Origin of the sequence: Dyella sp. KRB-257 (genome assembly GCF_049445995.1) — a bacterium.
In the GTDB taxonomy this organism is placed as follows: Bacteria; Pseudomonadota; Gammaproteobacteria; order Xanthomonadales; family Rhodanobacteraceae; genus Dyella_A.
In genome coordinates, this window is record NZ_JBMSDZ010000007.1 from 1 (window position 1) to 56,541 (window position 56,541).

Genomic DNA, 56,541 nt, shown 5'->3' on the forward strand with positions numbered 1-56,541 from the left:
ACCGTCCGCTCGTGAGACCTACGGCAGATTCTACAGGTTTGTTTTATTTTGTCGACACCCTCTCAGAGGCTGAGAAAAATTCGACCGCCGTAGCGAGAGCGCCGCCAAGCGTTCGTGACAAGGTGCGCTGGGCGCCCATCCGGGGAGTTTGGTGAGCCAAATGACCCGGATGGGCGCCCAGCGCGCCGCCGGCACGGGCGTTTGGCGGCGGTCGCAGTAGGCGGGCGATTTTTTCTCAGCCTCTCAGCTCGTGCGGAGGGTGGAAGCCATGGGCGGGGGTCGGTGCGGGGGTCGAGCCGGCGGTGGTGAGCGGCCGGCGCCGCGCTGCCAAGTCCGCCCGCGCGTCACACCATCCGGAAGCTGCGCAGCTGGCCGCTGACGATCAGCGGGGCGAGGTCGTAGCCCAGGCCGCGCGCGGTGGATTTGAGCGCTTCCAGCATCTGGCGTTCCATCTGCGGCTCGCGGGCGAACATCCACAGTTCGCGCAGTCGCGGCTCGCCCAGCATCAGCCACTGGTATTGCCGGTCGATCGCCAGCACCCACAGGTCCTTCCAGGTCGAGGGCAGCCACTGCGCCCAGGCGGGCGCCGCGGTGCGCTGGAACTGCCCGGGTTCTTCCACCGGATAGCGCCGGCGCGCGTGGAAATCCTGCCGCCGCTCGCTGCCGTCGGGTTCGCTGCAGCTGCGGCGCAGGCGGTACTGGTCTGCGTCCAGCGGCTCGATGTCCAGCCGGATGTCGCGGTCGGTGAGGCGCTGCAAGGGCGAGGGCAGGCGTGCGATCTCGTGCCAGCGGCCGGCGAAGCGCGTGATGTCGAGCTGGGGAACCGCCTTCATCAACGTGGGCGTGGGCACGGACAGGGCGACACTGGCACTGAGCGTGGCGGGCAGTGGAACAGACCAGTTCATGGCGCATTTCCTCGGGACGGGCGGACAGCCGGCAGGCCCGGCATGTCTTGCGAAAGCCGTGCCAATGCAGTGGCCTTGTCAGGCACCGCGCTGGTACAGCATGCACAGGTTGTTGCAGGGCATCGGCACGACACGCTGCAACTTGAACCCGCCCGCCGCGGCCAGATCGGTCACGGCCTGGTGGTTGCGCAGACCCATGCGGGGGTCGCGCGCCTGCAGCGCGGCATCGAACGCCGCATTGCCCTCGCTGGTGGGGCGACCGTGTTCATGGAAGGGGCCGTAGATCGCCAGGCGAGCATCGGCGCCGCATGCCGCCGGCAGTGCGGCAAACAGTCGCCGCACCTCGGGCCAGCCCATGATGTGCAGCGTATTGGCGGTGAACACCGCGTCGAACGGACCCTCCGGCCAGCGGCCGTTGACGTCCAGCGTCACGGGTGGGGGTGTATTGGGCAGTCGGGCGTGATCGAGCCAGGCGCGGATGCCGGGCAGGTTGCCGGCCCGGTCGGAGGTCTGCCAGACCAGCTGCGGCATCGCCGCGGCGAAATGCACGGCGTGCTCGCCGGTGCCGCTGCCGATCTCCAGCACGTGCCGGCGATCGGCAAACCACGGTCGCAGCACCGCCAGGATCGGCTCGCGATTGCGCGCGCAGGCCGGCGAGCTCGGCCGCTCCATCGGATCAGACCGCCGGACGGCCCCGTAGCACGCGCGCCGGCAGCATCAGCAGCGCACCGAGGAAGGCGAACACCGCGCCCACCGTGATGCCGACCAGCCGGAACGGCAGCGCGAGCAGCCACACGATGGGGTACAGCACCAGCGCCAGCAGGGCGATCGGCCAGCAGAACACCAGCAGCAACAGCCAGAGCAGAAAACCGACCATGGCGCACCTCGCGGGCAGCGGTATCGGAGCCGGCAGGATACGCCCTCAGCCGAACGGACTCACCCCGACGAGCAGCACATGCAGCCAGAAAGCGAACGCGGCCCAGGCCGCCACGCCGATCGCCACCGTCAGTACCGTGCGCGATGCCGGCCCCTTCGGGTAGCTGACGCCGGCCGCCCGATCGCGCCGCCGCGACACCATGAAATCGGCCACCGCCCAGATCAGGAAGGCGCCGAACAGCAGCACGTCGTGCAGCATGCCGGCGGCCAGCAGGTGGCCGAACGCCCACAGCTTCACCGCCGCCAGCATCGGATGGCCGAGCCGCGCCTTGATCGCGTTGCCCGGCACGTAGGCCGCCGCCAGCAGCACGAAGGCAATCAGGGTGAACAGCGCGTTGAGGTGGCGCAACGTCATCGGCGGCGCCCACACCAGCACCGGATGCTGGCGCGCCAGGCCGAAGCCCCACACCAGCACCACGAAACCGGCGATCGACACCAGCGCGTAGAGGCCTTTCCAGCCGTTCACGCCGAGCCGGGCGATCTGCTGCGTGCGCCAGCCATCGGCGAACAGGCGGATCGAGTGCACGCCGAGGAACAGCGCCAGACCGAGGATCAGCATCGCCATGGACATCGCTCCGCAGAGGGTGCGGCAAGTATAGGCGCCGACGGGGCCACCATGCGGCGTCTGCAGCCCGTCCGGGATCGCCCGCTCCTCGTCCCCGCGCGTTCAGGGTCCGGTGCAGGCCCGGCCCTGCCGGCGACATCAATCCGCAGCGTGCACCCGCACGATCAGCGCCAGCGCTTGCGCCGCCAGCGCCACGTCGCCGGCAGGCGGTGCACCGGGCAGCCAGCTGTCGCCCGCGGCGAGCGTGCCGGCGGGCGTCACGATCGGCCCCTGCACGGCGTAAAGCAGCACCACGTCGGCAGGACAGACGTGTCTGCCGGAACCCCGCCATACCTCGACGCCGCCGCTGGCGCGGCCGCGCCGCAGCATCAGGTTGAAGTCGCGCGTGGCGCCATCGGCTAGCAGCCTGTCGGGCTTTGCTGGTCGAGGCGAGAAGTCGGCTGTGCGAGGACGGATTTTAGACGTTTCGTCGGCCCATGGTGGTTCCATGGGGCGGCGAAGCGGCGGAAACAGGGGCCGCACCGCCGGACTCGCAGCCCGGCCGAGCAAAGTCCGACAGGCTGCCAGCGCCACGGCCACCTCGGCCTCGCCGGGAAACGCGAACGGCGCGCACGGCGTGGTGAGGTCGTGGACCTGCGTGCCATCCAGCGTCATGCGGAAGCCGACGCCGTCGATCAGCACGATGGTCCGGTCCACGCCGGGAAAGCGCGAGAACGGCGCGGCACCGACCACGTCGGCCAGGCTCACGCGCCACAGGAAATCCTCCGGTCCCGCGCCCGGTGGCATCACGGCGATCTCGCGGGTGATGCCAAGCCCGTTGCGCCACGGCACCGGCACCAGCGCGTCGGCGCGCAGGAGGCGGCCGGCGCTCACGCGGCGCGCTCGATCGCGCGTGCGAACGGCGGCAGCGCCTGCAGCATGCGCTCGCCGTAGCGCTTGACCACCACGCGGCGGTCCAGCAGCACGATGCGGCCGCGGTCGGTCTCGTTGCGGATCAGCCGGCCGCAGTACTGGATCAGCAAGCGCGTGGCCTCGGGAATGGTCACCTCGATGAACGGATTGCGCCCGCGCGACTCCAGCCATTCGGCGTAGGTGGCGCCGACCGGATCGGTGGGCACGGCGAACGGCAGCTGGGTGATCACCACCGTCTCGCAGAACTTGCCCGGCAGGTCCAGGCCTTCGCCGAACGAGGCCAGTCCGAACAAGGTGCTGCCCTTGCCGGTCTCGATGTCGGCGCAGTGCTCGGCGACCAGCTGCGACTTGCCCAGCGAGCCCTGCGCACGGACCTTGCGCACCAGCGCGATCGGCAGTTTCTGCAGCACGCGGTCGAGCTTGATGCGCGAGGTGAACAGCACCAGGTTGCCGGCGTCCCAGTCGAGGTGTTCGGCCAGCCATTCGGCCACTTCCTCCGCGTGCGCATCGCGCGCGTCGGGCAGGGTGCGCATGGCCGGCACCTCCAGCCGCGCCTGCGCCGCGAGATCGAACGGCGAGGGCAGGCTCAGCGTCACCGCCTCGTCGGGCAGGCCCACCGCATCGGCGAAATGGCGGAAGTTGCCGCCGGCGCTGAGCGTGGCCGAAGTCATCACCACGCCGCTGGCGTTGCCCCACAGCACGCTGCGCAGCATGTCCGCGGCGGACACCGCCGAGGCGTGGCAGACCAACTGCTGGTCGCCGGCCAGGGTGACCCAGCGCGCCAGCGGCGGCGCGTGCTCGTGGTCGCTGGCCGACCACGCACGCCAGCAACGCGACTGCTTCTCCAGCCGCTCCAGCGCCATGCCCAGCTCGCGCGACAGCGCCTCCTGGGTCGGGCCGCCCTCGCTCATCTCCAGCACGGCGCGGCGCACCGCGGTGAGCCAGCGCTGCACTTCGGCCGTATGGACGGCCAGAATGCGGGCGTGTTCCACCCAGCCTTCCGGCAGCCGGCCCATCGAGCCGCGATACATCGGTTCGCTCTCGCCGGGGTCGGGTACCCAGCTCAGGCGGATCTCGCGCTCCAGCTCCTCCAGCGCGTCGCTCAGCTCCTGCAGTTTCGCGTCGCCCTGGTCGAGGCCGAGCTTGCCCAGCGACTCCTTGTCGGTGAGCGAATAGGCCGCGTGCACCTGTCGACCGAGCCGGCTCAGTTGGCGCACCGCCGTGCCCATGAACACCTCGGCGGTGCCGCGGTCGATCGCCTTGGCGGCGACGTGGTGGCCTTCGTCGAACACGTACAGCGTCTCGTCCGGCTTGGGCAGGATCACGCCGCCCCAGCTGTCCTCCTCGCTGCCGGGCATGGTGAGGTCGGCCAGCACCAGATCCTGGTTGGCCACGATGATCTCGGCGTCGGCCACCGCGCGGCGCGCGGCGAAGAACGGGCAGCCCATGAACTGCGCGCAGCGGCGGCCGGTGCAGCCGCCGGCGCTGGTGGTGATCATGCCGCGCAGCAGGTCGCCGACCGGCTCGGGGGCCGCATCCATGTCGCCGTCCCAGCGGCCGGTGTCCAGCGCGGTGAGCAGCTTGCCCAGCACGGCCTTGTCGCGCGCGTCCGGCGGGCGCGTCCACAGCGCCAGGTCGGTGTCTAAGCCCAGCCCCAGCTGCGCGTCGGCGGCCAGGCTGTTGCCGGCCATCAAGAGGTTGCGCGGGCACACGTAGCGGCCGCGGCCCTTGGCCAGCGCCACCTTGGCCTCGATGCCGTTGAGCGACAGGTACAGCGGGATGTCCCGCTGCACCAACTGCTCCTGCAGCGCCACTGTGGCGGTGGCGATCAGCAGCTTCTTCTTCTGCGCCCGCGCCACCGCGTGGCCGGCGATCAGGTAGGCCATCGACTTGCCGGTGCCGGTGGGTGCCTCGATCACCGCCACGCCGCCGGGTTCGGCCAGCGCCTTGGCTACCTCGGCAATCATCCGCCCCTGGGAAGCACGCGCGCGGAAGCCCGGCAGCCCGTTCTTGAGGCGGCTGTAGGCGGCGCGGATGGCGTCTTTGGTGGCGTCGGTGAGCAAGCGGGTAAAGCCCGGGCGGGAACGGTCGATAAGAGTCGATGAAGCGCGATCCGCGGTGGGCGCGAGGCTCGCGGCAAGCGTCCAGTTTATCGGATCGGGTTGGGTCGACCGCCCACGGGATCGCCATGAAGGATCATCATCACCCCATGAAGATCCCCTCCGACCCAGTGCCCGGTCGCGCGACCGTCAGCCCGGTGGCCTGGCTGGAACGGCTGCTGGAAGCGTCCGGCCCTGCGGCGGTGGCGGCGGTGATCGTGGACAGGGTGCGCGCGGACCCGACGTGCCGGGCGGCCACCGTGCTGTGGTGGCTGCCCGGCCAGCCCCAGCCCGAATGCCATCCCGCCACCCGGCCGGGCGCGGCGGAGATGGCGCTGGTGCGGCGTGCGCTGGACAGCGAGGGGCTGCAGCTCGATCCGGCGCTGTCGCTGCTGACCTGCCGGCTGTGCCGGCCCGGTGCGGCGGCGCTGCTGGTGCAACTGGACGCGGACGCCGCCGGGGTGCCGCCCGAACGGCAGTTGCCGCTGGCTTGGCTGCAACTGGCCGGGCGCCAGCTGCAGCGCGCGCTGGAACTGACCGACCTGCAGCGCTCGCACGACCGGCTCGAGCGCTCCGAAACCCTGCAGCGCGCGCTGCTGAGCATCTCCGACCTGTCCGGCTCCGAGCTGGAGATGCCCGACATGCTGCTGGGCATCCACGGCATCGTCGGCACGCTGATGTACGCGGAGAACTTCTTCATCGTGCGCTACGACGCCGAACGCGGCACGATGCGCTTTCTCTACTACGCCGACAGCGAGGACGAGGCGGGCCAGCCCGATGCGGACATGCCGATGGCGCGCCTGCACGGCAGCCTCACCTGGCACCTGCTCACCGGCAGCCGGCCGCTGATGGGTGCCATCGAGGAGATCGACCGCCAGCTCGGCGGCACGCTGCGCCCGATCGGGCCGCAGTGCCGGCACTGGCTCGGCGTGCCGATGCTGCGCGGAGGCGTGGCACGCGGTGCGCTGGTGGTGCAGACCTACGAGGAGGGCATCCGCTACAGCGCCGCCGATCGCGCGCTGCTGCAGTTCGTCGGCAGCCACATCCTCACCGCGCTGGAGCGCAAGCAGGGCAAGGACGATCTCGAGCGTCGCGTGCGCGAACGCACGCTGGAGCTGGCCGAGCTCAACCGCGGCCTGCAGCAGCAGGTGGTCGAGCGCCAGCGCGCCGAGCGACTGCAGGCGGCGCTGTTCCAGATCGCCCAGCTGGCCACCGCCGACATCGACCAGCAGACCTTCTGCCAACAGGTACACGCCATCGTCGGCAGCCTGATCAACGCGAAGAACTTCTTCATCGCGCTGGTCGACGAAGCTTCCCGCACGCTGAGCTTTCCCTACGCGGTCGACGTGACCGGCGAGTCCTACCTCGCCCGGCCGCTCAGCCGCGGGCTGAGCGAGTACGTGCTCCGGCACGGTGCGCTGGTGGTCGATCGCGCCGGCATGGACCGCATGATCGAGTGCGGCGAGATCGACGCCCATTCCACCGGTACGCCGTCGATCTGCTGGCTCGGCGTACCGCTGTGGGATGGCGACCATGCGATCGGCCTGGTCGCGGTGCAGAGCTACACCGAGCAGATCACCTACGGCGAAGCCGAGCAGGAGCTGCTGGGTTTCGTCGCCTCGCAGATCGCCACCAGCCTGCAGCGCCGCCGCGCCGCCGATGCCCTGCAGCATGCCTATGCCCAGCTGGAGCTGCGCGTGCACGAGCGCACCCACGCCCTGCGCCAGGAGATCGGCGAACGCGAGCGCGTCCAGCAGCAGCTGCGCCACCAGGTGATGCACGATCCACTCACCGGCCTGCCCAACCGCGACCACCTGCGCGAGCGCATCGAGCGCAGCCTGGCGCTGGTACGCGACACCCGCGGCGCGCGCTGCGCCCTGCTGTACATCGACGTGGACCGCTTCAAGGTGATCAACGACAGCCTCGGCCACCTCGCCGGCGATGCCGTGCTGAAAGAGGTGGCGCAACGCCTGCAGGGCTGCGTGCGCGAGCCGGACGTGGTGGCGCGGCTGTCCGGCGACGAGTTCGCGATCCTGCTCGACCGCGTCGACGGGCCGGCCACCGCCGCGGCGGTGGCCGATCGCGTGCTGCAGGCGCTGGGCCGGCCGCTGCCGGTGGCCGGCCGCGAACTGCAGCCCAGCGCCAGCCTGGGCATCGCGCTGGGCGACCATCGCTACGGCCAGGCCGACGAACTGCTGCGCGATGCCGACATCGCGCTGTACCGGGCCAAGGAACTCGGCCGCAAGCGCTATGCGCTGTTCGACGACACGCTGGCGAAGAACCTGGTCGACGAATTGAGCATGGAGGGCGAGTTGCGGCTGGCGCTGCAGCGCGACGAGTTCCAGCCCTACCTGCAGCCGATCTGCCGGCTGCAGACCGGCGAGCGGGTGGGCTACGAGGCGCTGCTGCGCTGGCACCATCCCGAGCGCGGCGTGCTGCCGCCGGGCGCGTTCCTCAAGGTGGCCGAGGACTGCGGGCAGATCGAGCCGATCGACTGGCAATTGTTCGAGCGCGCCTGCGTGGCGCTGACCCGGCTGCCGGGGCACGGCAGCTTCCTCACCTTCAATGTGTCGGCGCTGCATCTGCGCCATGCCGATTTCGACCAGCGCCTGCTGGCGATGATCGGGCGCAGCGGCCTGGCGCCCACGCGGGTGATTGTGGAGGTCACCGAGGGCTCGCTGCTGGACGATCCCGAGCGCGTGCGCGGCACGCTCGAACGCCTGCGCCAGGCCGGCGTGGGCGCGGCGCTGGACGATTTCGGCACCGGCTATTCCTCGCTCAACTACCTGCACTCGCTGCCGCTGCGCATGCTGAAGATCGACCAGACCTTCGTGCAGGCGCTGGATGCCGGCAGCACCAACAGTTCCACCGTGGTCGAGGCGATCCTCGCGCTGGCGCACGCGCTGGAGATCCAGGTGATCGCCGAGGGCATCGAGACGCCGCGCCAGCGCGCGCTGCTGCAGGACATGGCCTGCGAGCTGGGGCAGGGCTTCCTGCTCGGCCGCCCGCACCCGCTGGCGCACTGGCTGGGCGAGCCGGCCTGAGCGTGCTCAGTTGCCGCCGGCGATCTGCCGCAGCGCCTGCTCGAACACTTCAGGCGGCTGGCCGCCGGAGATCAGGTGCTGGCGGTTGATGATGATCGCCGGTACCGAATGGATGCCGGCGCGCTGGAAGAACTGCTCCTGCGCACGTACCTCGGTGGCGTAGCGGTCGCTGGCAAGCACCGACCGCGCCTCGTCGCCGTCCAGCTCCACTGAGGCAGCCACCTGCGCCAGCACTTCGTGGTCGCTGACGTCCTCGCCGTCGGTGAAATACGCCGTGAGCAGCGCGCGCTTGAGCGCGTGCTGGCGACCGCTGTCCTCGGCCCAGTGCAGCAGGCGATGGGCATCGAAGGTGTTGTAGATGCGCCGCGTGTCCTGGTTGGCGAAGGTGAAGCCCACCGCCGCGCCGCGCTGGCGGATGTTTTCCTGGTTCTGCGCCAGCTGCTCGCGCGTCATGCCGTACTTCCTGGCGATGTGCCCGCCCACGTCCTCGCCTTCGGCCGCCATCTGCGGGTTCAGCTCGAACGGCTGGAAGTGGATCTCGGCGCGCACCTCGTCCTTCAGCGCATCGAGCGCGCGCTCCAGCGAGGCCAGCCCCACCGCGCACCAGGGGCAGGAGACGTCGGAGACAAAATCGATGCGCAGGGTCTGTGGATGGGTCATGGGAATCCGGAGTGTGACGGCCGGCGAAAAGATTGGGGTGGGCCGGACCGGTTCAAGGGCGATAGTCGTGCGGACATGCCCTGGTTCTTCTCGGTGTCGCAACCAGCGAGACTTCGACGCTTACACTAGGGATGCTCTGATCAACCAGGTGCAGGTAGTTGATCAGAGCATCCCTAGACGACCACGCAGAATTGATTCTTCCGGCCCAGCCCAGGGCGACGAGCAACGGATATTCGCCCATGTATCTGCCGCGCTTCCAAATACAACGCGATATTGCGCATGCCGCTGCACGGGCCCGCGCAAGAAGCGTGCGACACGCATGAAGACCCGCGCCCGGATCGCCACATGGCAGCGCTTGCGGCAGCAGCCGACGTGGAAGCTGCTGGCCGCCGACAACGCGCCGTCGATTGCCGCATTGCTGCAGTACTTGCTGCTCGACGCCGAGCGTCAGCTGCCGGCATCGCTGTTGCATGAGCGGCTTGAGCGCGAGCTGGAGGATCTGCGCGGACACGGGCATGTGTTGCCGCGCGCCGCCCAGGCCTATGTCGCCGAATGGCTGGCGGCCGGCTGGCTGGAGCGGCGCTTCCCGGACGGCGCCAGCGAGGAGCAGTACGAGCTGTCCACCCAGGCGATCGGTGCGCTGCGCTTCCTCGGCAGCCTGGACGCCAGCCGCAGCGTGGCGACCGAAAGCCGGCTCGCGCTGGTCATCCAGCAGCTGGTGCAGCTGGCCCGGCAGACCGACGGCGACCCGCACAGCCGGCTGGCCGAGCTGCAGGCCGAGCGTGCGCGCATCGACGCGCAGATCGCCGCGGTCAGCGAAGGCCGGGTGGAGGTGCTGGACGATACCCGTGCACTGGAACGGGCACGCGAGATCATCGCGCTGGCCGACGAGCTGGCCGAGGATTTCCGCCACGTGCGCGACGATTTTCAGCAGCTGGACCGCGACTTCCGCGAGCGCATCATCGACGACGAGCGCCAGCGCGGCGAGCTGCTGGAGGCGCTGTTCGCCGGCGTCGACGTGATCGCCGAAAGCGAATCGGGGCGCAGCTTCGACGCGTTCTGGCGGCTGCTCACCGACGCCGAGCAGAGCGGCCAGCTGGAAGCGGCGGTGGATGCGGTGACCGGCCGCGGCTTCGCACGCAAGCTGGACCGGCGCGAGCGCAGCTTCCTGCTGCACCTCACCCGTACCCTGCTCGATCGCGGCGGCCACGTGCACGATGTGTTGCAGCATTTCGCGCGCAGCCTGAAAAGCTTCGTGCAGAGCCGCGCCTACCTGGAACAGCGCCGCCTGCATCAGCTGCTGAAACAGACCCAGGCCGAGGCGCTGAAACTGCGCGACCGGGTGCGCAGCAACGAAGGCATCGACTACACGCTCACCCTGAGCAGCGCGCGGTTGCACTCGCTGTCGCGCTGGCGGCTCAACGATCCGCGCACCAGCCAGGTCGACGGTGCCATCGTGCGCGCCGAGGGTGCGGCGATCACGCTGGACAGCGTGGGCGAACTGGTGGCGCAGTCGGAGATCGATTTCCGCACCCTGAAACAGCGCGTGCACACGCTGCTGGCCGATCATGCGCAGTGCTCGGTGGGCACCGTGCTGCAGCACTATCCCGCCGAACAGGGTCTGGGCAGCGTGGTCGGCTATGTGGCGCTGGGCAGCCGTCACGGCCTGCGGGTGCCCGACCGTTTCGAGCCGGTGAGCTGGCGCGGCGAGGACGGCCACGAACGCCGCGCCCGCATTCCCCTGCTGTACTTCCTCAAGGAAAAACGCGATGAACTGGTCTGAGGACATGGCCGGGCCGGACCCGGCCAACCCGCCATCGGAAAGCGTCGGCGATGCCGGCCTGTTCCCCGGCGACAGCGGCAGCCTGCCGTTCGAGGCGCGCCGCGTGCTGTGCCAGTTGCTGGCCGGCCCCAGCGTCGATGCCGAGCGCCACGCCCTGCTGTGGCCGGTGCTGCTGCGCGAGGAAACCGCCATCCGGGCACGCCTGTGCGAACTGTTCCTGGAACTGGTGCTGGACCGCGACCTGCGCGTGGCCTTCGTGCGCCAGGCCGATACCGGCGAGCTGGAAACGCCGACCCTGCTGCGTTCCAGCCCGCTCACCTTCATCGACTCGGTGCTGCTGCTGACCCTGCGCCAGCGCCTGGCCGAGGCCGAGGCGCAGGGCCAGCGCGCGGTGGTGGAGGTGGACGAGCTGCACGCGCAGCTGGCCGTCTACGAACCGCCGCAGGGCACCGACCGCGCCGGCTTCACCAAAAAGCTCAACGCCGCCATCGAGAAGATGAAAAAGAACAACGTGCTGCAACCGATCCGCGGCAGCGAGGGCCGCCACGAGGTGTCGCCCACGCTGAAACTGCTGTTCTCCGCCGAGGACGTGCAGGCGCTGGGCGCGGTCTATCGCGAGCACCTGGCCGGCCCCCGCAGCGTCGACGATCCCACGCCGGAGGAGGACGACTGATGGCCAAGGCCGACACCCACGCGTCGCTGTTCCTCGGCGACCTGCCCACGCCGCGCGAGGAACAGTTCCGCATGCGCCGCCTGCAGGTATTCAACTGGGGCACCTTCTCCGGCCTGCATGACGTGCCGATCGCCGAGCGCGGCTTCCTGTTCGTCGGCCGTTCCGGCTCGGGCAAGTCGACCCTGCTCGATGCGATGTCGGCGCTGCTGGTGCCGCCCGCGCTGGTCGATTTCAATGCCGCCGCGCGCGAGGCCGAGCGCAGTGGCCGCGATCGCTCGCTGGTGTCCTACGTGCGCGGCGCCTGGGCCGACCAGCATGACGAGGACTCCGGCGAGGTCGCCACCCAGTACCTGCGCCGCGGCCCGGTGTGGTCGGCGCTGGCGCTGGAATACCGCAACGCGCTGGGCCGCTGCGTGACCCTGGTGCGGCTGCTGTGGATTCGCGGCAACAGTTCCACCGCCGCCGACGTGACCAAGCACTTCATCGTCGCCGAGCGGCCGTTCGACCTGGCCGTCGAGCTGGAAGGCTTCGACCTGGACCTGCGCCGGCTCAAGCAGCGCCTGGCCGACGTGCACCACCACGACAGCTTCAACGCCTATGCCGAGCGCTTCCGCCGTCTGCTCGGCATCGGCAACGACACTGCGCTGCGCCTGCTGCACAAGACGCAGTCGGCGAAGAACCTGGGCGACCTCAACCATTTCCTGCGCGATTTCATGCTGGAGCGTCCGGAAACCTTCGCCGTGGCCGACCGCCTGGTGGCCGAATTCGCCGAGCTGGACGAGGCGCACAAGGCGGTGGTCACCGCGCGCGAACAGATCGAGACCCTGCGCCCCGCGCGGGCGGCCCATGAGCGGCTGATGGCCGTGCGGCGCGAGCGCGGCGAACTGGACGAGCTGCTGGCCGGCATGGACGGCTATCGCGAGCGTCAGCGGCTGCGGCTGCTCGACGAACGCCTGGCCGAACTGGACACGCTCGACCGCGGCCTCGAAGGCGAGGAAGGCCGTTGCCAGCAACAGCTGGATCAGCACCAGCGCGACCTTGGCGAGCTGCAGGCGCGCCACCGCGAGCAGGGTGGCGATCGGATCGAGCAACTGGAACGCGAGCACGACAGCGTAGCGCGCGAGCGCGACACCGGCGTGCGCCATCGCGGCGTGGCCGATGCCGCCTGCCGGCAACTGGGCTGGCAGCTCGCCGACACCCCGCAGGGTTTTGCCGAACAGCTCGCGCGCTCGCGCAGCCTGCTCGATGCCGGCCAGGACGCTGCCGCCCATGATGACCAGCGCATGCTGGAACTGGGCATGCACAAGAGGCAGGCCGAAGACGCCTTTGCCAGCGCGCGTGCCGAGATCGCCGCGCTGGAAGCGCATCCGTCGAACATCCCCGCGCATCTGCAGGCGCTGCGCCGCCGCCTGTGCGCCGCGCTGGGTCTGGCCGACAGCGCCCTGCCGTTCGCCGGCGAGCTGATCCAGGTACGGGCGGACGAGCAGGCGTGGAGCGGCGCGATCGAGCGCCTGCTGCACGGCTTCGCGCTGTCGCTGCTGGTGGACGAACGGCATTACGCCAGGGTCGCCGCCTGGGTCGATGCCACCCACCTCGGCGGCAAGCTGGTGTACCACCGCATCGGTGCGGCGGATGCGCTGAACGCGTCCGCGCCGCCGCCGCGTTCGCTGCGGCACAAGCTGGAACTGGCGCCGCACGCACATCAGGAATGGCTGCATGGCGAACTGCTGCGGCGCTACGACTACGCCTGCGTGGACAGCGTGCAGGCGCTGCAACGCAGCGAACGCGCGATCACCGCGCAGGGCCAGATCAAGCACGGTCGCAGCCGGCACGAAAAGGACGACCGCCACGCGGTCGGCGATCGCCGCCACTGGGTGCTCGGCTTCGACAACCGCGACAAGCTGGCGCTGTACCAGGCCGAAGCCGCCGCGCTGGCGCAGCAGATCGCCGAGGCCGACCGCACCATGGCGGCGATCAAGGCCGAACGCGTGGAGCGTGCCAGTCGCACCGCTGCGGCGCAGTCGCTGGCCAACCTGCGCTGGAGCGACATCGACGTCGCGCCCCTGCTGACCCGACTGGATGCGATCGAGGCCACGCTGAAGGAACTGCGCGAAGGCAGCGCCACGCTGCGCGAGCTGGGCGAGCGGATCGAGGCGAAGGGCAGGCAGGTGAGGCAGGCGGAGAACGACCTGCTCGATGCGCGCGCTCGGCGCAAGTCCCATCGTGGCGAGCATGACGCCCGCCGTGCCGAGCGCGACCGCTGTTTCGAAGCGGTCGCGACCATGCCACTGACGCCCTTCCAGCAGCAGGGACTCGACGGACGATGCGACGGGGGCGCCGCCTTGACACTGGGCAACCTGGAAGCGCAGCTGCGTGGCATCGAACGCGGTTTGCAGAATGCAAACAGTGAGCTGCAGGATGAGGCCGGCAGACTGGCCCACGCGATCGTCACCGCTTTCGAATCCTTCCGCCGCCGCTGGGTGCAGGATGCGGGCGACGTACAGGCCAACCTGGAAAGCGCGGCGGATTTCTTCGCCCGGCTGGAGCGGCTTGAGCGCGACGGCCTGCCGGCGCACGAGGCGCGTTTCTTCGACATGCTGCGCACCCAGAGCGGACAGAACCTGGTGGCGCTGCAGACGCATATCGCCCAGGCGCACAAGGCGATCCGCGCGCGCATGGAGGACGTCAACGCCAGCCTGGAGACGGTGCCGTTCAACCGCGGCAGCATCCTGCAGATCAAGCCGGAGGATCGCCGCCTGCCGGAGGTGACCGAGTTCCGCCAGCAGTTGCGCGACGTGCTGGCGCACCAGCGCACCGACGACCGCGAGCGCGCCGAGGCGCAGTTCGAGGGCCTGCGCAAGCTGGTCGCGCGGCTGGCCTCGACCGACCCCGAGCACAAGCGCTGGCGCGAGCAGGTGCTGGACGTGCGCCTGCACGTGGAGTTCATCGGCGAGGAGCGCGACGCGCAGAGCGGCCGCCAGCTGGAGGTGTACCGCAGCGGCGCCGGCAAGTCCGGCGGCCAGCGGCAGAAACTGGCCACCACCTGCCTGGCCGCCGCGCTGCGCTACCAGCTCGGCGACGAGGATGGCGGCGTGCCGCAGTACGCGGCGGTGGTGCTGGACGAGGCGTTCGACAAGGCCGACAACGAATTCACCGCGATGGCCATGCGCATCTTCGAGAACTTCGGTTTTCAGATGATCGTGGCCACGCCGCTGAAGTCGGTGATGACGCTGGAGCCGTTCATCGGCGGGGCCTGCTTCGTCGAGATCGACGGCCGCCACGATTCGCGCGTGCTGATGATCGAATACGACGCCGCCAGTCAGCGCCTGGACCTGCCGCGCGCCGCACGCGAAGGCGACGATGCGCAGCCCTGAGCAGGTCGTCGCGCTGCTGCGGGCCAGTTGGCGGCGTCATGCCGGCGACTGGCTCGGTGGCGGCGGCGACTGGCCGTTGCGGGTATCGCTGGCAGCGCCGGGCGAGCGTCAGGCGGGTGCACACTGGGCGGCGTTCGAGGCATGGCGCTCGGAGTGGCAGGACTGGCGCGGCGGCGAGGTCAGCTGGGTCGAGCGGCGCTGGCCGCTGCTTGGTAGCCAGGCGGTACCGGAAGCCCTGTCGTTGCCCGACGCCGCGGCGCTGGCCGAACTGCTGGGCGAAGCCGCGCGCTGGCAGCGCGCCCGCGCGCGGTTCGACGCGTGGGCGCCACGCTGGCCGGCACTGGCCGCCGCGTTGCGCCGTCAGTACACCTTGCTGGCTGATGCCGACGACACCGAGTTCGCCCGGCTCGGCGACATGCTGGCGTGGCTGCAGGCGCATCCCGCGTCGAACCTGTTCGCGCGCCAGCTGCCGGTGGCCGGACTGGACAGCAAGTGGCTGGAGACCCGTACCGGCCTGCTCGGCGACTGGCTGCGCACGCTGGCCGGCTTGCCGCGCGACACCGATTTCCAGCAGGCCAGCGGCCTGCGTCGCGAGCCGGACCGGTTGCGCATGCGCGTGCTCGATCCCGCCTTGCGCGCACGCGTCGGTGGCCTGGGCGACATCCATGCGCCGATCGACGAACTGGCCGCGCTGGCCTTGTCGGTGCGGCGCGTGTTCATCGTCGAGAACAAGCAGACCGGCCTGGCCTTCGACGACCTGCCCGGGTCCGTGGTGCTGATGGCGCGTGGCTACGCGGTGGAGCGTCTGCACGAACTGCCGTGGTTGCGGGCGGCGCAGGCGGTGCATTACTGGGGCGACCTGGACACCCACGGCCTTGCCATTCTCGGCCGCCTGCGCGGGCACCTGCCGCAGGCGGCCTCGCTGCTGATGGACGAGGCGACCCTGCTCGCCCATCGCGCCTTGTGGGTGACCGAGCCGCAGCCGCACCGCGCCGACGCCATCGACCATCTGGATGCCGTCGAGCAGGCGCTGTACCGCGACCTGCGCGGCGACCGCTGGGGCGTGCGGGTGCGGCTGGAGCAGGAGCGGATCGGCTGGGACGTGGCGTGGGGACGGATTCTCGGTTGCCTCAGCCAACCGGGAATTGATGGGGGCTGATCGATCAAGGTCGTTGAAGGGCGCGCGCCGGAAATGTATGGGAAGCGGCCGCGGCTTTCCTTTCCTGGCGGGATGGCGTCGCTGCCCGCTGCGACCGTGCCGCAGCTGCCGTGCTCCACCGTGCAGCGCTCAGGTTGGCGCGGATCAGGTGCCCCGAAGTTGCCGCGCTTTTTCCGCCGCGCTGTCGCCAAACAGGTCCGGCAGCGTGTCGAGAATTGGATGGTCCAGGCCGCCTGCCCGCATGTCGCGCGCCAGCGTCTGCTCGTTGTCGGGAAGCAGGCCCCACAGGAAGGCATCGATGGCGGCGTGCGGATGCTCGCTGCGGATCAGCGGCATCGACAGCGACAGCGCGATGGCGTCGGGCCGGCGCCGCCACGCGTCGTCGTAGGCGAAGCGCAGCCTTCCGGCGCGGTCGCGTTCGACCGTGCCCATCGGCGTGCCATTGAGGCAGGCGAGCAGGCGCGGCTTCGTCATCGCGGCCGGCCTGCTGACGACTCTCGCGCACGATGGCGCCGATGTCTTGCGGTGTCCGGATCTGCACGGTGGCATCCTCATGTCGCTGTACGGCGACATTTTGGATTGTCGCCGAACGCCGACATCTCAGCTTTGTCAGCGTACGGTGACAACAGGCGGGTTTTCTCTCGGGATCAGCCGCCCACCATGCTCCGTGCTACCGCCTCGGCCACCTTGATACCGTCGACGCCGGCCGAGAGGATGCCGCCGGCGTAGCCCGCGCCTTCGCCGGCCGGGTACAGGCCGGCGGTGTTGAGGCTTTGCAGTGTGTCGTCACGCTTGATGCGGATCGGCGAGGAGGTGCGCGTCTCCACCCCGGTGAACACCGCGTCGTGCATGGCGAAGCCCTTGATCTGCCGGTCGAACGCGGGCATCGCCTCGCGGATCGCGGCGATCGCGTAGTCGGGCAGCGCGCTGTCCAGGCTGCCCGGCGTCACGCCGGGCTTGAACGAGGGCAGCACCTCGCCGAACTCGCGCGAGGCGCGGCCGGCCAGGAAATCGCCGACCAGCTGGCCGGGCGCGTTGTAGTTCTCGCCGCCCAGCACGTAGGCGCGACTCTCCAGCGCGCGCTGCAGGGCGATACCGGCGAGCGGGCTGCCGCTGCCGTCGAACGGCACGAAGTCGCTCGGATCGATACCCACCACGATCGCCGCGTTCGCATTGCGCTCGTTGCGCGAGTACTGGCTCATGCCGTTGGTGACCACGCGGCCGATCTCGCTAGTGGCCGCCACCACGGTGCCGCCCGGGCACATGCAGAAGCTGTACACGGCGCGGCCGTTCCCGGCGTGATTACCCTTGGCGTGGTGCACCAGCCTGTAGTCGGCCGCGCCCAGCAGTGGATGCCCGGCCTGCGGCCCGAAGCGGGCGCGGTCGATGATCGCCTGCGGGTGCTCCACCCGAAAGCCGATCGAGAACGGCTTGGCCTCCACGTAGACGCTGCGCGCGTGCAGCATGGCGAAGGTGTCGCGCGCGCTGTGGCCCACCGCCAGCACCACATGATCGCTGCGGATTTCCTCGCCGCCGGCCAGCACCACGCCGCGGATGCGCTGGCGATCGGTGCCTTCGGCCTGCAGGATCAGGTCGTCCACCTTCTGCTGGAAGCGGATCTCGCCGCCCAGCGACTCGATCGTGCCGCGCATGTGCTCGACCATCGTCACCAGCCGGAACGTGCCGATGTGCGGCTTGTTGATCCACAGGATCTCTTCCGGCGCGCCGGCCTTCACGAACTCCTCCAGCACCTTGCGGCCGTGGTGCTGCGGGTCGCGGATCTGGCTGTACAGCTTGCCGTCGGAGAAGGTGCCGGCGCCGCCCTCGCCGAACTGCACGTTCGATTCCGGATGCAGGTTGCGCTTGCGCCACAGGTCCCAGGTGTCCCTGGTGCGCTCGCGCACCGCCTTGCCGCGGTCGAGGATGATCGGGCGAAAGCCCATCTGCGCCAGCACCAGCCCGGCGAACAGACCGCACGGCCCCAGCCCGATCACGATCGGCCGGTGCACCCGCGTCGCCGGTGCCTGGGCGACGAAGCGGTAGCGCGTATCCGGCGCGGGGTGGACGTGCGCATCGTCGGCGAAGCGCGCGAGCACGGCGGCCTCGTCGGCCACCTCGACATCCAGCGCATAGATCAGCGCGATCGCCCCGCGCTTGCGCGCGTCGTGGCTGCGCTTGGCCACGGTGAAGCCGCGCAGCTCGCCCTTGCCGAGCTTGAGCCGCGTGCGGATCGCCTGCTCCAGGTCGGCGCCGCGGTGATCCAGCGGCAGCTTGAGGTCGGTCAGTCGCAGCATGCGAGGGGGTGCCCGGTCGATCGGTCGGAGGGCCGCCGCGTCGGGCAGCCGTCCGGTCATTGTCCGGGCCGCGCCATGCCGGAACAAGGCGCGCCCGCGCGACGCAGGCGCGGGCAGCAAAGGACAGCACCCGGCGGGGTCGGCGGGCGGGGAAGGGGGGACCTTCCCCGCCGGGCGCTGAAAAGCGTGGCTCAGCGGGCGATCACGCCGCGAGCAGGGTACGAAACTGTTCGCCGGTCGCCTGCGGGTGCAGCAACAGCAGGCGGGTGCCGGCATGGCTGGCGCGACGGCGGGCGGCCACGCGGCACAGTTGGCCGTCGTTGCTGGAGATCGCAATGGCGTCGGCCGGTACGGACGGCACCGGATGACGACACACCATGCCGTGCTGGGGGCCGCCGACGATGACGTATTCGATGATCTGGTTCATGGCCGTGTACTCGCTGGGGTCAAACGCATGGATGTGATGGATGCGAAGCGAGAAGCGGTGATCGACATGGGGAGGGGAGCCGCCTTTCTCTTCGCTGGAGAAGATGCAGGGCGCAGGCCAGCGTGCCGGGGGCAAATGCGAGGTCGATCACAGTTCGCGCGGCTGCTGCGCGCAGTGCCGCGGCGATGGCCGCGCATCGGCGTCATGACCCGCGCGATCGCCATGGCCACGCATCGGCGCTTCCACGGCACGCCCGCCATCGGGGCAGGCGCAGCACCGGGGACGCAAAACGCTTGTCCGATGCGGGTTCCGCGCTGCCTTCGCGTGGGCCTGGCGGTCGCTCGCGGAACGCTGGAATGGCCTGACGCGCGCGCCATGAGGCCACGACGGTGGCGTGCCGGTCACGCGCCGGGAGGGGCGCGCAGTGGCCTTTCGTTCAGGGGAAAAGCGCCGTTTCTGCGCTGGAAAGGCCCGGCGCGGCCGGCGCCGTGACCCGATCTGACGTATCGCGTCACCTTCGGCCGGGAAAGTGACGCGAACGCGGTGACCGGGAGGCGCGCCCGACGCGGTCAGCGCCGTTCGGCGGTGGCTTGCGGTGCCGCCGCCGGGGCGGATCGATCAGCTGCGACCGAGGAAATCCTGCTTACCGATGTCGGTACCGGCTTCGCGCAGGATGTTGTAGGCGGTGGTGCAGTGGAAGAACAGGTTGGGCAGCACGAAGTCCAGCAGGTAGGCCAGGCCTTCGAAGTGCAGCTCGCCGCTGCGCATCTTCAGGTGGATGGCGCGGGTCTCGCTGCCGTCGATCTGCTCGGCGCTGAAGCCCTTCACATAGGCGATCGCGCGCTCGATGCGCTCGTACACCTGGGCGAAGGTGGTCTCGTTGTCCTCGAACGCGGTCGGCTCCACGCCGGCGAGGCGGGCCACGCCGCGGGTCGCCATGTCGCAGGCGATCTGCACCTGCTTGACCAGCGGCAGCATGTCCGGCACCAGCCGGGTCTGCAGCAGCGTGGCGTCTTCCACCTGCTTGCCCTGGGCGTGGGCGTGGCCTTTCCTGAGCACGGCCGAGAGGTTGTTCAGCGCGCGCACAGCGACGGGAACGGAAGCCTGGTACATCGAGATCGTCATGGGTGGTGCTCCGTGGTTTGGTGGGAGGGAAGGTCGCTCACCGCCAGATGCAGCGCGGCGGCGTGGGAAGCGTGGGCCGGGTCGATCGGCGTGGCCGGCAGCGGCTCGATCTCGCCGTGGCGCGTGGCGCGCACGGCGGCCAGCAGCGCGAACACCAGCAGCAGCGCGGCCAGCAGGAACACCGCGCCCGGCACGTGCATGCGGCTGGCCGGGGCGATCGACCAGGCAAACACCTGGGCGAACAGGTACGGTCCGAAGATGCCGGCGAAGCTGCCCAGCGAGGTGTTGGCGCCCTGCAGGCGGCCCTGCTCGGACGGCTCCACCTGGCGCGTCATGATCGACTGGATCGGCGGATTGGCCAAGCCCCACAGCGCCATCAGCGGAATGCCGAGCAGGAACACCCAGCCCTCGGTGGCCAGCCCCATCAGCGCGAACGAGACGATGCCGCAGAGCATGCCGAACAGCAGCACCGGTCGCTCGCCGAAGCGCGGGGTGAGCCGTCGCGTCAACAGCGCCTGCACCAGCCCGTCGCAGGCGCCCACCAGCATCAGCACCAGGCCCACCGTCTGCGGGCCCCAGTGGTAGCGATAGTCCGCGTACAGCACGAAGGTGATCTGCAGCGCGTAGTGCGCCAGGAACAACAGGAAGCTCGCCACGCCCATGCCCAGCAGTCGCGGCGTGCGGCGCAGCAGCTTGAGCGCGCCGATCGGATGCGCGGTATGCAGCTCGAAACGCGCGCTGCGCCGCCCCGGCGGCAGCGACTCGGGCAGCACGAACAGGCCGTAGAGGAAATTGCACAGCGCCAGCGAACCGGCCACGTAGAACGGTAGCCGCAGGTGCATCGCGCCCAGCCAGCCGCCCAGGCCCGGCCCCAGCACGAAGCCCACGCCGAACGCGGCGCCCAGCAGGCCGTAGGCGCCGGCGCGCTTCTCCTTCGGCGTGATGTCGGCGATGTAGGCGTTGGCGGTGCTGAAGCTGGCCGCGGTCATGCCCATCACCGTGCGGCCCACGAACAGCAGCCACAGCGTGGGCGCCAGCGCCAGCACGAAAAAGTCGATCGCCAGCCCGAAGTTGGAGATCAGGATCACCGGCCGCCGACCGAAGCGGTCCGACAGCGCGCCCTGGATCGGCGAGAACACGAACTGGGTGATCGCGAACACCGTGCTCAGCACGCCCACCCACCACGCGGCGCGGGCGGTGCCGCCGCCGATCAGCTGCTCCACCAGGTGCGGCAGCACCGGAATGATGATGCCGAAGGCCAGTATGTCCAGCAGCACCGTCACGAAGATGAAGGCGAGGGCGGCACGGCGGGGAGCGGGCGTGGAGGCCAAGGCGGTTCGGGGTCGACAAGCGCGGAGCGCGCACGATAACCGAAGCGGCGTTGCGCTCGCAGTGCCGGTTCGTCGTCGCGGATGTCATTGCGGCGGCTGGGCCAGCTCGCGCGCATCGAGTACGCCGTCGTGGTTGCGGTCCAGCCGGCGGAACTGGCGGCGCAGGTTGGCCCGGTGCTGCACCAGGGTCACCGCCCGGCCGCGCTGGCCGGGCAGTTCGGACGGCTCCAGCGTGCCGTCGTGGTTGCCGTCCATGGCGAGGAAGCCGGTGCTGAGGCGATCGACGTACTCCTGCGTGCTGACCCGGCCGTCGCCATCGCGGTCGAACAGCTTGAGGTAGGCCGCCGGCGTTGCCTGCGCCCGGGCCTGTGTCGCTGCCACGGCGCAGGCGACGGCCAGCAGCTGCAGCTGCTTCTTCTTCAACGGCCGCGCGGCACGCCGATGAACTGCAGGAACTCGCCGCGCGTGCGCGGGTCGTCGCGGAACGAGCCCAGCATCTGGCTGGTCACCATCGACACGCCGCGCTTGTGCACGCCGCGGGTGGTCATGCACTCGTGGCTGGCCTCGATCACCACGGCCACGCCGCGCGGCTTGAGCGTCTCGTTGATGCACTGGGCGATCTGCGCGGTGAGCTTTTCCTGCACCTGGAAGCGGCGCGCGTAACCCTCCACCACGCGGGCCAGCTTGCTGATGCCCACCACGCGGCAGGTCGGCATGTAGCCCACGTGGGCGCGGCCGATGATCGGCGCCATGTGGTGCTCGCAGTGGCTCTCGAACTCGATGTCGCGCAGCACGATCATCTCGTCGTAGCCCTCCACTTCCTTGAAGGTGCGCTTGAGGTACTCGGCCGGATCGTCGGCATAGCCGGAGAACCAGTCGCCGTAGGCCTTCACCACGCGCCTGGGGGTGTCCAGCAGGCCCTCGCGGGCGGGGTCTTCGCCGGCCCAGCGCAGCAGGATGCGCACGGCCTCTTCGGCCTGCTCGCGGGTGACGTCGTGACGCGGTGTGTGGTCGCTCACTGGTGTGTTCCTGGAACGGATCGAGACGGGAAGTCTAACGGGGCGGCGTATTGCGGGCCGCACCGACGGTGTTCGCGGGAGACGGGCGGTGCGGCTGCCTTGCCGTATCCGCCATCGCGGATACGGCAAACTCCGATCACCGGATGCCGCCGCCGCTGCGCCAGGTTGCCGCAGGTCGGGGCGGCGAGGGCCTCAGGCCTCGCCGGGTTCCTCGTCGTCCGGGTCCGGCGCGGCCAGCTCGTCGAGCAGCGGCGCCGCCGCCTCGCCCGGCAGCGACTCCACCTCGCGCAGGCGGCGCTCGATGGCGCGGGTGCGCACGCCGGTGGCGTCGATGTGGCGGCCGGCCTCGTCGAGCTTCTTCTTCACCTTGTCCAGCACGTCGCCGAACTTGCCGAACTCGGTCTTCACCGCGCCGAGGATCTTCCACACCTCGCTGGAGCGCTTGGCGATCGCCAGCGTGCGGAAACCCATCTGCAGGCTGTTGAGCAGGGCGCTGAGCGTGGTCGGGCCGGCCACCGTGACGCGGTGCTCGCGCTGCAGCTGCTCGAACAGGCCGGGGCGGCGGATCACCTCGGCGTACAGGCCCTCGGTGGGCAGGTAGAGCACGGCGAAGTCGGTGGTGTGCGGCGGCGCCACGTACTTGGTGTGGATGCGCCTGGCCTCCTCGCGCACGCGGGTCTCCAGCGCGCGGCCGGCGGCATTGGCGGCGTCGGCGTCGGCGATCTCCTGCGCGTCGAGCAGGCGCTGGTAGTCCTCCACCGGAAACTTCGCGTCGATCGGCAGGTAGACGTGGTCGCCCTCGTCCTGGCCCGGCATGCGGATGGCGAACTCCACCCGCTCGTTGCTGCCCGGCACGGTGATCACGTTGGCGGCGTACTGCTCGGCGGCGAGCATGTCTTCCAGCAGCGCGCCCAGCTGCACCTCGCCGAAGATGCCGCGCTTCTTCACGTTGGTGAGCACGCGCTTGAGATCGCCCACGCCGGTGGCGAGGTTCTGCATCTCGCCCAGCCCGCGCTGCACCGCTTCGAGCCGCTCGGACACCAGCTTGAACGACTGCCCCAGCCGCGTCTCCAGCGTGCTCTGCAATTTCTCGTCGACGGTGGCGCGCATCTTTTCCAGCTGCTGCGCGTTGTCCTGCTGCAGGGCCTGCAGCTGCGCTTCCAGCGTGGCGCGCACGTCGCCCATGCGCTTTTCGTTGTCGGCGGTGAGCGCGGCCAGGCGCTGCTGCTGCTGCTCGCCGAAGCGGGTCAGCGCCAGGGTCAGCTCCTCGCGGCTGCGGTGGGCGTCGCCGGCGAGGCGCTCGGCCAGTTTCTGCAGACCGGTGTCGGTGCGTTCGGTGAGCTGGCCCAGCCGCTGGCCGAAGCCGTCGATGCGCTCGGCCTGCTGTTGCGACACGGTGTTCAGCTGCTCGCCCACGTGCACGCGGAAACGGTCGAAGCCCTGCTGCAACTCCTCGCGCCCGGCGCGCTGTTCCTCGCGCAGGGTGCGCTGCAGGCGTTCGCCGTCGTCCTTGAGCGCGTCGAGCTTCGCCTGCAGGCCGGCGTCGCCGCGTCCGCGCCACAGCTGGACGACCTGCAGGGCCAGGCTCGCCAGCACGGCGATGACGAGGACGATCAGCAGCAGCGGGGTGAGGGGCATGACGGCCTCCGGCAAGCGAAGCGGCCATTCTACGGCCTGCCGTCTCAGCACCTGGGACCGACCGCTCGACGCGCGCCCCGCGGCCGGATTATCGTCGACGCATCCGGGTGCTCGCGTGGCCCGGCCAGGCCGCCCTGCGGCCGGCGTCGCTCGGACGGTTCCGGGCGCCTACGTACATTCGAGGTCATCATGAGCGAGCCCGCGTCCCCGCGCCGTTTTGCGCGCATCGAACGTCTTCCCCCCTACGTGTTCAACATCACCGCCGAGCTGAAGATGGCGGCGCGCCGCCGCGGCGAGGACATCGTCGACTTCAGCATGGGCAATCCCGACGGCGCCACGCCGGCGCACATCGTGGACAAGCTGTGCACGGTGGCGCAGCGGCCGGACACCCACGGCTACTCCACCTCCAGGGGCATCCCGCGGCTGCGCCGGGCGATCGCGCACTGGTACGCCGAGCGCTACCAGGTGGAGATCGATCCCGAGCGCGAGGCGATCGTCACCATCGGTTCGAAGGAGGGCCTGGCGCATCTCATGCTCGCCACGCTCGATCGCGGCGACACCGTGCTGGTGCCCAATCCCAGCTATCCTATCCACATCTACGGCGCGGTGATCGCCGGCGCGCAGATCCGCTCGGTGCCGATGGCGCCGGGCATAGACTTCTTCGCCGAGCTGGAGCGCGGCATCCGCGAGTCGATTCCCAAGCCGAAGATGATGATCCTGGGCTTCCCCTCCAACCCCACCGCGCAATGCGTGGAGCTGGATTTCTTCGAGCGGGTGATCGCGCTGGCCAGGCAGTACGACGTGCTGGTGGTGCACGACCTGGCCTACGCCGACATCACCTACGACGGCTGGAAGGCGCCCTCGATCATGCAGGTGCCCGGCGCCAAGGACATCTCGGTGGAGTTCTTCACCCTGTCCAAGAGCTACAACATGGCCGGCTGGCGGATCGGTTTCATGGTCGGCAACGCCGAGCTGGTCGCCGCGCTGGCGCGCATCAAGAGCTACCACGACTACGGCACCTTCACCCCGCTGCAGGTGGCCGCAATCGCCGCGCTGGAAGGCGACCAGCAATGCGTGCGCGATATCGCCCGGCGCTACCAGCTGCGCCGCGACGTGCTGGTCAAGGGTTTGCACGAGGCCGGCTGGATGGTGGAGAACCCGCGCGCCTCGATGTACGTGTGGGCGAAGATTCCCGCACCCTACGCGCACCTGGGCTCGCTGGAGTTCGCCAAGAAGCTGCTGGCCGAGGCCAGGGTGTCGGTGTCGCCCGGCATCGGCTTCGGCGACTACGGCGACGACCACGTGCGCTTCGCCCTGATCGAGAACCAGGACCGCACCCGCCAGGCGGTGCGCGGCATCAAGGCGATGTTCCGCAAGGACGGCCTGCTGCCGGCCGTTGCCAGGGCGCCCGACGCGGCGGGCTGATCGGGATCGTCTGATGGGAGCGGCTTCAGCTGAAGCCGCGACTCGCTTCCGCTGCGGATCGCAGCCGGGTCGCTGCGGATTGCCGTGAGCGCCCTGCCTCAGGCCGCCGGCCGCAGTTCGTCCAGACTGCGCCGGCGTCGGGCCAGCGGCGCCAGCGCCAGCGCGGTGGCGGGCGAGGGCAGGATCAGCTCACGGCTGGCGCGGCCCAGTGCGGTGGGCTGCTCGCTCCAGTGGATCAGCTCCATCGCGCCGGTGTGGTCTTCCACCAGTGCGGTGCAGTGCTCCACCCAGTCGCCGTCGTTGAGGTAGAGCACGCCGTCGATGTCGCGCACCTGGCCGAAGTGGATGTGGCCGCAGATGTGGCCGTCGAAGCCGCGCTCGCGGGCGTCGTCGGCCACGCGTTGCTCGTAGGCGCGGATATAGGCCAGCGCCTTGCGCACGTGCGACTTCACGATGATCGACAGCGGCAGGTAGGGCATGTCCATGCGCCGGCGCCACGCGTTGACGCGGCGGTTGCCCCAGCAGACGAAGCGGTGCATCGCCTCGCCCAGGTGCAGCATCCAGCCGCGGCCGATCTGCGCGGGGTCGAACTCGTCGCCGTGGCTGACCCGGTAGCGGCGCCCGTCGGCGCCTTCGTGCACCGCCTCCAGCGCGATCCGCACGCCGCCGACATCCTGCCCGGCCAGGCCGCGCAGCGCCGCGTCGTGGTTGCCGGGGATGTAGGTGACCTCGACGCCGCGGCGGGCCATGTCGAGCACTTCGGCAATCACGGCGCCATGCTCGGCCTGCCATCCCATGCGCTTGCCCAGCGCTTCCAGGTCGATGATGTCGCCCACCAGGTACAGCCGCTCGCAGCGCAGCTGGCGCAGGAAGTCCAGCAGGTAGACTGCCTTGCAGTCGCGCGTGCCCAGGTGGACGTCGGAGATGAAGGCGCTGCGGCAGCGAAAGGTGGCCATGGCGTCGGTTCCCGGTGTGATCCGGGGCACCAGTGTCGGCGTGGCGCATCACCGCGCGATGGCGACGGGATTGCAGTGCGGTTGCCGCCGCCTCAGCGCAGTGCGCGGCGCGCAGCCGGGGCGATCCGCTCGATCCAGCGTGCGTACTGTCGTGCGTCGGGGTGCAGGCCGTCCTCGACCAGCTCGTCCGGGTGCTCGCGCGACAGGTCGGTGATGTCGACGAAGGCGGCGCCGGCCGCTTCGGCCGCCGCGCGCGCCAGTGCGTTGAAGCGGTCCAGCGCCGCGCCGATCGCCGCCGCGTCGTGCCCATGCTCGCGGGCGAAGCGGGTGACGCCCCAGTCGGGGATCGACACCGCCACCACGCGCCCGGGTCGGTCGCCGGCTAGCGTCACCGCGCGCCCCAGCAACTGGCGAAACTCGCCGATGTAGTCATCCGCGCTGCGGCCGCGGTACTGGTTGTTCACGCCGATCAGCAATGTCACCAGGTCGTACGCCGGCGCCAGCTGCGCCGCGTCCATGGCGGCCGCCAGATCGTCGGTGGTCCAGCCGGTGGCGGCGACGAGGCGCGGCGGCTCCAGTGCCATTCCCTCTGCCCTCAACTGCCGTGCCAGCTGCATCGGCCAGCGCGAATCCTCCGGCACGCCTTCGCCGATGGTGTAGGAATCGCCCAGGGCGAGATGGCGCAGCGGATCCGCCGCACGGGTCGGTGTGCTCATGGGGTGGGCGCTCAGCCGGCCACCGCCATGCGCGGCGCCGGCTGCCCGGCGGCCATCCGGGCCAGCACGCGTTCGATCCGCACGAACACCTCGCGCAGGTCGTGCGGCGGCGGCAGCAGGGTGAGCCGGAACTGGCGGCTGCACGGCACGTTGAAGCTGGCGCCCGGCACCACCAGCACCGACTCGCGTTCGAGCAGGCGCAGGGCGAAGTCGCCGTCGTCGAACAGCGGCAGGCGATCGGCGCGCACGGCCGGGAACGCATACAGTGCGCCCTCGGGGGCGACCAGCTGCAGATAGTCGCTGGCGGCGACGCCTTCGATCACCGCCCGGCGCGCCTCGTGCAGCCGACCGCCCGGCGCGGTGAGCGCGTGGATCGTCGGCGCGCCTTGCAGCGCCGGCAGCACCGCCCACTGTGCGGTGGCGTTGGCGCACAGGCGCAGCGCGGCGAGCAGCTGCAGCGCGTCGCGGTATTCGGCGGTGCGCGCGGGATCGCCGGACAGGCTCATCCAGCCGATGCGGTAGCCGCAGGCGCGGTGCACCTTGGACAGCCCGCCGAAGCTCACGCACGGCACCTCGCCGGCGACGTCCGCCAGCGGCTGGAACACCGCGTCGTCGTAGAGGATCTCGTCGTAGATCTCGTCGCACAGCAGCAGCAGGCGATGCCGCGCGGCGATCGCCACCAGTTGCTCGAGCAGCGCGCGCGGATAGACCGCACCGGTGGGGTTGTTCGGATTGATCAGCACCAGCGCGCGGGTGCGCGGCGTGACCAGCGCCTCGATCTCGGCCGGGTCGGGCAGGTGGCCGTTCTGCGGCAGGCAGCGGTAATAGCGCGGCGTGCCGCCGTTGAGGATGGTGGCGGCGCTCCACAGCGGATAGTCCGGGCTGGGCAGCAGCACCGCGTCGCCGGTCTGCAGCAGGGCGCGCAGGCTGATGTCGATCAGCTCGCTGACGCCGTTGCCGATGACGATGCGTTCGACCTCCACGCCGCGCGCACCGCGGGCGCGCTGCTGCTCTGCGATGGCGGCACGTGCCTCCTCCAGCCCCTGCTCGTGGCCGTAGGCTTCGCTGTCGCCCAGGTGCGTGGCGATCGCCTCGCGCAGGTGCGCCGGCGTGTCGAAGCCGTAGCGGGCGGGGTTGCCAATGTTGAGCTTGATGATCGGCCGACCCTCGGCCTCCAGGTCGCGCGCGCGCCGCGTCAAGGCGCCGCGGATGTCATAGCGCACGTTCGCCAGGTGCGTACTGGGTTCGATCGGGGCCAACGAGGGTTCCTTCGCTTTGCTGCACCGGCGCTTGCCGCCGGTGGTCGGGCGATGCTAGCAGCCTGTCGGGCTTGGGTGGAGCCGAATCCGGGCGTGATATCGGCCGACCGCGGGGCAGGGCATAATCGCCCGACCATGAGCGATGCCCCGATCATCGAACGCTTGCGCCGCATCGGCTGGCGCGGCAACGAGCTGCCCGCCGACGGCCTGCGGCTCGCCCGCGTGGTCGCCCAGCATCGGGCCGGCTACGAGCTGCACGACGGCGAGCAACTGTTCGGTGCGCAGCCGGCCGGGCATTTCCTCAAGCGTGGCCTGGATCCGTCCGAGCGCCCGGCGGTGGGCGACTTCGTCGAGTTCGAACCGGGCGCGCCGCCGCACATCCAGCGCGTGCTGGAACGCCGCACGGTGCTGTCGCGCGCGGCGGCGGGCGAGCGCTACGAGCGGCAGATCATCGCCACCAACATCGACTACGTGCTGGTGCTCACCGGGCTGGATGGCGACTTCAACGCCGCGCGCATCGAGCGCTATCTCACCCTGGTGGAGGACTCCGGCGCCCAGCCGGTGGTGCTGCTGAGCAAGCTCGACCTGCTCGGCGATGCCGCCGCGCGCCTGGCCGAGCTGCGCGCGCGGCTGCCGGCCACCACGCCGATCCACGCCCTCAACGGCAAAAGCCGCGACAGCGTCGGGTTGCTGGCGCCCTACCTCAAGCCGGGCGACAGCGCGGTGCTGGTGGGCTCCTCCGGTGCGGGCAAGTCCACCCTCACCAACACCCTGCTCGGCACCGACACGTTGGCCACCGCCGCGGTGCGCGCGCACGACAGCCGCGGCCGCCACACCACCACCCATCGCGCGCTGCTGCAGCTGCCCACCGGTGGCTGCCTGATCGACACGCCGGGCATGCGCGAACTCAAGCTCACCGGCGAGGAAGAGCTCGACCTGTTCGCCGACATCGAGGTGCTGGCCGAAACCTGCCGCTTCGCCGACTGCGGCCACGGCAGCGAACCCGGCTGCGCGGTGCAGCGGGCGCTGGACAGCGGCGACCTCGCCCCCGAGCGCTGGCGCAACTACCTCAAGCTGCGCGACGAGCGCGAAGACCAGGCGGCCATGCTGGAGGCCCGCCTGCGCCGCCAGCGCGGCGGCCGGCCGATCGACCGTCCGCACGGCCAGCGCGGCCAGCGCGAGCGGGATTGAGCGGGCAGCGTCATGTCGTCCAGTCGCCCGCCACCGCATGCAAAGCTGATCGGCATGACCATTTTCATTCCGGGGCCGGCGGTGGCCGTCAGGGCCTGGCGCGTGATCGCCGAGCAAGCCCCGCCCCTCGCGGTGCTCCTGCCTGCGGCGGTCATGCCCTTGCCGGTCGCCGCGCTCGCGCGCAGGTCGCGGAGCCGCTAGCGCGATGGATGCATCGGCCACCGGCGACCTGAGCCGCTACGCCGCGCTCGACCAGCGCCTGCTCGCCGCGGTGCGGCCGATCCGCATCCTGCCCACGGTGGCGTGGCCGGCCTCGCTGGAGCGGCGGATGATCGAGGCCTACACCGCTGGCCGGCTCAGTCTGCCCGAGGTGCGCTACACGCCGCCGGACCTCGCCGCCGCGCGCGCCGAGTTGGCGGCGATCGAGCGCGAGGCCGGGCACGACGATCCGCTGGGCAAGTACCTGTGCCGCACCGCCGAGTCGTGGCGGATCGCCGCCGAGCTGCTGGAGGCGGTGGGCACGGCTGGCGTCACCGCGCCGTCGATCGTGCTGTACGGCCACCCCGGCGACCTCATTCCCGGCAGCAGCAAGAGCAACCTGGACGCGGCGCGCTACTTCGTCGAGCTGGCCGACGAGCTGGGCGCCGACCTGCTGGCCGACGACGTCACCGCCGACATCCCAGCGGACACCCTGCGCGCCGATCTGGCGCAGACGCTGGACGCGTTCTTCGGCCCCGGCATGATTTCGGTGGAGATCGATCCCGAGCTCACCGCCAAGGCCGCCGCCGGCGCCACCCGCATCCGCCTGCGCGGCGGCACCGCCTTCAGCGACTATGACCGTCACCAGCTGCTGGCGCACGAGGCCTTCGTGCATTCGCTCACCGCGCTCAACGGCCGCGCGCAGCCGCTGCTGGCCTCGCTGGCGCGCACCTCGCCGCGGGTCACCGCCACCCAGGAGGGGCTGGCCGTGTTCGCCGAGCTGATGTCCGGCGCCATCGACATCTCCCGCCTCAAGCGCATCAGCCTGCGCATCCTGGCGATCGACATGGCGTTGCGCGGGGCGGATTTCGTCGAGGTGTACCGGTTCTTCCTGCAGTGTGGCCAGTCGGTGGCGGACAGCTTCCACTCGGCGCAGCGGGTGTTCCGCGGCGTGCCGCTGACCGGCGGCGCCGCGTTCGCCAAGGACAACGTGTATCTCGCCGGCCTGCTGGCCGTGCACACGTTCTTCCGCTGGGCACTGAAGCAGCGGCGCATGGACCTGCTGCGCCACCTGTTCGCCGGCAAGCTGGCGTTGCACGACGTGATCGCGCTGGAGCCGCATTTCGCCTCCGGCGCAATCGTGCCGCCACGCTGGCTGCCGCCGTGGATGCAGCACGTGCACGGGCTGGCCGGCAAGCTGGCGTTCTCGCTGTTCGCCAACCGCATCCACATGGACCGGGTGCAGGCCGAGGGGCTGTCGCTGGGCCCGTGAGGCACGGCGAAAGTGCGGCGTCGCACAGCGGGCGGCGGCGGTCGCGGTGCTACCATCTGGCCTCTTCGCATCCCGGATCATCGACTCGCCCCATGGCCAATCCTCCCGAGGAACTCAAGCACGCCGCGCTCGAATACCACCGGCTGTGCCCGCCCGGCAAAATCAGGGTCACCGCGACCAAGCCGATGGTCACCCAGCGCGACCTGGCGCTGGCCTACTCGCCCGGCGTGGCCTACGCCTGCGAGGCCATCGTGGATGATCCCAACGCGGCCAGCGAGTTCACCGCGCGCGGCAACCTGGTGGCGGTGATCACCAACGGCACCGCCGTGCTCGGCCTGGGCGACATCGGTCCGCTGGCCGGCAAGCCGGTGATGGAAGGCAAGGGCGTGCTGTTCCAGAAGTTCGCCGGCATCGACGTGTTCGACATCGAGTTGAACGAGCGCGACCCGGACAAGCTGGTCGACATCATCGCCGCGATGGAGCCCACCTTCGGCGGCATCAACCTGGAAGACATCAAGGCGCCGGAGTGCTTCATCGTCGAGCGCAAGCTGCGCGAGCGGATGAAGATCCCGGTGTTCCACGACGACCAGCACGGCACCGCGATCATCGTCGGCGCCGCCGTGCTCAACGCGCTGGAAGTGGTCGGCAAGGACATCGGCAGCGTCAAGGTCGCCACCACCGGCGCCGGCGCCGCCGGCATCGCCTGCCTGGACATGCTGGTGGCGCTGGGCGTGAAGAAGGAACACATCACCGCCTTCGACCGCGAGGGCGTGATCTACACCGGCCGCGACCACCTCGATCCGGACAAGGCGCGCTACGCGCGCGACACCGACAAGCGCACGCTGGCCGAGATCGTGGCCGGCGCGGATGTGTTCCTGGGCCTGTCCGCCGGCGGCATCCTCAAGCCGGAGATGGTCGCCACGATGGCCGACAAGCCGGTGATTCTGGCGCTGGCCAACCCGAACCCGGAAATCTCCCCGACCGACGCGAAGGCGGTGCGACCGGACTGCATCATCGCCACCGGCCGCTCGGACTATCCGAACCAGGTCAACAACGCGCTGTGCTTCCCGTACATCTTCCGCGGCGCGCTGGACGTGGGCGCCACCGGCATCAACGAGGCGATGAAGCTGGCATGCGTGCGCGCCATCGCGCAGCTGGCGCGCGAGGAAGCGGCCGACCTCGGCAGCGCCTACGGCGAGGACATTCCCTCGTTCGGCCCCGACTACCTGATCCCGCGTCCGTTCGATCCGCGCCTGCTGGTGATGCTGGCGCCGGCGGTGGCGCAGGCGGCGATGGATTCTGGCGTGGCCATGCGGCCGATCGCCGACATGGACGCCTACCGCGAGAAGCTCGGCCAGTTCATCTACCGCACCAGCCTGATCATGAAGCCGGTGTACGAGCGCGCGCGTGCCGACCGCAAGCGCGTGGCCTACGCCGAGGGCGAGGAAGAGGTGGTGCTGCGCGCGGTGCAGACGGTGGTCGACGAGCGGCTGGCCCATCCGATCCTGATCGGTCGCCCGGACGTGATCCACGCACGCATCCAGCGCCTGGGCCTGCGCCTGCGCGAGGGCGTGGATTTCGAGCTCACCAACATCAACGACGACCCGCGCTTCAACGACTACTGGCAGCAGTACCACTCGCTCACCGAGCGCCGCGGGGTCACGCCGGCGGCGGCGAAGAACCTGATGCGTTCGCGGCCCACGCTGATCGCCGCGCTGATGGTCGAGCGCGGCGAGGCCGACGCGCTGATCTGCGGGCTGGTCGGCCGCTTCCACAAGAAGCTCGGCTACCTGCGCAGCGTGTTCGACCTGGACCCGGGCGTGCAGTGCACCTCGGCGATGACCGGCGTGATCAACGATCGCGGCGCGTGGTTCTTCGTCGACACCCACGTGCAGGTCGATCCCACCGCCGAGCAGATCGCCGAGGCCACGCTGCAGGCCAGCTACCGCCTGAAGCTGTTCGGCATCGAGCCGAAGGTTGCGCTGCTGTCGCACTCCAACTACGGCAGCCACGAGAACGCCAGCGCGGCGAAGATGCGCAAGGTCTGGCAGATCCTCAAGGCGCGCTACCCGAAGCTGGAGGTGGACGGCGAGATGCAGGCCGACACGGCTTGGGACGAGACGCTGCGCCAGCGCATGTTTCCGCACACCACGCTGAGCGGCCGCGCCAACCTGTTCGTGATGCCGAACCTGGATGCCGCCAACATCGTCTACAACATGGTGCGGGTGATGACCGACGGCGTGGCGATCGGCCCGATCCTGATGGGCGTGGACAAGAGCGCGCACATCCTCACCCCGGCCTCCACCGCCCGTCGCGTCGTCAACATGACCGCCGTGGCCGCGGTGGATGCGCAGATCCGCACTGCGCGCGCGTAGCTCGCGCGAAAAGCGAAAAATGGAGTCGTTTCTTTTCACCGCGAGGGGTGTTGTTTCAGGCATTCCTGGCGGTCGATGGAAAAAGGCCTGCCCCTCCCTTCCATTCGCCCTTGCACGGACGTCCCGAATTGGCGGCCATCGCGCGCGCCCGCTAGAATCGGTCAGTCAACGTCGACCGACAGCCTAGGAGCCTGTCGGGCTTTGGTCGGCCGGGCTGCGAATCCGGCGGTGCGGGCCATATTCCTGCCGCTTCTTGGCCCATGGAATCTCCATGGGCCGGCGAATCGTCAGAAATCTGTCCTCGCACCGCCGAATTCTCGCCTCGACCACCAAAGCCCGACAGGCTCCCAGACTGCGGCGATGTCCCCGCTTCGCTACCCCGGCGGCGCGCGAACCCCACCCATGCCAGCGCCCCCGGCGCTGCGGAGACCTCCATGGATCAGCTCGACGACATCCTCCACCAGGACATCGACCCCACCGAAACCCGGGAGTGGATCGAATCGCTCAATGCGGTGATCAGCCACGACGGCACCGAGCGCGCACATTACCTGCTGGAGAAGATGGTCGACTCGACGCGGCGCGCCGGCGGCTACCTGCCGTTCGATCCCACCACCGAGTACGTCAACACCATCGCGCCGCCGAACGAGGCCAAGTGCCCCGGCGACGCCGCCATGGAATGGCGCATCCGCACGCTGATCCGCTGGAACGCGATGGCGATGGTGGTGCGCGCCAACCGCAAGCCCGGCGAGCTGGGCGGCCACATCGCCAGCTTCGCCTCGTCGGCCACGCTGTACGACGTGGGCTTCAACCATTTCTGGCGCGCGCCCAGCGCCGATCACCCGGGCGACCTGGTGTTCCATCAGGGCCATTCCAGCCCGGGCGTGTACGCGCGCTCCTTCCTCGAAGGGCGCATCGCCGAGGAGCAGATGGACCTGTTCCGCATGGAAGTGGTGGGCAAGGGCCGCGGCCTGTCGTCCTACCCGCATCCGTGGCTGATGCCGGACTACTGGCAGGTGCCGACGGTGTCGATGGGCTTAGGTCCGATCCAGGCGATCTACCAGGCGCAGTTCTGGAAGTACCTGGAGCACCGCGGCCTGATCCCCAGGAGCGACCGCAAGATCTGGTGCTTCCTCGGCGACGGCGAGACCGACGAGCCGGAGAGCCTGGGCGCGATCTCGCTGGCCGGCCGCGAAGGGCTGGACAACCTGATCTTCGTGATCAACTGCAACCTGCAGCGCCTGGACGGTCCGGTGCGCGGCAACGGCAAGATCATCCAGGAGCTGGAGGGCGTGTTCCGCGGCGCCGGCTGGAACGCCATCAAGGTGATCTGGGGCAGCTACTGGGACCCGCTGCTGGCGCGCGACACCTCCGGCACGTTGCGCAAGCTGATGATGGAAACCGTCGACGGCGAGTACCAGGCGTGCAAGGCGTTCGGCGGCAAGTACACGCGCGAGCACTTCTTCAACAAGTATCCGGAGACCGCGCAGCTGGTCGCCAACCTGTCCGACGACGACATCTGGCGCCTCAACCGCGGCGGCCACGATCCGCACAAGGTCTACGCGGCCTACCACGCGGCGGTGAACACCCAGGGCATGCCCACGGTGATCCTGGCCAAGACGGTCAAGGGCTACGGCATGGGGTCGGCCGGCGAGTCGCAGAACCCGACCCACCAGCAGAAGAAGCTCGATGCCGACGCGGTGCGCCACTTCCGCGACCGTTTCAACATCCCGGTGCCGGACGACAAGCTGGCCGACGTGCCGTACTACCACCCCGGCAAGGATTCGCCGGAAGTGCAGTACATGCTCGAGCGCCGCCGCGCGCTGGGCGGCGCGCTGCCGCAGCGGCGCCGCAAGGCCGACACCAGGCTAAAGGCGCCGGAGCTGTCCGCCTTCGAGCAGATCACCAAGGGCACCGGCGAGCGCGAGATCTCCACCACCATGGCGCTGGTGCGCGGCATGAACCTGCTGCTGCGCGACAAGCAGATCGGCGAGCGCGTGGTGCCGATCGTCGCCGACGAGGCGCGCACCTTCGGCATGGAAGGCATGTTCCGGCAGATCGGCATCTACGCGCCGTTCGGCCAGAAATACCGCCCGCAGGACGCCGACCAGTTGCTGTACTACCGCGAGGACCAGAAAGGCCAGGTGCTGCAGGAAGGCATCAGCGAGGCGGGCGGCATGGGCGCGTGGATGGCTGCGGCCACCAGCTACAGCATCTCCAACGTGGCGATGCTGCCGTTCTTCATCTACTACTCGATGTTCGGCTTCCAGCGCATCGGCGACCTGTGCTGGGCGGCGGGCGACATGCGCGCGCGCGGCTTCCTGATCGGCGGCACCGCCGGCCGCACCACGCTCAACGGCGAGGGCCTGCAGCACGAGGACGGCCATTCGCACCTGATGGCCGGCGCGATCCCCAACGTGCGCGCCTACGACCCCACCTTCTCCTACGAGGTGGCGGTGATCCTGCAGGACGGCACCCGCCGCATGATGCAGGAGCAGGAGGACATCTATTACTACATCACCGTGATGAACGAGAACTACCCGCACCCGGACATGCCGGCCGGCTGCGAGGAAGGCATCATCAAGGGGATGTACCTGTTGCGGGACTCGGGACTCGGGACCCGGGACTCGGGGAAAGGCAAGGGCAAGAGCAAGGCGACCGCGCCGTGCGTGCAGCTGCTGGGCTCGGGCACGATCCTGCGCGAGGCGATCGCCGCCGCCGAGCTGCTGGAGAAGGATTTCGGCGTGCACGCCGACATCTGGTCGTGCCCCAGCTTCAGCGAGCTGCGCCGCGACGGCTTCGACGCCGAGCGCTGGAACCGCCTGCATCCGGAAGCCGAGCCGCGCGTGCCGTACGTCACCGGCCTGCTGCAGGAGCGCGCCGGTCCGGTGATCGCCGCCACCGACTACGTGCGCGAATTCGCCGACCAGATCCGCGCGTTCATCCCCGAGGACAAGCGCTACACCGTGCTGGGCACCGATGGCTTCGGCCGTTCGGATACCCGCGTGCACCTGCGCGATTTCTTCGAGGTCGACCGCTATTGGATCGCCCACGCCGCACTCGCCTCGCTGGCGAGGGACGGCCTGGTCAACGCCAAGGACGTGGCCCGGGCGATCAAGGAATACAGGCTCGACCCGGAGAAACCGAACCCGCTGACCGTCTGATCGGTCGGCGTCACGCACCGGTAAAAAGCCCGCCGAATGGCGGGCTTTTTATCCCAAGCGGACTGGAGAGATTGTCCGAGGCGCGCTCAGAGGCTGAGAAAAATTCGGCCGCCGTAGCGAGAGCGCCGCCGGCACGGGCGTTTGGCGGCGGTCGCAGTAGGCGGGCGATTTTTCTCAGCCTCTCAGTCCTCGTCGCGGCCGCCGAAGGCCTTGCGCAGCAGCAGGAACGCGCCGACGGTGCCGGCCACGATGGCCACCGTGGCGGCCGGGTGGCGGTTCACCTGGCGGCGCAGGCGGCGGTACTGGTAGTTCGCCTCGTCGGCAAAATCTTCCGCGGCGCGCATCAGCTGGCGACGATAGCTGTCGCTGTGCTTGCCGAAACGGCTGGTGGCCTGGCGGCCGCGCTCGATCAGGTCATGCGCGGTGCCTGCGGCGCCGTTGGCCACCTGGCGCACGCGGTCGCCGACGCGCTCGCCGGTCTCGTGCAGGCTGCGTTCGATATCACGGCTACGGCTCATGGCAGTGGACTCCTCAAGGTGGCGCGGCCCGGCGGTCGAGCCGACTGCAGATAATCGAATGCCTACGGTGCACCGCTACGCGTGACAGCAGCGTCGACACGCGCGCGGCTCAGCCTCTCGGCCCAGCCGGTATTCCCTACCCGCGGCGAGTGCGCGCCGGTAGGCCGGCCGGGCGTGGATGCGTTCAAGGAACGCGGCAAGCGGGGGCCGGTTCGTCGCGGTGAGCCCGCTGCGCGAAGTGGCGGCATCGCCGAGCCCTCGGCGTAGTGCAGCCAGTAGTTCTGGCGCAGGCGTCCGGGCGTGCCGGGCGCGGCGAGCAGGCGGCCCTCGCCGCAGCGGTCGGCGAGGTATTCGACGATGGCGCCGGACTCGGCCACAGTCAGTTCGCCATCGGTGACCACCGGCGACTTGCCCAACGGATGCACCGCGCGCAGCTCCGGCACGCAGAAACCTCCAACGCCGTCATTCCCGCGAAAGCGGGAATCCATTGAGCTCTGGTGCGAAGATCAAGATGGATTCCCGCTTTCGCGGGAATGACGGCGCGTGTGATGGGGAGGCTTGCCGGCGACGGCCGTGAGAACGCCGCCGCAAGCAATGCGTGTCAGGAGCGATGGTGGCGTATTCCGGAAATCTCCACACCGGATCGCCCACACGCTGCGCTCCTGCGCGAAGCGCACCCTGCGGCCGTTCCTGCGCTACGGCTGCAGCGTGATCGTGCGCGACAGCGTGGACACCCCGCGCTCGTCGAACGCTTCCACCGCCACCACGTAGCGCACGCCCTTGTTCAGCGCGCGCAGCTGCAGCGTGGTCGGCTGGTCGGCGAAGCGCTGGTAGGTCTCGTGCAGACGATCGGCGGTGAGGCCCCAGCGCACGTTGTAGCCGACCGCACCGGGCACCGGCTTCCAGGTGACGGTGGCGTTGCGGGGGTCCTGGTCGCGGGTGGCCGAGAGCAGCTTCGGCGCGGGCGGCGGCGGGCCGTCCTGGTGGCCGAATACGCGCAGGTCGGCGATCGCCAGGTGTTTCGCGCCGACGTGCTGGTGCACGTAGCGCACGTAGCGGATGCGCGCCGGCGCGTCGAGTTCGACGTAGGCGTTGGCGTGATCGCGCGTCTCGTGCGAGAGGTCGGCCAGGGTCTGCCAGTGGCTGCCGTCGGTCGAGCCTTCCAGCACGAACTGGGTGACCAGGTCGGGCGCGTCACCGTAGCGGCCGGACCGGTAGTCGGCGTAGTTCACCTGGATCGCGTTGACGGTGCGCAGGCCGCCGAGGTCGAGCGTCAGCGTCTGCCCGGGCGCGTTGGCGGCGGCCAGCCAGAAAGTGCGCGGGTTTTCGTCCGTGGCTTGATCCGGCCCATGGCCCGGCATCTGCGACGAGGCGGTGGCGTGCTTGTGCCAGGACAGCAGCATCCAGCCGGTGAAGGTGCTCTCGCCGGGCTGGAGCTTGTGCTCGGGCATGCGCTGCGGGAAGTCGCCGAAGCGGGTGTCCACCCACATCTGGCCGTCGTCGTGGAAGCCGGCCGGGTAGAGATCGATGCGCCGCTCGAAGTTCCAGTTCAGGCCGATCCAGTTGGTGCCGGTGTTCCACACGTTGCCGTGGGCATCCTCGAAGGTGGAGCCGTGACCGGCGCCCTCGACGAAACCGCCCGGCTTGTAGCCGACCGGGTTGTACGGCGCGTAGGTGAACGGTCCCAGCGGATGCTCGCCCACGTACACGCCGGTGGCGTAGGCGTTGTACTCGGTGCCCGGCGCGGCGTACTGCAGGTAGTAGCGGTCGCCATGACGGTTCATCCAGGCGCCCTCGATGAATGGTCTGGTCTTTTCGTCGGTGTGGTCGCGGCCGAAGCGCTCCCAGCCGTGCTCGTCCGGATGCAGCCGCAGCAGCGACTTTGCCGCGCCGAGCCAGGCCAGCCGCTTGCCTTCGCCTTGCGTCTCGTCGCCCAGCTTGAGGTCGATCTGCTGCCCGTATATCGGATAGACGTTGGACGAGCCCCAGTACAGGTAGACCTTGCCGTCGCGGTCCTGGAACAGGCCCGGGTCCCACGGCCCCGGCGGCAGCTGGTCGGGCTTGATCCTGTATTCGGTGGACGAGCTCACCGCGTTCGGCAGCGGCGGCATCAGCCGGGTCCAGAACTGCCAGTGGCCGTGCGCCGGATCGGTGGAATAGAGCAGCGGTTCCGGGTCGGTGGTCGAGCGCAGCAGGAACAGCTTGCCGTCGGCAACCAGGGTCGCCGGGGCCACTTCGCTGTCGAACGGCCACTTGTCGGGCTTGACGAAATCCCAGTGCACCAGGTCGGTGGAGCGCCAGTAGCCGTCGGCCAGGGTCTGGAACAGGTAGTAAGCGTCACCGTAGCGGACCACCGCGGGGTCCGCGCCGGTGCGGTAGGAGATGCCCTGGTTCATCTGCTCGAAGTTGTAGCGGTAGTCCACGTCCAGCGGGTTGGCCCAGGTGCGCGCGTGCGGGTTGACCGCCGCACCGGCAACCTGGGTGGCGAGCGCGGCGGCGAGCGCCAGCGCGAGACGGAGGGGTGGGCGAGGGTGTCGTGGCATGGCTTGGGTCCGGAGATGGCCTGACGGACGTTCCGTGCCCGGGTGCGGCGTGGTTTCGATGGCAGCGGCGGCATTCCAGCCCGTCGCCTGCGGATCGCCGGCGGTAGCCCGCTGGCTGTCACGGAGAAGGGACTGCCGCTTCAGTAGATCCAGGCGTCGTCGCTCTTGGGCGCATGTGCCTGCATGAACCGGGTCATGGTGCCGTAGAGCTCCTCGGCCGGCGGGCCCCAGCAGTGCGGTGCCATCGGCTGGTAGGTGATCGAGCCCCCGAAGCGCGGGTGGGTCGCCGTCTTCAGGAACGCGTCCATCGCGCGCACGCCCATGTTGAGGTTGTAGGTATCGGCGTCGCCGACGTAGATGTGCAGCTTGTCGGCGACCAGCGGGCCCAGCGTGGACCAGTTTTCCTCCAGCAGGTAACGCAGGTCGAAGTGCTGTTTCCAGTATTCGGCCACCCGGTGGTCGATCACGCCGCTGCGCTTGTCCCAGATGCGCTGCGGATAGCCATTCGTACCGATCGGCCCCCAGGCCGCTTCCCAGATGTCCCACTGGCCGCCCGAGCGCGAGTGGTCGCCCACCGCCAGCTCGTAGTGGTTCTCGTCCTTCATCATCGCCTCGACGTTGCCGTCGGGCCGGCGCGTGTCCACGCGCTCGACCTTCATCCAGCCCTTGTCGACGGTGTAGGCGTTGGCGTCGTCATAGATGTTCACCACCTGGTGGTGGCGGAAATCCAGCGAATCCGGGCACAGCGCGAAGCTGCCGCCGTAGTAGCGCGGATGGAACAGCTGCTGCGCCACCGCGATCCAGCCGCCGGTGGAACCGCCGGTGAGGATGCGCGCCCACGGCTGCTCGATGGTGCGGAATCGCTTGGCGATCTCCGGGTACAGCTCCTGGTGGATGGCGTCGTCGAACGGCCCCTCGTTGGGCGAGTTCACCGCATAGGAGTCGTCGTAGTACGGCGAGGGGTGCTGCAGGGTCACCACGATGACGCGTGGTTTTTTCGCGCTATCCAGCCAGAACGCGCGCAGCTTGGATTTCCCGTTCTCGAAACCGAACGGCGCCACGGTGGAGAAGTGCCCCTGGTCGTAGACCACCGGATAGCGTACGTGCGGGTGCTGCTCATAGCCCTCGGGCAGCAACACGGTGGCGCCCAGGTAGATCGGGTGGCCCCAGAATCTCGTCAGCAGCTTGCTCTGGATGCGGAAGCGCTTGACGTGTTCGCTGTCCTTCGGAAACGGGATCGGCGCGATCACCTGGTCGGCGACCAGCCGGATCGGCGTCACCGCGGCCGGGTCGTAGTGCACCCTCACCGGCCTGCCGTAGAGATTGCCCGGCGAGTGCTTCCAGTCCTGGCCTTCCCACTGGTCCATGTGCATCCACAGCGTGTGGCCGTCGGCGCGCCTGAACTCGGTGTAGACGTTGACGAAGGGCTGCATCCAGTAATCGCCGGCGGGCAGCTCGCGCAGGCTGGCGAGCGGGGCGCCGTAGTCGTTTACATCGATAGCCGCGAATTGGCCGGGCTTGAGGCCGGTGACGTCGTGTCCGAACAGCGGCACGCCGGTGATGTCGGTCTGCTCGATCGGCGGCTTTGCGTCGTCGCGGCTCACCGCCACATAGACACGGCCGGTAACCGGCAGCGCGCGCGCCGCCGCGGCGAAGCTCACCTCGATGCGCGGCGACGTGGCCGCCGCGTCATGGGCGTGCAGGTGGAGGGGCACGGCGGCCAGGGTGGCGGCGGCGAGCGTCAGAAGCAGGCGATGGGCGGGAGTCATCCCCCGATGCTAGTGGCGACAGCCCCGCGGCTGCCACCGTCGCCGCAGTGTGTGTAGCCGCAGTGTGGCGCTCAGAGCGTCTGGTCGGCCGGCTCGGCCACCGGCTCGGGCTCGTCGTGCAGCCGCTGGCGCCGGCGCAGGGTGGGGAACATCGTCATCCACAGCCCCACCACCAGCAGCGTGCCGACGCCGCCGATCAACGTGGCCGGCACGGCACCGACCCATGCGGCGAGCAGGCCGGACTCGAACTCGCCCAGCTGGTTGGAGGTGTTGATGAAGATCGCGTTGACCGCGCTCACCCGGCCGCGCATGTCGTCGGGCGTGTCCAACTGCACCAGCGCGCCACGGATCACCATGCTGACCATGTCGAACGCGCCCAGCGCGAACAGCGCCGCCATCGACAGCCACAGCGTGGTCGACAGCGCGAACACCAGCGTGGACACGCCGAAGCCCGCCACCGAGGCGAACATGGTCATGCCCACGCGCCGCTGCATCGTGTGGCGCGCCAGCCACAGCGACATCCCCAGCGCGCCCACCGCCGGTGCCGCGCGCAGCAGGCCCAGACCCCACGGGCCGGTATGCAGGATGTCCCTGGCGAAGATCGGCAGCAGCGCGGTGGCGCCGCCCAGCAGCACGGCGAACAGGTCCAGCGAGATCACGCCGAGCACGTCCGGCCGCTGGCGGATGAAGTGCACGCCGGCGAACACCGTCTTCAGCGTGGCCGGCGCGCGCCGCGGCGGCGCGCGCTCGTAGCGCAGCCTCGCCATCAGCACCGCCGCGGCCAGGTACAGCGCGCCGGCGATCACATAGACCACGCCCGGCCCGGCCACGTACAGAAAACCGCCCAGCGCCGGCCCCATGATCATCGCCGCCTGCCCGGCCGAGGCGTTCACCGCCATCGCCCGCGGCAGCATCGGCGCGGGCACCAGCGCCGGCAGCATCGACTGCATCGCCGGGAACTCGAACGCCTTGGCCACCCCGATCACGAACACCAGCGCGAGGATGCCGGCCTCGTGGATGTCATGCATCAGGGTGAGCGCGGCCAGCAGGGCGATCGCCACCCACTCCACCACCTGCCCGAGCAGCACGATGCGGCGGCGCTCGAACTGGTCCGCCACGTGGCCGGCCGGCAGCGCCAGCAGCACCGAGGGGATGAACTGCGCCAGGCCGATCAGGCCCAGGTCCAGCGCGCGACCGGTGATCGCGTAGATCTGCCAGCCCACCGCCACCGACAGCATCTGGAAACCGAAGCCCGAGGCGATGCGGGCGAACCAGAACGCGGCGAAGGCGCGATGCCCGAACAGCGCGTCGGCACGGGACGAGGGGGAGGGCGACATCGGTAGTCCTTGCGGGAGCCGCGATTATCCCGCCGCCGCCGTGCGCGGGCCAGACGCGGCGCGTGCGCATCGGGTCCTGCGACATCGTGGGCGCGGCGGTTGCGTCGTCGCCGCGGCTCGTTCCACTCTAGGCGCCTGTTTCCTGCCGTGGATGTTCGCCATGTCACTCGCCTTCGCCCGTTCCCTCGCGCCCGTCCTGGGCCTCGCCCTGCTCGCTGCCGGCTGCTCGCAGCAGAGTGACGGATCGTCCGGCGCGGCCAGGCCGGCGGCGCAGGCGGCCGCGCAGGCGGCCGCGAGCGATACGGCGGCCGCGCAGGACCTGGACACCTATCGCCAGCTGGTGCGCATCCACAACGACGAGATGGCCACCACCTTCGGCGAGAAGATCGTGCACGACTACCCCGGCAGCGCCGCGGCGAAGGAGGTGCAGCAGACCCTGCCGGAGATCGCCAGGCGCTACCACGAGAACGCCGAGAAGAACCGCCTCGCCGGCCTGTGGCTGTACCAGGTGTCGCCGATGGCCGGCGGCACGCAGTCCACCGCGGTGATCTTCAACAGCGAGCCGGTCGACGCCGAAAAAGTGCGCCTGGTGCTGCGCCGGCACACGAAGTGGGGCCAGAACGCCTTCCTGTTCGGCAGCGGCAAAGGCTTCGTCTGCAAAGGCACCTGCACGCTGCCGGCGGTGGTCGATGGCAAGGCGATGGGCATCAAGGCGTTCGCGCCGCCCAGCGGCGAGCCGGCGCTGATGATCAGCGACGACAAGGCGTTCATCGCGCTCTTGAAGAAAGCGCGGAAGATCAGCCTCACCGTCACCCGCAAGGACGGCGGCCGCAGCGAGGCGCTGGTGTACGAGGTGGGCGGCTTCGATCCGGCCAAGTGGCTGCCGCTGCCTAGCAGCCTGTCGGACTTTGCTCGGCCGGGCTGCGAATCCGGCTGTGCGGTCCCTATTTCCGCCGCTTCGCCGACCCATAGAACCACTATGGGCCGACGAAACGTCGAAAATCCGTCCTCGCACAGCCGACTTCTCGCCTCGACCAGCAAAGCCCGACAGGCTGCTAGGGCGGACAAGTAGCAGGCGGGCGCCGCGATCCGCCGCGTCGCGTCCGAAACAGCAGGAGAGCGAACATGACTGTGCGACGACTGATCGTGTGCATCACCCTGGCGGCCACGCTGGCCGCCTGTTCCAGCGTGCCGCGCGCCGAGCGCGAGGCGCAGCGGCGTGCCGACTACGAAGCCGCCGCCGGCCCGAGCCAGCGCAGCTTCCGCTTCTTCGGCAACCTGTGGTCGTGGGAACCGCTGGGCAACGACCTGCTGGCGGTCTACACGCGGCCCAGCGAGGCGTGGCTGCTCACCGTGGGCGGCTGCACCGACCTGGAGTACACCAACGCGATCGGGATCACCTCGAGCTTCCACGAGGTGAGCGTGGGCTTCGACAAGGTGCTCACCGGCCGGCGCGATTTTCCGTGCTTCATCACCGGCATTCGTCCGGTGAACGTCAAGCAGCTCAAGGCCGCGCAGGAACAGCGACGCACCATCCAGGCGAAGCCGCGCGAAGTGGCGCCCGCGGCGGGCAAGTGACCCGCGCCGAGCCGCATGCTCAGTGCAGGAACAGTTTCTCGGCAAGCTTCGCCAGCGGCTTTTCCAGCGCGTTCTGCAGGCGCATCGGCAGATCCAGCGGCTTGAGCAGCATCTTCACCGTCATTCCGGCGGGGATGTTCCGCCGCAGCAGGCCCTGCGCGCGGTTGCTGAGCTGCCGGAACTGCGCGTCGCTGCCGTCGGGATAGCACTGGTTGAACACGTGGCGCAGCGCGATGTCACTGTCCTCGCTCTTGATCTCGCTGACCCGACGCAGGATCGCGCGCAGCACCCGGATGCGGCCGAAACCCTCGCGTTCGCGATACTGCCGGTAGTGCTGGTAGAAGTGCTTGTAGTGGCGCACCTCGTCGCTCTTGATGTGGTTGGTGAGCTGCTTGAGCACCGGCTCGTCGGTGAGGTCGTTGAGCGCGCGGTAGAGGCTGGCGGTGCCGGTCTCCACCACGCAGCGCGCGGCCAGCTCCAGGCCTCGGCTGGGCTCCAGTTGTTCGTTGGTGCACAACGCGCCGTACTCGCCCCAGAACGCCTTGAAGCCGGCCTCCCAGTCGAACTCCGGCCACACCGTGCGCACATACGTGGCCAGCGCACGGCCGTGCTGCAGCTCCTCGTGCTCCCAGTGCTGGCTGAGCCAGGTCTGCAGTTCCTCGTCGCCGGCGAAGTGGTTGACCAGGTTGTGGGTGTACCGGTCCGAGCCGCTCTCGACGAACGAGGCGCTGCACAACAGGAAGAACAGATCCTCGTTGTGGCGGATGCGCGCCTTGTCGATGCTGGCGAAGTCGATGCTTTCCAGCGTCCAGGGCAGCGTGTGGCTGTCGTAGCTCAACGGGCGGACTCCTTGTCGCAGTAGCGGGTGCGCCGGTGGGCGCGCGAAGTGACAGTTCGATGACGCAAGCATACGGCGTTGCCCGCGCATTGGAATTAACCGCGGCCGACCCCATCCGTGAAGGCTGCGCCGGCCGCATGCGCCGGCGCGCGTTTCCCCTATCGACGGAGTCCCCATGATTTCCACTTTCAGCTATGCCGCCCCCGCCGCCCGCGCTCCGCTGGCGCCGTACCGCTTCGAACGCCGCGAGCCGCGCGATACCGATGTGGTGATCGAGATCCTCTACTGCGGCGTGTGCCACTCCGACCTGCACACCGTGCGCGACGAGTGGGGCACCGGCGAATACCCGATCGTGCCGGGCCACGAGATCGTCGGCCGCGTGCTGCGCACCGGCAAGGCGGTGACCCGGTTCAAGGAAGGCGATCTGGCCGGCGTCGGCTGCATGGTCGATTCGTGCCGCGAGTGCGCCAACTGCCGGGACGACCTGGAGCAGTTCTGCCTCCAGGGCGCCACCTTCACCTACGCCGGCAAGGACCGCGTCGACGGCACGCCGACCCAGGGCGGCTACTCCACCCACATCGTGGTGGACGAGGCGTTCGTGCTGCGCGTGTCCGACAAACTCGACCTCGCCGCCGTGGCGCCGCTGCTGTGCGCGGGCATCACCACCTACTCGCCGCTCAGGCACTGGAAGGTGGGCAAGGGCAGCAAGGTCGGCGTGATCGGCCTCGGCGGCCTGGGCCACATGGCGCTGAAGTTCGCCCACGCGTTCGGCGCGCAGGTGGTGCAGTTCACCACTTCGCCGTCCAAGCGCGAGGACGCGCTGCGGCTGGGTGCCGACGAGGTGGTGCTATCCAACGACGCCGAGCAAATGAAGCGGCACGCCGGCAGTTTCGATTTCATCCTCGATACCGTCTCGGCGCCGCACGACCTCAACACCTACCTGCGCATGCTCAAGCGCGACGGCACGATGGTGCTGGTCGGCCTGCCCGATACGCCGCCCACCGTGCACGGCGGTTCGCTGATCTTCGGGCGGCACGCGCTGGCCGGTTCGCTGATCGGCGGCATTGCCGAGACGCAGGAGATGTTGGACTTCTGTGCCGAGCACGGCATCGTCTCGGACATCGAGCAGATCCGCATGCAGGACATCAACGAGGCCTACGAGCGCATGCTCAAGAGCGACGTGAAGTACCGCTTCGTGATTGACATGGCCTCGCTGCGCGACGCCGGGTAATTTCCGGGATAAGGACGGCGGTCCTTGGGAGCCTGTCGGGTCTTGAGAGTCGAGGCGGAAATCGGGCTGTGCCAAGACAGATTTTCGACGATTCGCCGGCCTATGATGGTTCTACGGGCCTGGGAGCGGCGGGAACATGGACCTTGCCGCCCGATTTGCAGCCGGCCAACCAGGGTCCGGCTGGTTCTGGGAGCGTGGGCCGTAGAAACGTTCGCGGCGAAGAGCTTTGCAGCCCGAATGGCTTCTATGGCCCACGCTCCTAGCACACCACCGTCACCGGCACGTGGGCGCGGGCGAGCACGTCGCCCGACACCGAGCCAAGCAGCCAGCGCGCCAGCGCGCCGCGTTCGGTATGGCCGATCACGATGTGATCGCAACCGTGCTGGGCCACTTGGCTGATCAGCACGTCGCCGGGGCTGCCGTGCGCCAGCTCGATATCCACCAGCGCCTCGGCGTCCGGCTCCATCGTCTTCAATTCGTCGAGCAGCTCCTGCGCGCGACGCGTGCCGGAGTCGGCCATCATCAGCGCGCAGGCATCGGCGCCGCCCTCGGTCACCTGCAGCACCGACACCACGCGCACCCGTCCGTGGCAGGCGCGTGCCAGCGACACAGCCAGCTCGAATGCGCGCCGTGAGGTGTCCGAACCGTCGTAGCCGACCAGCGAATACTTGAACATGAGGCATCTCCGCGATCTGCCGTGGGCTGAACCGGATCATGCCACACAGGTCGCGATGACGCGTGTGTTGCAGCCATGCCCGCCGCGCGGTCCGACGCCGTACGCTTGCCCGGCAGTGCTCGGGGGAAGCCGGCTGCGGCGTTCTCGCCGAGCGAATGTGAACGGCTGGCCGCGACCAATCGACCGCAACCGCACACTCACTGAATCCTCGCCTGCACTGCACAAGGTCCTCACGCATCCGTGTCGATGCTGCGCTCCACCACGGACCCCGTGCGGCCCTTCCCGCCGCCACCGTGGCCCGGCATGGACCGGCACGCATATCCACGAGGAGTTCACCATGATCAAGCGCAATCACGCTCTCGCCACCCTGCTGTTGGCCACCGCCGGTGCGATGGGCGCCACCGGCGCTCACGCGGCCGAGGCCAACGTCAAGTGCGACCTGACGTACAGCCTGTCCGGCTGGTCGATCCTGTACAAGCACGCCGAAGGCAGCGGCACGGTGACCTGCGACAACGGCCAGTCCTCGCGCGTGAAGATCACCGTGGTCGGCGGCGGCCTCACCGCCGGCAAGTATCACATCGACCACGGCAAGGGCGAGATCAGCAAGGTGCACGGCATCGACGAGGTGTTCGGCGACTACGCCCAGGCTGGCGCCGAGGCCGGCATCGTCAAGAGCGGCAGCGCCCAGGTGCTGACCAAGGGCACCACCTCGCTGGCCTTGGCCGGCACCGGCGAGGGCGTGAACCTGGGCATCTCGGTGGGCAAGTTCACCATCACCCGCGAGTAGGCCATGGCCTTGCCGGCGCATGCCGGTGCGGCAATTCGCCAAGGGCGCCCGTGCGGCGCCCTTGTGCGTGGGCGGCGCTACAATCCGGCGACTCACACCACGATCCGGAGATGCCTCGATGCGTCGCCCTTCCCTGTTGCTCGCGCTCTCGCTCCCGCTGCTGTTCGGGCCGGTCTCGACCGTGTTCGCCGCCACGCCGCAGCCCGGTCAGGCCGCGCCGGATTTCCGCCTGCAGGATCAGAACGGCCACTGGCGCACGCCGGCCGACTACCGCATCGATCCGCAGGGCAAGGTGGCCAAGGTTTACGAAGACGTCGACCCGGAGAAGAACTCGGCCCAGGTGCTGGGCGATCTCGCGTCGCTCAAGGCAGGGTCCTGAGCATGGCGGACATCGCGTCGCCACGGCCGGGGTTCGCGCTGTGGCGCCTCGGCCTGTGGGTGATCCTGCTGCTGGCGGCCTTCGGTGCCATGCAGTACGGCGTGCACGCCCAACGAGTGTGGTCCGTGCTGGATGTCGCAAGCATCGATGCGCAGGGGCGCGCGACGCTGCACGCCATGCTGGCGTGGGACGCGGCGTACTTCATCGCGGCGGCGGCGCTGGTGGTGTTCTGCGCCGCCGGCATCCTGCGCCAGGGCTGGGCGCGGCCGGTGCTGCGCGTGGCCCTCGGGCTGCTTGCCGCGGGCCTGCTGCTGAGCGGCGTGCTGCTTTATCAGCAGTGGCTCGGCTGGGATCGCCAGCCGCACGGAGTGGCCGATGCCGCCATGCTGGTCGCGCAGGAGTCGCGCCGCGTTCACCTCTCGCTGGCCTTCGATGCCATCGCGATCGTGATGTTGATCTGGCTGGTTTGGCGCCTTGGGCAGCCGGCGGTGCGCGAGCAGTTCCGCCAGCGTGGCTGAAATTTCGCCAGGACTATACGCTGGCGATCCGCGGCGTGCACTTCGGCAGCGACGGCGAGGCGTTCGGCCGGGAGCGCATCAAGACGGTGCCACCGCGTTATCCCCCGGAGGCGATCCGGGCGAGGGTCAGCGGCGACGTCTACCTCGTCCTCAAGATAGATTCCGCCGGAAAGGTTGAGGATGTGATGGCCGAGCAGGTCAACCTGGGTATCGCCGGCACCGATCGCCAGATGAAGGAGATGCGTTCGATGCTGGCCAGGTCGGCGATCAGCGCGGCGCGCGACTGGACCTTCAAGCCACTCGCCCCGGGCGTCGCGCCGGTGGATCGCTACGTGCGTGCACCGGTGTCCTATCACCTGCGCAAGTTCGGCGAACTGGTGCGCAGCGGCGTCGGCCAGTGGCACGTCTACATCCCCGGTCCGCACGAGCCGGTGCCGTGGTTCGACCGCGCCGGCATGCTGACCGACAGCGCCGATGCGCTGCCCGATGATGGGCTGTATCTGTATTCCGCTCGGGGTGCCTGCATCTGATCACCCCGCCCGGCGGAGCGTAAGCCGGCATTCGGCGCGCGAACCCATCGGCGCGGATTCAGCCGGGATTGGCCCGCGCGCCTGTATCCGTGGGCGACTGTCCTGAAGTGAGTCGCCGATGCGTCTGGTTCCGTTGCTTCTCGTGTCCGCAGCATGGTTGCTGGCGACCCCGCTGCACGCCCGGCAGCTCGCCACGCGCTGTCACGCCAACAGCAGTTTCGATCTGACCGTGCAGCCGGACCGGCTGGTGTTCGACCGGCCTTCGCCGGCGCCGCGGCAGTTGGTGTTGAGCCACGGCAGCCTGATGGCCGACGGCGTACCCGTGCGGCTGAATGCCGAGGACGAGGATCGGCTCGCGCTGTTCGAACGCGAGTTGCGGGCGCTGGTACCGAAGGCGCGCGCGGTGGCTCGTCGCGGCGTCGACATCGCGGTGCAGGCGCTGCATCAGGAGGCCGCCGGCATGGGTCTCGGCGCAGCCGCGCGCAGCGAGCTGGACCAGCGCCTCGCGGCCGATGCCGCCGAACTGCGCCAGCGCATCGCTGCCAGCCAGAGCACGCACGACTGGCAGGGCGACGCCGCCCGGCAACTGGGCAACCGGATGGCCGCCGACCTCACGCCCATCGTCGCCGGCGATCTGGGCCAGCAGGCGCTGCAGGCGGCGATGAGCGGCGATCTGGACACCGCCGCGCGCCTGCGCGACCGAGCCGCGGATCTCGCCACCGCGCTGCGTCCGCGGCTGGAGCGGCGCATGCAGGCACTGGCGCCTGCGGTGGATGCGCTGTGCCCCTCGATCCACCGGCTGGCCGAACTGCAGCAGGGCGTACGCGATGCGGCCGGTCGGCCGCTGGACCTGCTCTCGGTGGACGGTCGCTGATCCGCCCGAAAGCGAACCACGGCTAAAGCGCGAGTGCCGGAAGCGCCCGGGTTAACCCGGGGGTAAGCGGCCCGCCGCCAGCATGGCAATTCCTCAGTCCACTCATAGAGACCACGCGCCGTGTCGCTGGCATCGCAGCCCCTGTACAACGACCTGATCCGCCGCAGCATTGATCTGCAGCGCCTGTGCAAGCAGGCGGCACAGCAGGTGGAGGAGCCCGGCCTGCGCGTGGTGCTGCTGGAAAACGCCGCCGCGCTGGAGCTGCTGATCCTCGACCTGCAGATGCAGTTGGCTGCGCAGGGCGGGCGGCCCGCCACGCGCGGGCGCTGGAACGCATCGCTGCCCTGGAGCTCGACGAGCTGGTGGATGCGCAGCGTGACACTGAGCGACAACCAGTGGATCAGGCTGCTTGCGCGCCGCGAGGCAGCGCTGCTGGCCCGGTTCGAGCAGGTGCTGGGCGTGGCGAGCGCCGAGGCGGCCGCGGAGCTGGGGCGACTGGCCGGGCGCGTGCAGGCGGTGCATCTGGACATGCAGCATCTCGGCGTCGCGGCGCACTGAAGCGCCGTTGCAAGCCGCCGTACAGGGATTCGATCGGCGCGTCGAACCGATGCCGCGCCACCCGCCCCCGGCCTGTCGTCCACGCGCCGCCTGACCATGCCTCGCGCGCCGGTGCATGCAACCCTCCTTGGTGGTGGATGGCGCGTCTGTGCTGATCGGCGCGACGCGCCATACGTGCGCGAACGGTGTCATTGCAGACGTTTTCAGCCCCGCCGCCAGCGCGCCTTGGTTATGATGGAAGTCTTGCCGTGGTCCGTTTCCGCGGCCCGCCCATTCCCCAGGAGTCCCCATGGCCGACCTCAAAGAAGCACGCGTTCCGGATATCGGCGGCGACAAGGTCCCGGTGATCGAGATCTTGATCAAGGTCGGCGACCGCGTCGAAAAAGAGCAGAGCCTGATCACGCTGGAATCGGACAAGGCGACGATGGAGGTCCCCGCGCCGTTCGCCGGGGTGGTGAAGGAGCTCAAGCTCAAGGTGGGCGATGAGGTGGCCGAGGGCAGCGTGATCGCGCTGATCGAGGCCGCTGGCGACAGCGCACCGGTCGCGGCGCCGGCCGCCGCGCCCGCCGCTGCCGGCATGCCGGTGGCGCAGGGCGGCCCGAAGATCGAGGAGCAGCCATCGCCGATCGCCGCGCGCGGCGTGCTGCCCGGCAACGTGCCGGAAGGCGACGTGCCGCCGCAGGCGCGCCCGCCGTTCGACGCGAAGATCGTCATGCCGGGTGACGCGCCCTACGCCAGCCCGGCGATCCGTGCCTTTGCACGCGAGTTGGGCGTGGACGTGCATCAGGTGAAAGGCTCCGGTCGCGGCGGCCGCATCCAGCGCGAGGACGTGGCGGCCTACGTCAAGCACGCGCTGGCCTCCGGCGCCCGTCCGGTGCAGGGCGCGCCGGTCGCGGCCGGCGGCGGCCTCAGTCTGCTGCCGTGGCCGAAGGTCGACTTCGCCAAGTTCGGCCAGATCGAGGAGAAGCCGCTCTCGCGCATCCAGAAGATCTCCGGCGCCAACCTCGCCCGCAACTGGGCGATGATCCCGCACGTCACCCAGCACGAGGACGCCGACATCACCGAGCTGGAGGCTTTCCGCAAGAAGCTCGGCGAGGAGAACAAGGAGCTGAAGATCACCCCGCTGGTGTTCCAGATGAAGGCGGTGGTGGCGGCGCTTAAAGCCTTCCCGCAGTTCAATGCCTCGCTCGACGAGACCGGCGAGAAGCTGATCCTCAAGAAGTACTTCCACATCGGCATCGCGGTGGACACGCCCGATGGCCTGGTGGTGCCGGTGATCCGCGACGTCGACAAGAAGGGCCTGCTGGATCTCGCCCGCGAGCTGGGCGCGATCTCGAAGAAGGCGCGCGACAAGAAGCTCGGCCCGGCCGACATGTCCGGCGGCTGCTTCTCGATCTCCTCGCTGGGCGGCATCGGCGGCACGGCGTTTACGCCGATCGTCAACGCGCCGGAGGTGGCGATCCTCGGCGTCTCCAAGGCGGCGATGAAGCCGGTGTGGAACGGCAGGGAGTTCGCGCCGCGGCTGCTGCTGCCGCTGTCGCTGTCCTACGACCACCGCGTGATCGACGGCGCGCTGGCCGCGCGCTTTGCCGCCTTCCTCGCACAGCAACTGGGCGACATCCGCCGCCTGCTGCTCTGACGGGGGCGAACGGTGCCCGCCAGCCAGCCAGGCGATGCATCGCCGGTCGATGGCAATGACGCGGTCCGTGACGTCGCGCGGGACGTGGCCGAGGCCAACGCCGGCGGCGCATCCCCCGCCGCCTCGACATTCCCCGAATCCGGCGCCAGCCGCTGACATCCCCGCATTTCCAAAGGAACAACAACATGGCCAACTCGCTCGAAATCAAGGTGCCCGACATCGGCGGCCACGAGAACGTGCCGGTGATCGAGGTGCTGGTGAAGGAGGGCGACACCGTCGCCAAGGACCAGAGCCTGATCACGCTGGAGTCGGACAAGGCGACGATGGAGATTCCTTCCACCGCCGCCGGCGTCATCACGTCGCTCAAGCTGAAGGTGGGCGACGAGGTGTCCGAGGGCGCGCTGATCGCCGTGCTGGAAAGCCGCGAGGAACAGGCCGCGGCGCCGGCGCCTGCAGCGGCGCCCGCGTCGGCCCCGGCTGCCCCGGCGCCAGCCCCCGCCGCCGCAGCTGCGACCGCTCAGGCAGCCGACGCCTCCGGCCGCATGGCGGACATCACCTGCCAGATGGTGGTGCTCGGCTCCGGTCCCGGCGGCTACACCGCCGCCTTCCGCGCCGCCGACCTCGGTCTCGACACGGTGCTGGTCGAGCGCTACGACACGCTCGGCGGCGTCTGTCTCAACGTCGGCTGCATTCCGTCCAAGGCGCTGCTGCACGCCGCCGCGGTGATCGACGAGGCGGAGGCGATGGCCGCGCACGGCGTGAGCTTCGGCAAGCCGAGCATCGACATCGACAAGCTGCGCGACTTCAAGTCCAAGGTGGTCGGCAAGCTCACCGGCGGCCTGTCCGGCATGGCCAGGCAGCGCAAGGTGCGCACGGTGCAGGGCACGGGCGCGTTCGTGTCGCCCAACGAAATCGAGGTGCAGACGGCCGAGGGTACGAAGCTGATCCGCTTCGAGCAGGCGATCATCGCCGCCGGCTCGCAGTCGGTGAAGCTGGGCATGTTCCCGTGGGACGACGAGCGCGTGCTCGATTCCACCCGCGCGCTGGAATTGAAAGACGTGCCGAAAAAGCTGCTCGTCGTCGGCGGCGGCATCATCGGCCTGGAGATGGCCACGGTGTATTCCGCGCTCGGCAGCGCGGTGACCGTGGTCGAGTTCATGGACCAGATCATCCCCGGCGCCGACGCCGACCTGATCAAGCCGCTGGCGCAGCGCCTGGGCAAGAAGCTCAAGGGCATCCACCTCAAGACCAAGGTGACCTCGGCCAAGGCCACCAAGCTGGGCATCGAGGTCAGCTACGAGGGCGAGAGCATCCCGGCCGATACCGTGTTCGACCGCGTGCTGGTGTCGGTCGGCCGCGCGCCCAACGGCGCCCGGATCGGCGCGGACAAGGCCGGCGTGGCGGTGACCGAGCGCGGTTTCATCCACGTCGACACGCAGATGCGCACCAATGTGCCGCATATCTTCGCCATCGGCGATCTGGTCGGCCAGCCGATGCTGGCGCACAAGGCCACGCACGAGGGCAAGGTGGCGGCCGAGGTCGCCGCCGGGCAGAAGAGCCACTTCGATGCGCGGGTGATTCCGTCCGTGGCCTATACCGATCCGGAGATCGCCTGGGTCGGCGTCACCGAACGCGAGGCGAAGGAAAAGGGCCTGAAGATCGGCGTGGGCAAGTTCCCGTGGGCGGCCAGCGGCCGCGCCATCGGCAACGACCGCACCGAGGGCCTCACCAAGCTGCTGTTCGACGAGGCGACCCATCGTGTGGTCGGTGGCGGCATCGTGGGCACGCACGCGGGCGACCTGATCAGCGAGATCGCACTGGCGATCGAGATGGGCGCCGAAGCGGCCGACATCGGGCTGACCATCCATCCGCATCCCACGCTGGGCGAGTCGGTGGGCATGGCGGCCGAGGTCTACGAAGGCACCATCACCGACCTGTACATCCCCCGGAAGAAATGATCCGGCGCGGCGCCTGCGGGGACCTCGAAAACCGCTCTTTGCTCGTCATTCCCGCTTGACCAGCTTCGCTGTTGAGAAGCTCTTCGCAGGAATGACGAGCCCGATTTCGAGTTTTTCGAGGTGCTCCTGCGGTGCTCCACAAGGAAAAAGCCCGCGCAAGCGCGGGCTTTTTCCTTATCCCGACGAACCGGGAAAGTGGCTTACGCAGCCTGGACTTCGTCCGCCTGCAGGCCCTTCGGGCCCTTGGTCACGACGAAGGTGACCTTCTGGCCTTCCTGCAGCGACTTGAAGCCGGTGCCCTGGATGGCGCGGAAGTGGACGAACAGGTCGTCACCACTTTCCGGGCTGATGAAACCGAAGCCCTTGGCATCGTTGAACCACTTGACGGTACCGCTCTGACGATTTGACATGACGCTTTGACCTTTGACACATGGATGTATACGGCGTGGAGTGAGGCAGACTCGCCGCAGGATGACGCAGTGCAGCCGAACCTCGCCTCAAGCACTACTCCGCCAGCGTACTCCATGTATGGCGGGTAATGCTTTACTTATTTTTCGACCGGTCTTTGGTGACGCCCGGCACTTGTCCGTAAATTCGTTACAAATGAATTACTTGCGTCGTTTCTAGGAATTTTTCCCGTCACCCTCGACGGTCGTCGGGAATGGCATTTTCCGGTTTTGTAGAGTCTCCTGATCGCCGCTTCGGCCTGCGACGCGCTGGCGCGGTCGGGAAAAGGGCGCCAGCCGAGCAGCCGGCGGGGGGGGGAGGGTTGGCGCGGGTGTAGCCGTCTCCAGCCGCTTGAGCAGCGGCGTCAGCGTGGCCGAGTCGGGGAGCAGCCGCTCGCCCACCTGCGAGACGGTGAGCCCGTCGCCCTCCCACAGCATCAGCATCACCAGGTACCGCGGCGGCAGCGGCATCATCCGGTCGGCGCCGGCCCGAACAGGTCGGTCTGCGCGGTGTAGGCGTCGGCATCGACAAACCCGGACAGGCCCACGCCCACCAGCCGGTAGCGGCTGTCGGCCGGACGCTCCACGCGGCTGCGCAACGCGCAGGCGATGTCGGCCAGTTCCTGCGCCGACTCCGGCCGGCTGGCCGGGGTGAGGCTGCGGGTCAGCGTCTGGAAATCGGCGGTCTTGAGCTTGAGCACCACCGTGCGCGCCACGCGGCCGGCCTCGCGCTGGTGGCCGGTCCAGGTCTTCTCGGCCAGCCGGCGGATGTGCGGTTCGAGTTCGTCCAGCCGCAGGTCGTGCTCGAACGTGTCTTCGGCCGACACCTGCACGCTGGGACGCTCCGGCTGCACCGGATGGTGGTCGATGCCCAGCGACAGCTCGTGCAGGCGGCGACCCCAGCGGCCGAAGCGCTGCTCCATCTCGGCCAGCGGCAGGGTGCGCAGTTGCGCCACGGTGGCGATGCCGAGCCCGGCCAGTCTCGCTTCCATCACCTTGCCCACGCCGGGCAGGCGCCCGACCTTGAGCGGCAGCAGGAACGCGTCCACCTGATGCGGCCGCACCACGAACAGGCCGTCCGGTTTGCGATGGTCGGAGGCGATCTTGGCGAGGAACTTGTTCGGGGCGACCCCGGCCGAGGCGGTGAGCCCGGTCTCCGCGCGGATCACCGCGCGGATCGCCTCGGCGGTCGCGGTGGCCGAGCCGAGGCCGCTCCTGGTGGCGGTGACGTCGAGGTAGGCCTCGTCCAGCGAGAGCGGCTCGATCAGGTCGGTGTGGCGGGCGAAGATCTCGCGGATCTGCCGCGACACCGCCCTGTAGCGGGCGAAGTCCGGCGGCACGAAGATCGCCTGCGGACACAGCCGCTCGGCGCGCACCGCCGGCATCGCCGAGCGCACGCCGAACGGGCGCGCCTCGTAACTGGCCGCGCACACCACCGAGCGCGCGCCGCGCCACGCGACCACCACCGGCTTGCCGCGCAGCGCCGGATTGTCGCGCTGCTCGACCGACGCGTAGAACGCGTCCATGTCGATGTGGAGGATCTTGCGGACTGGGCCGGACACGCGCGCCTCGCCAAGCGGAGGCGTCGATTCTAACCAGCCATCCCCGGGAGTCCGACAGGCTCCTACGCCGCCGCGCCGCGCGTTTCGCACCGGCGCCGGCGCAGTTCGAACGCGGCCAGCGCCACGCTGCCGAACACGAACGGCCCCAGCGTGTAGGTGAGCCGATAGCAGAGGATCGCGGCGAGCAGATCCGGCCGCTGGGCCTGGGTGAACGAGGCGAGCAGGATGGTCTCGAACACGCCCAGCCCGCCCGGTGCGTGGCTGACCAGTCCGGCCAGCACCGCCGCCACGTAGACCGGCAG

48 protein-coding genes and 2 pseudogenes (1 of these 50 only partly in view) are annotated in these 56,541 nt (G+C 69.6%); 21 read left to right on the forward strand and 29 right to left on the reverse strand.

Annotated elements, in window-relative coordinates:
• Positions 1-344: 344 nt before the first annotated feature.
• The 6 genes from ACO2Q2_RS07210 to dinG form a co-directional block, all read right to left on the reverse strand.
• On the reverse strand, positions 345-905 hold the full coding sequence (locus tag ACO2Q2_RS07210) for a lipocalin family protein (RefSeq protein WP_423255087.1): 561 nt from the start codon (positions 903-905) through the stop codon (positions 345-347).
• A gap of 78 nt (positions 906-983) precedes the next feature.
• Positions 984-1,577 carry a DUF938 domain-containing protein gene (locus ACO2Q2_RS07215; protein WP_423255088.1) on the reverse strand — a complete coding sequence of 198 codons (594 nt, stop codon included), beginning with the start codon at positions 1,575-1,577 and terminating at the stop codon, positions 984-986.
• Between the two features lie 4 nt (positions 1,578-1,581).
• Positions 1,582-1,782: a hypothetical protein gene (locus tag ACO2Q2_RS07220; protein WP_404635581.1), complete on the reverse strand. Its 201-nt coding sequence runs from the start codon at positions 1,780-1,782 to the stop codon at positions 1,582-1,584.
• Positions 1,783-1,827: 45 nt separating this feature from the next.
• The gene (locus ACO2Q2_RS07225; RefSeq protein WP_423255089.1) at positions 1,828-2,406 is read right to left on the reverse strand and encodes an NnrU family protein; all 579 of its coding nucleotides are present in this window, start codon (positions 2,404-2,406) and stop codon (positions 1,828-1,830) included.
• A 138-nt stretch (positions 2,407-2,544) separates the two neighbouring features.
• Positions 2,545-3,279 (reverse strand): HutD family protein, encoded by a 735-nt coding sequence (locus ACO2Q2_RS07230; RefSeq protein WP_423255090.1) that lies wholly within the window; start codon positions 3,277-3,279, stop codon positions 2,545-2,547.
• The gene (gene dinG / locus ACO2Q2_RS07235; protein WP_423255091.1) at positions 3,276-5,381 is read right to left on the reverse strand and encodes an ATP-dependent DNA helicase DinG; all 2,106 of its coding nucleotides are present in this window, start codon (positions 5,379-5,381) and stop codon (positions 3,276-3,278) included. Before dinG ends, ACO2Q2_RS07230 begins: the two co-directional genes overlap by 4 nt.
• 146 nt (positions 5,382-5,527) lie before the next feature.
• Here dinG and ACO2Q2_RS07240 point away from each other — a divergent pair, with 146 nt between their 5' ends.
• Positions 5,528-8,461: a bifunctional diguanylate cyclase/phosphodiesterase gene (locus tag ACO2Q2_RS07240; protein ID WP_423255092.1), complete on the forward strand. Its 2,934-nt coding sequence runs from the start codon at positions 5,528-5,530 to the stop codon at positions 8,459-8,461.
• 6 nt (positions 8,462-8,467) lie between these two features.
• On the opposite strand, the gene ACO2Q2_RS07245 is transcribed toward ACO2Q2_RS07240, so the two are convergent.
• Positions 8,468-9,121, reverse strand: coding sequence for a DsbA family oxidoreductase (locus ACO2Q2_RS07245; protein WP_423255093.1), 654 nt, complete (start codon positions 9,119-9,121; stop codon positions 8,468-8,470).
• 319 nt (positions 9,122-9,440) lie between these two features.
• On the opposite strand from ACO2Q2_RS07245, the gene ACO2Q2_RS07250 reads away from it, so the two are divergent.
• The 4 genes from ACO2Q2_RS07250 to ACO2Q2_RS07265 are packed head-to-tail and all read left to right on the forward strand — an operon-like array spanning position 9,441 to position 16,110.
• Positions 9,441-10,904 (forward strand): DUF3375 domain-containing protein, encoded by a 1,464-nt coding sequence (locus ACO2Q2_RS07250; RefSeq protein WP_423255094.1) that lies wholly within the window; start codon positions 9,441-9,443, stop codon positions 10,902-10,904.
• A gap of 4 nt (positions 10,905-10,908) precedes the next feature.
• Positions 10,909-11,577 carry a DUF4194 domain-containing protein gene (locus tag ACO2Q2_RS07255; protein ID WP_423255277.1) on the forward strand — a complete coding sequence of 223 codons (669 nt, stop codon included), beginning with the start codon at positions 10,909-10,911 and terminating at the stop codon, positions 11,575-11,577.
• Positions 11,577-14,951: an ATP-binding protein gene (locus ACO2Q2_RS07260; protein WP_423255095.1), complete on the forward strand. Its 3,375-nt coding sequence runs from the start codon at positions 11,577-11,579 to the stop codon at positions 14,949-14,951. Before ACO2Q2_RS07255 ends, ACO2Q2_RS07260 begins: the two co-directional genes overlap by 1 nt.
• Positions 14,938-16,110 (forward strand): Wadjet anti-phage system protein JetD domain-containing protein, encoded by a 1,173-nt coding sequence (locus ACO2Q2_RS07265; RefSeq protein WP_423255096.1) that lies wholly within the window; start codon positions 14,938-14,940, stop codon positions 16,108-16,110. The genes ACO2Q2_RS07260 and ACO2Q2_RS07265 overlap by 14 nt, the downstream gene beginning before the upstream one ends.
• Before the next feature lie 144 nt (positions 16,111-16,254).
• Here ACO2Q2_RS07265 and ACO2Q2_RS07270 read toward each other — a convergent pair whose 3' ends face one another.
• The 8 genes from ACO2Q2_RS07270 to rmuC all read right to left on the reverse strand — a co-directional run bounded on the left by ACO2Q2_RS07270 (position 16,255) and on the right by rmuC (position 23,944).
• Positions 16,255-16,584, reverse strand: a complete 330-nt coding sequence (locus tag ACO2Q2_RS07270; RefSeq protein ID WP_423255097.1) for a HipA N-terminal domain-containing protein — start codon at positions 16,582-16,584, stop codon at positions 16,255-16,257.
• A 173-nt stretch (positions 16,585-16,757) separates the two neighbouring features.
• Positions 16,758-18,404, reverse strand: a complete 1,647-nt coding sequence (locus ACO2Q2_RS07275; protein ID WP_423255098.1) for an NAD(P)/FAD-dependent oxidoreductase — start codon at positions 18,402-18,404, stop codon at positions 16,758-16,760.
• Between the two features lie 202 nt (positions 18,405-18,606).
• On the reverse strand, positions 18,607-18,831 hold the full coding sequence (locus tag ACO2Q2_RS07280; protein WP_423255099.1) for a hypothetical protein: 225 nt from the start codon (positions 18,829-18,831) through the stop codon (positions 18,607-18,609).
• A gap of 618 nt (positions 18,832-19,449) precedes the next feature.
• A complete protein-coding gene (locus ACO2Q2_RS07285; protein WP_423255100.1) occupies positions 19,450-19,956 on the reverse strand; it encodes a DUF1993 domain-containing protein in 507 nt (168 codons plus the stop codon).
• On the reverse strand, positions 19,953-21,287 hold the full coding sequence (locus ACO2Q2_RS07290; protein ID WP_423255101.1) for a TCR/Tet family MFS transporter: 1,335 nt from the start codon (positions 21,285-21,287) through the stop codon (positions 19,953-19,955). Before ACO2Q2_RS07290 ends, ACO2Q2_RS07285 begins: the two co-directional genes overlap by 4 nt.
• Positions 21,288-21,371: 84 nt before the next feature.
• Positions 21,372-21,710, reverse strand: coding sequence for a hypothetical protein (locus ACO2Q2_RS07295; protein ID WP_423255102.1), 339 nt, complete (start codon positions 21,708-21,710; stop codon positions 21,372-21,374).
• The gene (gene folE, locus ACO2Q2_RS07300; RefSeq protein ID WP_423255103.1) at positions 21,707-22,306 is read right to left on the reverse strand and encodes a GTP cyclohydrolase I FolE; all 600 of its coding nucleotides are present in this window, start codon (positions 22,304-22,306) and stop codon (positions 21,707-21,709) included. The genes ACO2Q2_RS07295 and folE overlap by 4 nt, the downstream gene beginning before the upstream one ends.
• Before the next feature lie 192 nt (positions 22,307-22,498).
• The gene (gene rmuC, locus ACO2Q2_RS07305; protein ID WP_423255104.1) at positions 22,499-23,944 is read right to left on the reverse strand and encodes a DNA recombination protein RmuC; all 1,446 of its coding nucleotides are present in this window, start codon (positions 23,942-23,944) and stop codon (positions 22,499-22,501) included.
• A 189-nt stretch (positions 23,945-24,133) separates the two neighbouring features.
• On the opposite strand from rmuC, the gene alaC reads away from it, so the two are divergent.
• Positions 24,134-25,369, forward strand: a complete 1,236-nt coding sequence (gene alaC / locus ACO2Q2_RS07310) for an alanine transaminase (RefSeq protein WP_423255105.1) — start codon at positions 24,134-24,136, stop codon at positions 25,367-25,369.
• A 98-nt stretch (positions 25,370-25,467) separates the two neighbouring features.
• Here the strand turns inward: alaC and ACO2Q2_RS07315 are convergent, their stop codons facing one another.
• The 3 genes from ACO2Q2_RS07315 to ACO2Q2_RS07325 form a co-directional block, all read right to left on the reverse strand.
• Positions 25,468-26,325, reverse strand: coding sequence for a UDP-2,3-diacylglucosamine diphosphatase (locus tag ACO2Q2_RS07315; RefSeq protein ID WP_423255106.1), 858 nt, complete (start codon positions 26,323-26,325; stop codon positions 25,468-25,470).
• Positions 26,326-26,417: 92 nt separating this feature from the next.
• Complete coding sequence (locus ACO2Q2_RS07320; RefSeq protein WP_423255107.1) at positions 26,418-27,041, reverse strand: GDSL-type esterase/lipase family protein; 624 nt, start codon at positions 27,039-27,041, stop codon at positions 26,418-26,420.
• 11 nt (positions 27,042-27,052) lie between these two features.
• Positions 27,053-28,300 carry an aminotransferase class I/II-fold pyridoxal phosphate-dependent enzyme gene (locus ACO2Q2_RS07325; protein WP_423255108.1) on the reverse strand — a complete coding sequence of 416 codons (1,248 nt, stop codon included), beginning with the start codon at positions 28,298-28,300 and terminating at the stop codon, positions 27,053-27,055.
• A gap of 135 nt (positions 28,301-28,435) precedes the next feature.
• On the opposite strand from ACO2Q2_RS07325, the gene rsgA reads away from it, so the two are divergent.
• The 4 genes from rsgA (at position 28,436) to aceE (ending at position 36,498) form a co-directional block, all read left to right on the forward strand.
• On the forward strand, positions 28,436-29,491 hold the full coding sequence (gene rsgA / locus ACO2Q2_RS07330) for a ribosome small subunit-dependent GTPase A (RefSeq protein WP_423255109.1): 1,056 nt from the start codon (positions 28,436-28,438) through the stop codon (positions 29,489-29,491).
• Positions 29,492-29,696: 205 nt separating this feature from the next.
• On the forward strand, positions 29,697-30,962 hold the full coding sequence (locus ACO2Q2_RS07335) for a flavohemoglobin expression-modulating QEGLA motif protein (RefSeq protein WP_423255110.1): 1,266 nt from the start codon (positions 29,697-29,699) through the stop codon (positions 30,960-30,962).
• A 92-nt stretch (positions 30,963-31,054) separates the two neighbouring features.
• Positions 31,055-33,337 (forward strand): NADP-dependent malic enzyme, encoded by a 2,283-nt coding sequence (locus tag ACO2Q2_RS07340; RefSeq protein ID WP_423255111.1) that lies wholly within the window; start codon positions 31,055-31,057, stop codon positions 33,335-33,337.
• A 434-nt stretch (positions 33,338-33,771) separates the two neighbouring features.
• Positions 33,772-36,498, forward strand: coding sequence for a pyruvate dehydrogenase (acetyl-transferring), homodimeric type (aceE, locus tag ACO2Q2_RS07345; protein WP_423255112.1), 2,727 nt, complete (start codon positions 33,772-33,774; stop codon positions 36,496-36,498).
• Positions 36,499-36,680: 182 nt separating this feature from the next.
• Here the strand turns inward: aceE and ACO2Q2_RS07350 are convergent, their stop codons facing one another.
• From ACO2Q2_RS07350 to ACO2Q2_RS07370, 5 genes and pseudogenes are all read right to left on the reverse strand, one after another.
• The gene (locus ACO2Q2_RS07350; RefSeq protein ID WP_423255113.1) at positions 36,681-37,016 is read right to left on the reverse strand and encodes a hypothetical protein; all 336 of its coding nucleotides are present in this window, start codon (positions 37,014-37,016) and stop codon (positions 36,681-36,683) included.
• A 236-nt stretch (positions 37,017-37,252) separates the two neighbouring features.
• Positions 37,253-37,456, reverse strand: a pseudogene (locus tag ACO2Q2_RS07355) (glutathione S-transferase family protein); the annotation flags it as partial.
• Positions 37,457-37,711: 255 nt separating this feature from the next.
• Positions 37,712-39,559, reverse strand: a complete 1,848-nt coding sequence (locus tag ACO2Q2_RS07360) for a family 43 glycosylhydrolase (protein WP_423255114.1) — start codon at positions 39,557-39,559, stop codon at positions 37,712-37,714.
• Between the two features lie 140 nt (positions 39,560-39,699).
• Positions 39,700-41,328 (reverse strand): alpha/beta hydrolase-fold protein, encoded by a 1,629-nt coding sequence (locus ACO2Q2_RS07365; RefSeq protein WP_423255115.1) that lies wholly within the window; start codon positions 41,326-41,328, stop codon positions 39,700-39,702.
• A 71-nt stretch (positions 41,329-41,399) separates the two neighbouring features.
• Entirely contained in the window at positions 41,400-42,665 is a 1,266-nt protein-coding gene (locus ACO2Q2_RS07370) for an MFS transporter (RefSeq protein WP_423255116.1), read from the reverse strand.
• A 160-nt stretch (positions 42,666-42,825) separates the two neighbouring features.
• Here ACO2Q2_RS07370 and ACO2Q2_RS07375 point away from each other — a divergent pair, with 160 nt between their 5' ends.
• Together ACO2Q2_RS07375 and ACO2Q2_RS07380 are read left to right on the forward strand one after the other, a co-directional pair.
• Positions 42,826-43,737 (forward strand): hypothetical protein, encoded by a 912-nt coding sequence (locus tag ACO2Q2_RS07375; RefSeq protein ID WP_423255117.1) that lies wholly within the window; start codon positions 42,826-42,828, stop codon positions 43,735-43,737.
• A 53-nt stretch (positions 43,738-43,790) separates the two neighbouring features.
• The gene (locus ACO2Q2_RS07380; RefSeq protein ID WP_423255118.1) at positions 43,791-44,243 is read left to right on the forward strand and encodes a DUF6491 family protein; all 453 of its coding nucleotides are present in this window, start codon (positions 43,791-43,793) and stop codon (positions 44,241-44,243) included.
• Between the two features lie 19 nt (positions 44,244-44,262).
• On the opposite strand, the gene ACO2Q2_RS07385 is transcribed toward ACO2Q2_RS07380, so the two are convergent.
• Positions 44,263-45,081 carry a ferritin-like domain-containing protein gene (locus tag ACO2Q2_RS07385; protein ID WP_423255119.1) on the reverse strand — a complete coding sequence of 273 codons (819 nt, stop codon included), beginning with the start codon at positions 45,079-45,081 and terminating at the stop codon, positions 44,263-44,265.
• A gap of 175 nt (positions 45,082-45,256) precedes the next feature.
• On the opposite strand from ACO2Q2_RS07385, the gene ACO2Q2_RS07390 reads away from it, so the two are divergent.
• Positions 45,257-46,312 (forward strand): NAD(P)-dependent alcohol dehydrogenase, encoded by a 1,056-nt coding sequence (locus tag ACO2Q2_RS07390; protein ID WP_423255120.1) that lies wholly within the window; start codon positions 45,257-45,259, stop codon positions 46,310-46,312.
• A 259-nt stretch (positions 46,313-46,571) separates the two neighbouring features.
• Here the strand turns inward: ACO2Q2_RS07390 and ACO2Q2_RS07395 are convergent, their stop codons facing one another.
• Positions 46,572-46,988 carry a universal stress protein gene (locus ACO2Q2_RS07395; protein ID WP_423255121.1) on the reverse strand — a complete coding sequence of 139 codons (417 nt, stop codon included), beginning with the start codon at positions 46,986-46,988 and terminating at the stop codon, positions 46,572-46,574.
• A 337-nt stretch (positions 46,989-47,325) separates the two neighbouring features.
• On the opposite strand from ACO2Q2_RS07395, the gene ACO2Q2_RS07400 reads away from it, so the two are divergent.
• The 8 genes from ACO2Q2_RS07400 (at position 47,326) to lpdA (ending at position 54,231) form a co-directional block, all read left to right on the forward strand.
• Positions 47,326-47,775, forward strand: coding sequence for a hypothetical protein (locus tag ACO2Q2_RS07400; protein ID WP_423255122.1), 450 nt, complete (start codon positions 47,326-47,328; stop codon positions 47,773-47,775).
• A gap of 118 nt (positions 47,776-47,893) precedes the next feature.
• Positions 47,894-48,154, forward strand: coding sequence for a hypothetical protein (locus ACO2Q2_RS07405; protein WP_423255123.1), 261 nt, complete (start codon positions 47,894-47,896; stop codon positions 48,152-48,154).
• 2 nt (positions 48,155-48,156) lie between these two features.
• Positions 48,157-48,672 carry a hypothetical protein gene (locus tag ACO2Q2_RS07410; protein WP_423255124.1) on the forward strand — a complete coding sequence of 172 codons (516 nt, stop codon included), beginning with the start codon at positions 48,157-48,159 and terminating at the stop codon, positions 48,670-48,672.
• Between the two features lie 35 nt (positions 48,673-48,707).
• On the forward strand, positions 48,708-49,202 hold the full coding sequence (locus ACO2Q2_RS07415) for an energy transducer TonB (protein ID WP_423255125.1): 495 nt from the start codon (positions 48,708-48,710) through the stop codon (positions 49,200-49,202).
• 118 nt (positions 49,203-49,320) lie between these two features.
• Positions 49,321-50,076 carry a DUF2884 family protein gene (locus ACO2Q2_RS07420; protein ID WP_423255126.1) on the forward strand — a complete coding sequence of 252 codons (756 nt, stop codon included), beginning with the start codon at positions 49,321-49,323 and terminating at the stop codon, positions 50,074-50,076.
• 120 nt (positions 50,077-50,196) lie between these two features.
• Positions 50,197-50,634, forward strand: coding sequence for a hypothetical protein (locus ACO2Q2_RS07425; protein WP_423255127.1), 438 nt, complete (start codon positions 50,197-50,199; stop codon positions 50,632-50,634).
• Between the two features lie 289 nt (positions 50,635-50,923).
• Positions 50,924-52,273: a dihydrolipoyllysine-residue acetyltransferase gene (gene aceF / locus ACO2Q2_RS07430; protein ID WP_423255128.1), complete on the forward strand. Its 1,350-nt coding sequence runs from the start codon at positions 50,924-50,926 to the stop codon at positions 52,271-52,273.
• Positions 52,274-52,458: 185 nt separating this feature from the next.
• Positions 52,459-54,231 carry a dihydrolipoyl dehydrogenase gene (gene lpdA / locus ACO2Q2_RS07435; protein WP_423255129.1) on the forward strand — a complete coding sequence of 591 codons (1,773 nt, stop codon included), beginning with the start codon at positions 52,459-52,461 and terminating at the stop codon, positions 54,229-54,231.
• A gap of 200 nt (positions 54,232-54,431) precedes the next feature.
• Here lpdA and ACO2Q2_RS07440 read toward each other — a convergent pair whose 3' ends face one another.
• From ACO2Q2_RS07440 to ACO2Q2_RS07455, 4 genes and pseudogenes are all read right to left on the reverse strand, one after another.
• A complete protein-coding gene (locus ACO2Q2_RS07440) occupies positions 54,432-54,641 on the reverse strand; it encodes a cold-shock protein (RefSeq protein WP_423255130.1) in 210 nt (69 codons plus the stop codon).
• 372 nt (positions 54,642-55,013) lie between these two features.
• Positions 55,014-55,136: pseudogene (locus tag ACO2Q2_RS07445) on the reverse strand (MarR family transcriptional regulator); the annotation flags it as partial.
• A gap of 11 nt (positions 55,137-55,147) precedes the next feature.
• The gene (dinB, locus tag ACO2Q2_RS07450; RefSeq protein ID WP_423255131.1) at positions 55,148-56,239 is read right to left on the reverse strand and encodes a DNA polymerase IV; all 1,092 of its coding nucleotides are present in this window, start codon (positions 56,237-56,239) and stop codon (positions 55,148-55,150) included.
• Positions 56,240-56,301: 62 nt separating this feature from the next.
• On the reverse strand, positions 56,302-56,541 hold the 3' portion of the coding sequence (locus tag ACO2Q2_RS07455; RefSeq protein WP_423255132.1) for a UPF0104 family protein. It continues 711 nt past the right edge of the window; the window shows 240 of its 951 coding nt (coding positions 712-951); its start codon lies off the right edge, out of view; the stop codon is at positions 56,302-56,304.

Excerpts from the sequence above, each read along its gene's own strand:
- ACO2Q2_RS07210 (WP_423255087.1), bottom strand. The coding sequence starts at position 905 with ATGAACTGGTCTGTTCCACTGCCCGCCACGCTCAGTGCCAGTGTCGCC.
- ACO2Q2_RS07215 (WP_423255088.1), bottom strand. The coding sequence starts at position 1,577 with ATGGAGCGGCCGAGCTCGCCGGCCTGCGCGCGCAATCGCGAGCCGATC.
- ACO2Q2_RS07220 (WP_404635581.1), bottom strand. The coding sequence starts at position 1,782 with ATGGTCGGTTTTCTGCTCTGGCTGTTGCTGCTGGTGTTCTGCTGGCCG.
- ACO2Q2_RS07225 (WP_423255089.1), bottom strand. The coding sequence starts at position 2,406 with ATGGCGATGCTGATCCTCGGTCTGGCGCTGTTCCTCGGCGTGCACTCG.
- ACO2Q2_RS07240 (WP_423255092.1), top strand. The coding sequence starts at position 5,528 with ATGAAGATCCCCTCCGACCCAGTGCCCGGTCGCGCGACCGTCAGCCCG.
- ACO2Q2_RS07245 (WP_423255093.1), bottom strand. The coding sequence starts at position 9,121 with ATGACCCATCCACAGACCCTGCGCATCGATTTTGTCTCCGACGTCTCC.
- ACO2Q2_RS07250 (WP_423255094.1), top strand. The coding sequence starts at position 9,441 with ATGAAGACCCGCGCCCGGATCGCCACATGGCAGCGCTTGCGGCAGCAG.
- ACO2Q2_RS07255 (WP_423255277.1), top strand. The coding sequence starts at position 10,909 with ATGGCCGGGCCGGACCCGGCCAACCCGCCATCGGAAAGCGTCGGCGAT.
- ACO2Q2_RS07260 (WP_423255095.1), top strand. The coding sequence starts at position 11,577 with ATGGCCAAGGCCGACACCCACGCGTCGCTGTTCCTCGGCGACCTGCCC.
- ACO2Q2_RS07265 (WP_423255096.1), top strand. The coding sequence starts at position 14,938 with ATGCGCAGCCCTGAGCAGGTCGTCGCGCTGCTGCGGGCCAGTTGGCGG.
- ACO2Q2_RS07270 (WP_423255097.1), bottom strand. The coding sequence starts at position 16,584 with ATGACGAAGCCGCGCCTGCTCGCCTGCCTCAATGGCACGCCGATGGGC.
- ACO2Q2_RS07275 (WP_423255098.1), bottom strand. The coding sequence starts at position 18,404 with ATGCTGCGACTGACCGACCTCAAGCTGCCGCTGGATCACCGCGGCGCC.
- ACO2Q2_RS07280 (WP_423255099.1), bottom strand. The coding sequence starts at position 18,831 with ATGAACCAGATCATCGAATACGTCATCGTCGGCGGCCCCCAGCACGGC.
- ACO2Q2_RS07285 (WP_423255100.1), bottom strand. The coding sequence starts at position 19,956 with ATGACGATCTCGATGTACCAGGCTTCCGTTCCCGTCGCTGTGCGCGCG.
- rmuC (WP_423255104.1), bottom strand. The coding sequence starts at position 23,944 with ATGCCCCTCACCCCGCTGCTGCTGATCGTCCTCGTCATCGCCGTGCTG.
- alaC (WP_423255105.1), top strand. The coding sequence starts at position 24,134 with ATGAGCGAGCCCGCGTCCCCGCGCCGTTTTGCGCGCATCGAACGTCTT.
- ACO2Q2_RS07315 (WP_423255106.1), bottom strand. The coding sequence starts at position 26,325 with ATGGCCACCTTTCGCTGCCGCAGCGCCTTCATCTCCGACGTCCACCTG.
- ACO2Q2_RS07320 (WP_423255107.1), bottom strand. The coding sequence starts at position 27,041 with ATGAGCACACCGACCCGTGCGGCGGATCCGCTGCGCCATCTCGCCCTG.
- rsgA (WP_423255109.1), top strand. The coding sequence starts at position 28,436 with ATGAGCGATGCCCCGATCATCGAACGCTTGCGCCGCATCGGCTGGCGC.
- ACO2Q2_RS07335 (WP_423255110.1), top strand. The coding sequence starts at position 29,697 with ATGGATGCATCGGCCACCGGCGACCTGAGCCGCTACGCCGCGCTCGAC.
- ACO2Q2_RS07340 (WP_423255111.1), top strand. The coding sequence starts at position 31,055 with ATGGCCAATCCTCCCGAGGAACTCAAGCACGCCGCGCTCGAATACCAC.
- aceE (WP_423255112.1), top strand. The coding sequence starts at position 33,772 with ATGGATCAGCTCGACGACATCCTCCACCAGGACATCGACCCCACCGAA.
- ACO2Q2_RS07350 (WP_423255113.1), bottom strand. The coding sequence starts at position 37,016 with ATGAGCCGTAGCCGTGATATCGAACGCAGCCTGCACGAGACCGGCGAG.
- ACO2Q2_RS07360 (WP_423255114.1), bottom strand. The coding sequence starts at position 39,559 with ATGCCACGACACCCTCGCCCACCCCTCCGTCTCGCGCTGGCGCTCGCC.
- ACO2Q2_RS07365 (WP_423255115.1), bottom strand. The coding sequence starts at position 41,328 with ATGACTCCCGCCCATCGCCTGCTTCTGACGCTCGCCGCCGCCACCCTG.
- ACO2Q2_RS07370 (WP_423255116.1), bottom strand. The coding sequence starts at position 42,665 with ATGTCGCCCTCCCCCTCGTCCCGTGCCGACGCGCTGTTCGGGCATCGC.
- ACO2Q2_RS07375 (WP_423255117.1), top strand. The coding sequence starts at position 42,826 with ATGTCACTCGCCTTCGCCCGTTCCCTCGCGCCCGTCCTGGGCCTCGCC.
- ACO2Q2_RS07380 (WP_423255118.1), top strand. The coding sequence starts at position 43,791 with ATGACTGTGCGACGACTGATCGTGTGCATCACCCTGGCGGCCACGCTG.
- ACO2Q2_RS07390 (WP_423255120.1), top strand. The coding sequence starts at position 45,257 with ATGATTTCCACTTTCAGCTATGCCGCCCCCGCCGCCCGCGCTCCGCTG.
- ACO2Q2_RS07395 (WP_423255121.1), bottom strand. The coding sequence starts at position 46,988 with ATGTTCAAGTATTCGCTGGTCGGCTACGACGGTTCGGACACCTCACGG.
- ACO2Q2_RS07400 (WP_423255122.1), top strand. The coding sequence starts at position 47,326 with ATGATCAAGCGCAATCACGCTCTCGCCACCCTGCTGTTGGCCACCGCC.
- ACO2Q2_RS07405 (WP_423255123.1), top strand. The coding sequence starts at position 47,894 with ATGCGTCGCCCTTCCCTGTTGCTCGCGCTCTCGCTCCCGCTGCTGTTC.
- ACO2Q2_RS07410 (WP_423255124.1), top strand. The coding sequence starts at position 48,157 with ATGGCGGACATCGCGTCGCCACGGCCGGGGTTCGCGCTGTGGCGCCTC.
- ACO2Q2_RS07420 (WP_423255126.1), top strand. The coding sequence starts at position 49,321 with ATGCGTCTGGTTCCGTTGCTTCTCGTGTCCGCAGCATGGTTGCTGGCG.
- aceF (WP_423255128.1), top strand. The coding sequence starts at position 50,924 with ATGGCCGACCTCAAAGAAGCACGCGTTCCGGATATCGGCGGCGACAAG.
- lpdA (WP_423255129.1), top strand. The coding sequence starts at position 52,459 with ATGGCCAACTCGCTCGAAATCAAGGTGCCCGACATCGGCGGCCACGAG.
- ACO2Q2_RS07440 (WP_423255130.1), bottom strand. The coding sequence starts at position 54,641 with ATGTCAAATCGTCAGAGCGGTACCGTCAAGTGGTTCAACGATGCCAAG.